The sequence below is a fragment of the Pseudooceanicola nanhaiensis genome (genome assembly GCF_020171315.1).
GTDB lineage: Bacteria > Pseudomonadota > Alphaproteobacteria > Rhodobacterales > Rhodobacteraceae > Pseudooceanicola > Pseudooceanicola nanhaiensis_A.
Window position 1 is genome coordinate 1 of sequence record NZ_JAIUZP010000011.1, and the last position, 56043, is coordinate 56043.

Annotated in this window: 53 protein-coding genes and 1 tRNA gene; 22 read left to right on the forward strand and 32 right to left on the reverse strand. The window is 67.1% G+C overall.

Annotated features, from left to right (window positions below):
* The 9 genes from LCM32_RS17560 to LCM32_RS17600 all read right to left on the reverse strand — a co-directional run.
* Nucleotides 1-485, reverse strand: a 485-nt coding sequence (locus tag LCM32_RS17560) for an HK97 family phage prohead protease (protein ID WP_224822398.1), incomplete at its 3' end; no start/stop codon positions are given.
* Nucleotides 472-1698 carry a phage portal protein gene (locus tag LCM32_RS17565; protein ID WP_224822399.1) on the reverse strand — a complete coding sequence of 409 codons (1227 nt, stop codon included), beginning with the start codon at nucleotides 1696-1698 and terminating at the stop codon, nucleotides 472-474. The genes LCM32_RS17565 and LCM32_RS17560, both read right to left, overlap by 14 nt.
* Nucleotides 1695-3413 (reverse strand): terminase large subunit, encoded by a 1719-nt coding sequence (locus LCM32_RS17570; protein ID WP_224822400.1) that lies wholly within the window; start codon nucleotides 3411-3413, stop codon nucleotides 1695-1697. Before LCM32_RS17570 ends, LCM32_RS17565 begins: the two co-directional genes overlap by 4 nt.
* Nucleotides 3410-3895 carry a hypothetical protein gene (locus LCM32_RS17575; protein ID WP_224822401.1) on the reverse strand — a complete coding sequence of 162 codons (486 nt, stop codon included), beginning with the start codon at nucleotides 3893-3895 and terminating at the stop codon, nucleotides 3410-3412. Before LCM32_RS17575 ends, LCM32_RS17570 begins: the two co-directional genes overlap by 4 nt.
* Before the next feature lie 84 nt (nucleotides 3896-3979).
* On the reverse strand, nucleotides 3980-4252 hold the full coding sequence (locus LCM32_RS17580) for an HNH endonuclease (protein ID WP_224822402.1): 273 nt from the start codon (nucleotides 4250-4252) through the stop codon (nucleotides 3980-3982).
* 256 nt (nucleotides 4253-4508) lie between these two features.
* Entirely contained in the window at nucleotides 4509-4670 is a 162-nt protein-coding gene (locus LCM32_RS17585) for a hypothetical protein (protein ID WP_224822403.1), read from the reverse strand.
* Between the two features lie 375 nt (nucleotides 4671-5045).
* The gene (locus LCM32_RS17590) at nucleotides 5046-5729 is read right to left on the reverse strand and encodes an anti-sigma factor domain-containing protein (RefSeq protein WP_224822404.1); all 684 of its coding nucleotides are present in this window, start codon (nucleotides 5727-5729) and stop codon (nucleotides 5046-5048) included.
* A gap of 20 nt (nucleotides 5730-5749) precedes the next feature.
* Nucleotides 5750-6358, reverse strand: a complete 609-nt coding sequence (locus LCM32_RS17595; RefSeq protein WP_224822405.1) for a sigma-70 family RNA polymerase sigma factor — start codon at nucleotides 6356-6358, stop codon at nucleotides 5750-5752.
* A 65-nt stretch (nucleotides 6359-6423) separates the two neighbouring features.
* Nucleotides 6424-7227, reverse strand: a complete 804-nt coding sequence (locus tag LCM32_RS17600; protein WP_224822406.1) for a DUF4394 domain-containing protein — start codon at nucleotides 7225-7227, stop codon at nucleotides 6424-6426.
* A gap of 632 nt (nucleotides 7228-7859) precedes the next feature.
* Here LCM32_RS17600 and LCM32_RS17605 point away from each other — a divergent pair.
* The 3 genes from LCM32_RS17605 (at nucleotide 7860) to LCM32_RS17615 (ending at nucleotide 9776) form a co-directional block, all read left to right on the forward strand.
* Nucleotides 7860-8417 carry a sigma-70 family RNA polymerase sigma factor gene (locus LCM32_RS17605; protein WP_222494110.1) on the forward strand — a complete coding sequence of 186 codons (558 nt, stop codon included), beginning with the start codon at nucleotides 7860-7862 and terminating at the stop codon, nucleotides 8415-8417.
* Nucleotides 8414-9115 (forward strand): anti-sigma factor domain-containing protein, encoded by a 702-nt coding sequence (locus tag LCM32_RS17610; RefSeq protein WP_224822407.1) that lies wholly within the window; start codon nucleotides 8414-8416, stop codon nucleotides 9113-9115. Before LCM32_RS17605 ends, LCM32_RS17610 begins: the two co-directional genes overlap by 4 nt.
* A gap of 97 nt (nucleotides 9116-9212) precedes the next feature.
* Nucleotides 9213-9776, forward strand: coding sequence for a fasciclin domain-containing protein (locus LCM32_RS17615; protein WP_224819525.1), 564 nt, complete (start codon nucleotides 9213-9215; stop codon nucleotides 9774-9776).
* A gap of 283 nt (nucleotides 9777-10059) precedes the next feature.
* On the opposite strand, the gene LCM32_RS17620 is transcribed toward LCM32_RS17615, so the two are convergent.
* The 5 genes from LCM32_RS17620 to LCM32_RS17640 all read right to left on the reverse strand — a co-directional run bounded on the left by LCM32_RS17620 (nucleotide 10060) and on the right by LCM32_RS17640 (nucleotide 13271).
* Nucleotides 10060-10872 (reverse strand): hypothetical protein, encoded by an 813-nt coding sequence (locus LCM32_RS17620; RefSeq protein ID WP_224822408.1) that lies wholly within the window; start codon nucleotides 10870-10872, stop codon nucleotides 10060-10062.
* Nucleotides 10869-11480, reverse strand: a complete 612-nt coding sequence (locus LCM32_RS17625; protein WP_224822409.1) for a hypothetical protein — start codon at nucleotides 11478-11480, stop codon at nucleotides 10869-10871. Before LCM32_RS17625 ends, LCM32_RS17620 begins: the two co-directional genes overlap by 4 nt.
* Nucleotides 11481-11493: 13 nt before the next feature.
* On the reverse strand, nucleotides 11494-12261 hold the full coding sequence (locus LCM32_RS17630; RefSeq protein WP_224822410.1) for a hypothetical protein: 768 nt from the start codon (nucleotides 12259-12261) through the stop codon (nucleotides 11494-11496).
* The gene (locus tag LCM32_RS17635; RefSeq protein WP_224822411.1) at nucleotides 12258-12500 is read right to left on the reverse strand and encodes a hypothetical protein; all 243 of its coding nucleotides are present in this window, start codon (nucleotides 12498-12500) and stop codon (nucleotides 12258-12260) included. Before LCM32_RS17635 ends, LCM32_RS17630 begins: the two co-directional genes overlap by 4 nt.
* A gap of 345 nt (nucleotides 12501-12845) precedes the next feature.
* Nucleotides 12846-13271, reverse strand: a complete 426-nt coding sequence (locus tag LCM32_RS17640) for a hypothetical protein (RefSeq protein ID WP_224822412.1) — start codon at nucleotides 13269-13271, stop codon at nucleotides 12846-12848.
* Between the two features lie 449 nt (nucleotides 13272-13720).
* Here LCM32_RS17640 and LCM32_RS17645 point away from each other — a divergent pair, with 449 nt between their 5' ends.
* From LCM32_RS17645 to LCM32_RS17665, 6 genes are all read left to right on the forward strand, one after another.
* Complete coding sequence (locus LCM32_RS17645; protein ID WP_224822413.1) at nucleotides 13721-14083, forward strand: hypothetical protein; 363 nt, start codon at nucleotides 13721-13723, stop codon at nucleotides 14081-14083.
* Nucleotides 14084-14436: 353 nt separating this feature from the next.
* Complete coding sequence (locus LCM32_RS17650) at nucleotides 14437-14727, forward strand: hypothetical protein (RefSeq protein ID WP_224822414.1); 291 nt, start codon at nucleotides 14437-14439, stop codon at nucleotides 14725-14727.
* Nucleotides 14724-14849 (forward strand): hypothetical protein, encoded by a 126-nt coding sequence (locus LCM32_RS22015; RefSeq protein ID WP_263618229.1) that lies wholly within the window; start codon nucleotides 14724-14726, stop codon nucleotides 14847-14849. The genes LCM32_RS17650 and LCM32_RS22015 overlap by 4 nt, the downstream gene beginning before the upstream one ends.
* Nucleotides 14850-14895: 46 nt before the next feature.
* A complete protein-coding gene (locus tag LCM32_RS17655) occupies nucleotides 14896-15135 on the forward strand; it encodes a hypothetical protein (RefSeq protein WP_224822415.1) in 240 nt (79 codons plus the stop codon).
* A gap of 47 nt (nucleotides 15136-15182) precedes the next feature.
* Nucleotides 15183-15779 (forward strand): HNH endonuclease, encoded by a 597-nt coding sequence (locus tag LCM32_RS17660; protein WP_224822416.1) that lies wholly within the window; start codon nucleotides 15183-15185, stop codon nucleotides 15777-15779.
* Nucleotides 15776-16027: a helix-turn-helix domain-containing protein gene (locus LCM32_RS17665; protein WP_224822417.1), complete on the forward strand. Its 252-nt coding sequence runs from the start codon at nucleotides 15776-15778 to the stop codon at nucleotides 16025-16027. Before LCM32_RS17660 ends, LCM32_RS17665 begins: the two co-directional genes overlap by 4 nt.
* Here LCM32_RS17665 and LCM32_RS17670 read toward each other — a convergent pair.
* Together LCM32_RS17670 and LCM32_RS17675 are read right to left on the reverse strand one after the other, a co-directional pair.
* Nucleotides 16011-16973 (reverse strand): tyrosine-type recombinase/integrase, encoded by a 963-nt coding sequence (locus LCM32_RS17670; RefSeq protein ID WP_224822418.1) that lies wholly within the window; start codon nucleotides 16971-16973, stop codon nucleotides 16011-16013. The two genes, LCM32_RS17665 and LCM32_RS17670, sit on opposite strands and share 17 nt — an antisense overlap.
* A gap of 161 nt (nucleotides 16974-17134) precedes the next feature.
* A tRNA-Leu gene (locus LCM32_RS17675) sits at nucleotides 17135-17219 on the reverse strand.
* Between the two features lie 142 nt (nucleotides 17220-17361).
* On the opposite strand from LCM32_RS17675, the gene LCM32_RS17680 reads away from it, so the two are divergent.
* On the forward strand, nucleotides 17362-18108 hold the full coding sequence (locus LCM32_RS17680; protein WP_224822419.1) for a rhomboid family intramembrane serine protease: 747 nt from the start codon (nucleotides 17362-17364) through the stop codon (nucleotides 18106-18108).
* Nucleotides 18109-18174: 66 nt separating this feature from the next.
* Here the strand turns inward: LCM32_RS17680 and LCM32_RS17685 are convergent, their stop codons facing one another.
* Nucleotides 18175-18963 carry an inositol monophosphatase family protein gene (locus LCM32_RS17685; protein ID WP_224822420.1) on the reverse strand — a complete coding sequence of 263 codons (789 nt, stop codon included), beginning with the start codon at nucleotides 18961-18963 and terminating at the stop codon, nucleotides 18175-18177.
* Nucleotides 18964-19231: 268 nt separating this feature from the next.
* Between LCM32_RS17685 and LCM32_RS17690 the strand changes: the two genes are divergently transcribed.
* Nucleotides 19232-20446 carry a DegT/DnrJ/EryC1/StrS family aminotransferase gene (locus LCM32_RS17690; RefSeq protein ID WP_224822421.1) on the forward strand — a complete coding sequence of 405 codons (1215 nt, stop codon included), beginning with the start codon at nucleotides 19232-19234 and terminating at the stop codon, nucleotides 20444-20446.
* Nucleotides 20447-20657: 211 nt separating this feature from the next.
* Here the strand turns inward: LCM32_RS17690 and preA are convergent, their stop codons facing one another.
* Nucleotides 20658-21962: an NAD-dependent dihydropyrimidine dehydrogenase subunit PreA gene (gene preA, locus LCM32_RS17695; protein ID WP_224822422.1), complete on the reverse strand. Its 1305-nt coding sequence runs from the start codon at nucleotides 21960-21962 to the stop codon at nucleotides 20658-20660.
* A gap of 71 nt (nucleotides 21963-22033) precedes the next feature.
* Nucleotides 22034-23368 carry an NAD(P)-dependent oxidoreductase gene (locus LCM32_RS17700; protein ID WP_224822423.1) on the reverse strand — a complete coding sequence of 445 codons (1335 nt, stop codon included), beginning with the start codon at nucleotides 23366-23368 and terminating at the stop codon, nucleotides 22034-22036.
* Between the two features lie 101 nt (nucleotides 23369-23469).
* Here LCM32_RS17700 and LCM32_RS17705 point away from each other — a divergent pair, with 101 nt between their 5' ends.
* Nucleotides 23470-24810, forward strand: coding sequence for an alpha-D-ribose 1-methylphosphonate 5-triphosphate diphosphatase (locus LCM32_RS17705; RefSeq protein ID WP_318246201.1), 1341 nt, complete (start codon nucleotides 23470-23472; stop codon nucleotides 24808-24810).
* 111 nt (nucleotides 24811-24921) lie between these two features.
* Here LCM32_RS17705 and LCM32_RS17710 read toward each other — a convergent pair whose 3' ends face one another.
* Nucleotides 24922-25215 carry an H-NS family nucleoid-associated regulatory protein gene (locus LCM32_RS17710; RefSeq protein WP_224822425.1) on the reverse strand — a complete coding sequence of 98 codons (294 nt, stop codon included), beginning with the start codon at nucleotides 25213-25215 and terminating at the stop codon, nucleotides 24922-24924.
* 438 nt (nucleotides 25216-25653) lie between these two features.
* Entirely contained in the window at nucleotides 25654-27828 is a 2175-nt protein-coding gene (locus tag LCM32_RS17715) for an anthranilate synthase (protein ID WP_224822426.1), read from the reverse strand.
* A 374-nt stretch (nucleotides 27829-28202) separates the two neighbouring features.
* Here LCM32_RS17715 and LCM32_RS17720 point away from each other — a divergent pair, with 374 nt between their 5' ends.
* The gene (locus LCM32_RS17720; protein ID WP_224822427.1) at nucleotides 28203-29246 is read left to right on the forward strand and encodes a ketopantoate reductase family protein; all 1044 of its coding nucleotides are present in this window, start codon (nucleotides 28203-28205) and stop codon (nucleotides 29244-29246) included.
* Nucleotides 29247-29493: 247 nt separating this feature from the next.
* On the opposite strand, the gene LCM32_RS17725 is transcribed toward LCM32_RS17720, so the two are convergent.
* From LCM32_RS17725 to LCM32_RS17745, 5 genes are read right to left on the reverse strand one after another with little or no spacing between them, the layout of a single operon-like run.
* A complete protein-coding gene (locus tag LCM32_RS17725) occupies nucleotides 29494-30075 on the reverse strand; it encodes an amino acid synthesis family protein (RefSeq protein WP_224822428.1) in 582 nt (193 codons plus the stop codon).
* Entirely contained in the window at nucleotides 30068-30901 is an 834-nt protein-coding gene (locus tag LCM32_RS17730) for a UPF0280 family protein (RefSeq protein ID WP_224822429.1), read from the reverse strand. The genes LCM32_RS17725 and LCM32_RS17730 overlap by 8 nt, the downstream gene beginning before the upstream one ends.
* Nucleotides 30898-32358: a 6-hydroxynicotinate reductase gene (locus LCM32_RS17735; RefSeq protein ID WP_224822430.1), complete on the reverse strand. Its 1461-nt coding sequence runs from the start codon at nucleotides 32356-32358 to the stop codon at nucleotides 30898-30900. The genes LCM32_RS17730 and LCM32_RS17735 overlap by 4 nt, the downstream gene beginning before the upstream one ends.
* The gene (locus LCM32_RS17740; RefSeq protein WP_224822431.1) at nucleotides 32355-35108 is read right to left on the reverse strand and encodes a molybdopterin-dependent oxidoreductase; all 2754 of its coding nucleotides are present in this window, start codon (nucleotides 35106-35108) and stop codon (nucleotides 32355-32357) included. Before LCM32_RS17740 ends, LCM32_RS17735 begins: the two co-directional genes overlap by 4 nt.
* On the reverse strand, nucleotides 35105-35929 hold the full coding sequence (locus tag LCM32_RS17745) for an FAD binding domain-containing protein (RefSeq protein ID WP_224822432.1): 825 nt from the start codon (nucleotides 35927-35929) through the stop codon (nucleotides 35105-35107). The genes LCM32_RS17740 and LCM32_RS17745 overlap by 4 nt, the downstream gene beginning before the upstream one ends.
* Before the next feature lie 115 nt (nucleotides 35930-36044).
* Between LCM32_RS17745 and LCM32_RS17750 the strand changes: the two genes are divergently transcribed.
* The 7 genes from LCM32_RS17750 to LCM32_RS22020 all read left to right on the forward strand — a co-directional run bounded on the left by LCM32_RS17750 (nucleotide 36045) and on the right by LCM32_RS22020 (nucleotide 45388).
* Nucleotides 36045-36473, forward strand: coding sequence for a MarR family winged helix-turn-helix transcriptional regulator (locus LCM32_RS17750; protein ID WP_224822433.1), 429 nt, complete (start codon nucleotides 36045-36047; stop codon nucleotides 36471-36473).
* Nucleotides 36474-37261: 788 nt separating this feature from the next.
* Nucleotides 37262-37942 (forward strand): hypothetical protein, encoded by a 681-nt coding sequence (locus tag LCM32_RS17755; RefSeq protein ID WP_224822434.1) that lies wholly within the window; start codon nucleotides 37262-37264, stop codon nucleotides 37940-37942.
* On the forward strand, nucleotides 37939-40320 hold the full coding sequence (bcsA, locus tag LCM32_RS17760; RefSeq protein ID WP_224822435.1) for a UDP-forming cellulose synthase catalytic subunit: 2382 nt from the start codon (nucleotides 37939-37941) through the stop codon (nucleotides 40318-40320). The genes LCM32_RS17755 and bcsA overlap by 4 nt, the downstream gene beginning before the upstream one ends.
* A gap of 4 nt (nucleotides 40321-40324) precedes the next feature.
* Entirely contained in the window at nucleotides 40325-42541 is a 2217-nt protein-coding gene (locus LCM32_RS17765; RefSeq protein WP_224822436.1) for a cellulose biosynthesis cyclic di-GMP-binding regulatory protein BcsB, read from the forward strand.
* Nucleotides 42542-42609: 68 nt separating this feature from the next.
* Entirely contained in the window at nucleotides 42610-43605 is a 996-nt protein-coding gene (locus tag LCM32_RS17770; protein ID WP_224822437.1) for a glycosyl hydrolase family 8, read from the forward strand.
* Entirely contained in the window at nucleotides 43602-44972 is a 1371-nt protein-coding gene (locus LCM32_RS17775) for a hypothetical protein (RefSeq protein WP_224822438.1), read from the forward strand. Before LCM32_RS17770 ends, LCM32_RS17775 begins: the two co-directional genes overlap by 4 nt.
* Before the next feature lie 284 nt (nucleotides 44973-45256).
* A complete protein-coding gene (locus LCM32_RS22020; RefSeq protein WP_263618230.1) occupies nucleotides 45257-45388 on the forward strand; it encodes a hypothetical protein in 132 nt (43 codons plus the stop codon).
* Between the two features lie 253 nt (nucleotides 45389-45641).
* On the opposite strand, the gene LCM32_RS17780 is transcribed toward LCM32_RS22020, so the two are convergent.
* The 6 genes from LCM32_RS17780 to LCM32_RS17805 all read right to left on the reverse strand — a co-directional run bounded on the left by LCM32_RS17780 (nucleotide 45642) and on the right by LCM32_RS17805 (nucleotide 51960).
* Nucleotides 45642-46337, reverse strand: coding sequence for an ABC transporter ATP-binding protein (locus LCM32_RS17780; protein WP_224822439.1), 696 nt, complete (start codon nucleotides 46335-46337; stop codon nucleotides 45642-45644).
* Nucleotides 46337-47065, reverse strand: coding sequence for an ABC transporter ATP-binding protein (locus tag LCM32_RS17785; RefSeq protein ID WP_224822440.1), 729 nt, complete (start codon nucleotides 47063-47065; stop codon nucleotides 46337-46339). Before LCM32_RS17785 ends, LCM32_RS17780 begins: the two co-directional genes overlap by 1 nt.
* Nucleotides 47062-48003, reverse strand: a complete 942-nt coding sequence (locus tag LCM32_RS17790; protein ID WP_224822441.1) for a branched-chain amino acid ABC transporter permease — start codon at nucleotides 48001-48003, stop codon at nucleotides 47062-47064. The genes LCM32_RS17785 and LCM32_RS17790 overlap by 4 nt, the downstream gene beginning before the upstream one ends.
* Nucleotides 48000-48926 carry a branched-chain amino acid ABC transporter permease gene (locus LCM32_RS17795; RefSeq protein ID WP_224822442.1) on the reverse strand — a complete coding sequence of 309 codons (927 nt, stop codon included), beginning with the start codon at nucleotides 48924-48926 and terminating at the stop codon, nucleotides 48000-48002. The genes LCM32_RS17790 and LCM32_RS17795 overlap by 4 nt, the downstream gene beginning before the upstream one ends.
* Before the next feature lie 176 nt (nucleotides 48927-49102).
* Complete coding sequence (locus LCM32_RS17800) at nucleotides 49103-50416, reverse strand: ABC transporter substrate-binding protein (protein WP_224822443.1); 1314 nt, start codon at nucleotides 50414-50416, stop codon at nucleotides 49103-49105.
* 185 nt (nucleotides 50417-50601) lie between these two features.
* Nucleotides 50602-51960: a hypothetical protein gene (locus tag LCM32_RS17805; RefSeq protein WP_224822444.1), complete on the reverse strand. Its 1359-nt coding sequence runs from the start codon at nucleotides 51958-51960 to the stop codon at nucleotides 50602-50604.
* A gap of 123 nt (nucleotides 51961-52083) precedes the next feature.
* Here LCM32_RS17805 and LCM32_RS17810 point away from each other — a divergent pair, with 123 nt between their 5' ends.
* Nucleotides 52084-54156, forward strand: a complete 2073-nt coding sequence (locus LCM32_RS17810; protein WP_224822445.1) for a hydantoinase/oxoprolinase family protein — start codon at nucleotides 52084-52086, stop codon at nucleotides 54154-54156.
* Nucleotides 54153-55889: a hydantoinase B/oxoprolinase family protein gene (locus LCM32_RS17815; protein WP_224822446.1), complete on the forward strand. Its 1737-nt coding sequence runs from the start codon at nucleotides 54153-54155 to the stop codon at nucleotides 55887-55889. Before LCM32_RS17810 ends, LCM32_RS17815 begins: the two co-directional genes overlap by 4 nt.
* The last annotated feature ends 154 nt before the right edge of the window (nucleotides 55890-56043 follow it).

Below are 56043 nucleotides of genomic sequence, written 5' to 3' on the forward strand. Positions count from 1 at the left end.
GCCTTCGCCGCCTTCACGCTGGCGATGGTCGCCTGCGGGTTGGCCCCGATCGACACCACCGAGACCTCGAGAAGGTCGAGCTTCTCCAGCGTCCAGACATGGGTGTCGGTGTCGACCGAATACTCCCGGATGCGGTAGCCGATGGAGAGCCCGTCGATGTCGCCCTCCTTCAGGAGCGCATAGGCCTCCTGCGCCTGCTGCACCCCCATGTTCAGCTTGCCCCGCATCAGAAGGCCGCGGTCGTCCTCCTCGGCCTCCAGCCACTTGCCGATCGGGCGGCTCGGGTCGTGCTGCCAGAACATCTTGGGCATGGTCCCGCGCGCCCTGTGATCCCCGAGGCTGTCGAGGAAAGCCCCGGCCGCGACCACATCGCCGTAACTGTCGGGCTCGCCGCCGAAGGTCGAACCGTAGCCCTCGAACTCGCCCGTCTCCTTCAGCGCCTTGATCTCGAGGACCGGGTTGGCAACCTTGTTAATCGCGTCCATCGCCTGTCTCCATGTTCTGTCCCGCCTCGGTGATCGGCACGTTCTGCATCTGCAGACGCGGCACGTCCCCGCCCTCGACCGGGCCGAGGTTCTCGCGTACCCGCACCTCGTTGATGGTGAGCCAGCCGTTGCTGAGGCCGGACTGGTAGAAGGCCGAGCGGCTGGCACTGTCCCCGCGCAGCAGCCCCTCGAGGTTGAACTCGACATAGAGGCCGCGCGCGCGGTCGGCCGCGCTGAGGAGCTGCTTGTTCACCGCTTGCTCGATCCGCTTCAGCCGCCGGCGCAGGGTGAACTTCTGGAAGGCCAGCGTCTGCTGCTCCAGCCCGGTACCCCAGCTCGTGCTCTTCTCCGTGTGGCCGATCATGTGCGGCGGCACCCCGAAGAAGCGGCAGATCTCCTCGACCGAGAAACGCCGGCTTTCCAGCATCTGCGCATCTTCCGGGTTGATCGTCAGCGGCGTCCAGGTCGTGTCGCCCTCGAGCACCAGCGGCCGGCCCGTGTTCTGCGCGCCGATGAAGGTCTCGACCAGCACCGTCTTGGTGATCTCGCGTTGCTCGGCGCTCAACCAGTCCTTGAAGGTCAGCGCCCCCGAGGGCCGCATGCCGTTCTTGAAGGTGGTCCCGGCCGAGCGGTCGATGGCGCGCGCCAGCCCGAAGGCCTGCCGTCCAAAGTGCAGCGTCGACATGCCGCCCAGCGGGTTGCCCCCGAAGCCCCGGATGTGCAGCACGCCGCTGTCGGGGCGCACATGGCTCTGCCCGTCTTCCGTCCAGCGGTACTCAAGCGTGCCGCTCTCCCGCCGCCGCACGCTGACCAGGTCCGGGCGGATCGGCACCAAGGCAATCAGCCGGCCCGAGCTCTCGCGCTCGACCGCCGCATAGGCATTGCCCCAGAGCTCCAGCGAGGCCGCCACGAACTCCCAGAAGTCGAGTGCGGTCTGATCATAGTTCGGGCTGTCATGGAGCAGCCGGAAGAGCGCGTGGTCGCGCGCGGGCTCCCGGCCCTCCTCCGTGGTCCGGTAGGTCATCACCGGCAGCGAGCCGATCGAGCCCGCCAGCAGGTTGGTACAGGCCCAGACCGCCGAGAGGCCCAGCACCGTGCTGTCGCTGACGATCTCGCCGCTGTCGGCCACGGGCCCCGAGGGGCGCCAGCTCTCTGCGTCGGTCAGCGTCACGGGACGCGTGAAGGCCGACTTGATCCAGTGCTTCAGCTTCAAGTCGAGGCCTCCAGTGCCGCAAAGTAGTCATCCATCCGCGCCGTCGCGGCCGGGTTCAGGCTCATCAGCCAGACGGCATTGAAGAGCGCCATCAGCGGGTCGATCTTGCCCGAGCCGCTGACCGCCTTGGTCACGATCACCGCGTTACCGCGGGTCTCGGTCTTGGCGTTGCCGACGCACCAGGTCATGAGCGCCTGGTCCGCGTGACGCAGCGAGCCGTCGAAGAGCTTGCGCTCGGCCCCCTTGATCGCGCCGTTCAACCGGTAGCCCTGGCTCACCGGCACCAGCATCTCGGTCGGGATCCCGTCGAGCTCCAGCGCATCGACGATCGCCGCCACGCCTTCCGGGTCGAGTCCGACGCCTGCCTTCTTCGGCAGGACACCGGCGCGGTGGAGGCTGCCCACCAGCGAGACGAGGTCATCCACGTCCTGCGTGGGGTGCTTGCAGATCACCAACTCGCCCGCCTTCTCAAGGTCCTCGAGGATCGGCGCGATGCTCTTGCGGCGCTCCAGCGCGATCCTGTGCACCCAGGCCCGTGACCAGGACAGCCAGGCCCGGGTCTTCCGCTCGCGCCCCACCACGGTCAGCCCCAGCAGGTCATCCATGCCGCCGCCGTCGATGCCCGCCACGCAGACCTCGCAGCGCGCGATCAGCTCCTCGAGGGTCAGCCCCTTCACCGTGGCCTCGGCCCAGTAGTCGGCGCCGATCCAGCGGTCGTCATGAGTGCCGCTGCCGACCTGCACGTTGAAATGCTGGCTGGCGACGAGCGCGAGGGACTCTGTCCCCTCTTCCTCGGCCTTGCGCAGCTCGTCGCGCAGGTAGTCCATGTCGACACTGCGCCCCATGTGCGGGTTGACCAGTGGCCAGAGCGCCTCGTCCTTCCAGCCGTCCTTGCGCGCGATCTCCTCCGGCAGCTCGTAAAGCAGCGGCAGCATCGGCCGCGCCAGCGTGCCGTCGCGCACCGCCCGCGCTGTCTGGATCTCGCTCTTGAAGACCCCGTGCGGCGCGATCTTCGACTGGGTCGTGATCTGCAGCAGGAAGTGCCGGTTCTTGGGGTGCGAGAGCGCGCCCCGGATCTCGGTGAAGACCCCCTTGGCCGAGGGCCGGTTGGCGAAGACATGGGTCTCGTCGATCAGCACCGTGGCGTTCTTCAGCCCGGTCACGATGTCGGCGTCGGCCGCTTTGATCATGATCTTCGACGGGATCTTCGCGTTCAGGTTCTTGATCGTCCGCGTCGATTCCTGCGGCGGAGCGAACAGCGGCCGGATACGCGGCGTCCGCTTGATGATCCCGGCCGCATGATCAAACGCCCCGCGCGCCAGTTCGATCGAGGGGGCGATCAGGATGAACTGGGCCTCAGGGCTCATGTTCAGGATGCAGGCGGTGACGATGATGGCCGCGGCGATGGCCGTCTTCCCGTTCTTCTTCGGGATCATCACGAAGAACTCGCGCAGGTAGCGCTTCTTCACCTCTGGGTCGTAGCTCCCGAAGATCACCCGCACCAGGTCGAAGACCCAGTCGTCGCAGACCGCACCATACTCGGGGAAGCCGTCGAGGTCTGGACAGCGCAGCCCCTTGAAGATCGTCAGCGCCTTCTCGGCGTAGGCGTCGTGGAGCGGCAGCTCGGGGAAGAGCGAACCCCGCGTGCTTATGCGATCCTTCCAATCCGGCACGGCCGTCGACCAGGACAGCGGCAGCGCGACCGGGGTGATCAATGGAACCGCTCCGGGTTCAGCAGGTCATCGTCCTCGATCACTGCAGCAGCCTCGGCCGTGAGCTGCTCCTTCTTGCCCTTGGGCAGCGGCGCCTCCTTCCGCTTCGGAGCATCGTCGCCGACCGCCTGGCGCGCGAGCTCCGCCATGTCCTCCTCGTCGAGGATCGCCTTGATCGCCTTCATTGCCGAGACGTTGCCCGCATCGGCCGCCTCGTCGAGCCGGAGCAGGATCTTGGCGCGCGCCTGCTTGCGCGCTGCCGCCCGCGCGTCCTTCAGGTTCAGCCGACCATTCTGAAAATAATGCTTGTTCAGAGTGGGTTGGCTGATCCCCAGCTCCTCCGCGATCTCCTTCTTCGGCACGCCAGCCACGTGCAACATCCTGACTTTGTTCAGAGATTTTGCGTTCGGCGTATGCCCGTTCGCCCCCGGCTTGCCGTGGTTCGCCGGGATTGGATCGCCAAGCAGGTCAAAATCGCGGGCCACAGAAAAAATTCTCCGAGTGAGGGGGGCACGGGGCTTCCGCGCCAAAGGCTGTGAAGTTTGGACCCGCCCCCCGCCGTCGCGAGGTCAGAGCCCGTCCGAGAGCCAGCCGGCCTTCTCCTGCCGCTGCTTCTCGCTGTCGTGCCAGGCCTTGCTGACCGACTGCAGGTTCGCCGGATCGAAGAAGAGAGCCTCGTCTCCGCGGTGCGGGCGGATGTGATCCACCACCGGGCTGTTGGGCGCGGGCGCCTTGCCGGTCAGCCGGACGCCGGTCTGCTGGCAGGTGAAGCCGTCGCGCCGGAGCACCTCCAGGCGCAGCTGCTTCCAGCGCTTGGTGTTGTAGAGGGCGCGGCCTGGCATGATCGCCGCGCGTTGCTTCGACCGCTCCGCTTCGGTGGATGGCAGGACCAGGCGCGCAGGTTGACGCCCGAGGCGCCCGCCGACGCCACGACCGGATAGTCGTCCCATGAGATGTCCTGAAGATGCGCCAGCCAAGGGCCGGACATGGAAACGCCCGGCAGCTGATGCTCAGCTCCGGGCGCAGTTCGTGATGATGCCCTATGGGTAAGATCTGGTTAGGCTAACCGTCAAGAGGCTAATTTACGCCCAGCAGCGATCACTGCCGCAGCTCCCTGATAACGCGCTGGATTTTACGCCAGTCCTCCGCCTCATCTTCCCGTCTCCCGGCTTCGCACGCCCGGATGCGCGCAGCGGCCTCCGCTTCGGCCGCGGGGCCATGGGCGCGCAGCAGCGCGGACGCCTGTTGGGCGATGTTCATCTGTTGGATGGGTCCTCCTTCCGTCGCCCTCTCCTCTGAGCGACGGCCCGACCATACCATAAGTGGCGGGTATACGCATGTTTGAGGGTAAGAGAACCTGCAGGGAATCGCGCCAGGGACGGGCAAACAGCTCTTTGCGGAAGGTCGCGCAAGGCTGAGCATGACAACGAGCACCGACACGAAGGGCGGAAAGCGGGCATTCGCTGCGTTGCGGACGGTTGTCGGCGATACCGAAGCAGCTGACTTTCGGTTTGCGGACAACATCGCGGAACATAGTACGCCCGGCGTGATTTTAGCGACCAGGGGCTAGATGACAGATGAACCAGTCTCGATCACTAGTGGCAAAGCTCGGTCAGACACCGATCAACGCCAGGTTCAAATGACTGGATCGTTCGCCCTGCCAACACCCAGGATCGGACCTGTTGGAAGGTTCGTGGGCGAGCCGCCTGCAGGTTCCAGCGTTATCTCGTAGAGCTGCCGAGCGGTCGGGGCGGTGAGCCCGTGGATGGTCAGTGTCTCCGAGGTTCCATCGGCGAGCAACCCCAGAGAGACTGGCGGGCCTGCGTCGTCGGGCTTTGTCCAGACCTGCATGACCTGGCCACTTGGAACGGCAGGCTGCTCCAGCAGGGTGATGCGGGTGGTGTTGTCCGGTGCGCTCTCCACCAACGCGACGGCGCCGCCGCTTGCATCCAGAAGGACCGTTACCACCAGTGGCGGCGTGGGCGTCAACAGGGACCATCCCGTGAGGAAGGCCAGCAGCACCGTTGCCGCAACAGCGCCGTAGGTCGCCCGGCGCCAGCGCGCAAGGCGGGCCCGCACATCGTCAAGCTCCACGATCTCCGCCGGTGCGGCGGGAACGTCGGGGACGTCGAGCCGGTCGGTGAGGCGGTTCCAGAAACCCTCAGGCAGGGGCTTTGGCGCGGCTGTGTCATCAAGTGGGGCAAAGCGCAGGCGGGCGCGCTCCAGCAGGGCTGCGACAGCTGGGTCTTCGGCTGCCATTCGGTCCAGCTTCGCGCAGTCCGCGTCAGAGGCCAGGCCCAGAACGACCTCGTCGATCATTACTTCAAGAGAATACTCTGTCATGACAGACACTCCCTCAGTTTGAGCAATCCGCGCCGCATCCGGGCCTTGACCGTACCCAGCGGGCTATCGAGGCGACCGGCGATCTCACCGTGACTGTACCCCAGCACATAGGACGCGAGGATGGCGTCACGGGTCGGGCCGTCCAGACGGTCAAGACATTGGCGCAGTCCGGTGGCATCGTCCAGACCGCCATAGGCGCTGGCCAAGACTTCGGGTACCGGGGTAAGGTCGACATCCGCCGCATCGCTGGTGACCTCACGTTCTTCGCTGCGCAGCATGGTCAGGCATCGGTTCCGCAAGATCGTATAGAGCCAGCCCTTGGCACTGCCGCGAGCGGGATCGAACTGCCCCGCACGACGCCAGACAAGAACAAGAGCATCCTGCACCGCATCTTCCGCCAGATCGGAGCGGCGCAGCATGCGCCGGGCCACGCCCAGCATACGCCCGCCCTCGGCATCGACAATGGCCTTCAGGGCCGAGCGGTCGCCTGATGCGCAGGCGATGAGCAGCGCGGAATGGTCCGTTTCGATGACTTTCTCTCCCCTCCCGCCGGGGCGCGCCCCTTCAGTGGATACAGGGCTAGTCAACGATGGATCGGCTGTCAAACCAGATGACGGGACCCGAGGCCGCCGTCCCTCGATCGGGACGGCGGGTGATATCGCGCAGTCGCTCACATCTCGTCTGCGGTCATGAAGGTGATGTCGCGGATCACGTTGTCACCCGCCCCCTTGATGTCCCAGCTTTCCGTTATCGCACCATCTTCGAGCGACACGGTGTGCAGCTGACCGGCGGCCACCAGCCAGGCGGTGTTGGTGCCCTCTGCATCGGTGGCGATGTCGAAAGCGTAGCTGTCGGAGGCGTCGATGCCCAGCTTGCCCACAGCGGCCAGCGTACCGTCATTGGGCGAGGTCTGCCGGATCAGCGCCACGATGGTGCTGTCGATGTCGTACATCGCGGTGCCTTCGGGCTTGCCGTAGCTATTGATGTAGGCGGCAGCGACGATGGCTGGTGCTTCGCCCGCGTGCATGTCCTTCTCCTCGAAGGCAAGCGAGCCGTCCACGGTCACGGCACCGCTTTCGATGTCGACGCGGTGGTTGGTGGTGCCGGACATGAAGCGCAACTTGTCCGCCATCGGGTTGAAATCGACGATCACCGGTGCCCCCTCCATGACCGGCAGTTCGGTATCCATGGTGGAGATCACGGTGGACGCACCGGTCATCGGGTCGATCTCGACGATGTCGAACGTATCGGTGACGCCGATCAGCTGGCCGTTGGAGGGGCGCAGATCGATGCCCAGAAGGCGGTCGATGCCGGTCACTTCCATGCTTTCGCCCACGGTGGCCGTGCCCGCGTCGATCATGTGCAGCATCTTGTCACCGCTCAGGGCAACGGCCTTGAGGCCGTGGTCATCCGCGTGGGCGACGGTTGCGGTCAGGGCCAGCAGGCCGAGGGTCGCAGTTGCAGTCTTCATCATCTTCAATCTCCTCAATGGGCTTCGGCGCGGGGTATTCCGCGGCCTCGCTACCCCCATGACTCCCAGCGGATGCGGTTTGGATGCATGGCGGCAAAATTTTTTCTGATTTTCTTTCGAGGAGATGAGTAGGACGGGATGAAAGGCAGACTGGTACAAACGGCCCTGTCTCTGGATCAACTTGCCACGGCGCGCCTGCGGCCAAGTGAAGGCGCTATCTCGACGGCTGCGAGGATCAGCGTCGACAGCCCGACGATCGGAACGAAGACCCCCGCCGCCACGGCCGTCACAACCTGGGTGTGCGGGATACGCCAGCCCACTGGATGCTCGGCACGCCCATCGTGCCCTTCGTTGCGCCTTGGGCACGCGTCAACAAAGTGCAGCCAGTGGACATGAGGTAAGCGTATCTCATCATAGCAAAGTTTCCGACGAGAGCTTCGGCACGAGCTCTCTCAGGTCGCCTCACCCGATGTAGATTGACCGGCTCAAAAATGGCCGGTGTTTCAATGCCATCGCGAACGCTGGCGCAGGGCCCACGGCTTGCCGGCCTTCCGCCGCGGCGATGGCCATCTTCTTCGCTGGGCTTGACATTGGGCGTGTTTGGCATGCGTCCTGACCTCTCAAGAGGGGGACCCATGACCGAGGAACCGCTGGCTGAGATCCTCTTGCGCATGGCGCAAGGGGAGCGCGCCGCACTGCGCAACCTCTATTCCGAAGCCGGCCCGAAACTTTTCGGGGTCTGCATTCGTATGCTCAAGGACAGGGCCGAAGCAGAAGACGCGCTACAAGAGATCTTGGTAAAGCTGTGGAGCAAGGCACATCAGTTCGACCCCAGGCGCGGCCGATCAACGGCCTGGGCCGTGACCATCGCGCGCAACCATTGCCTCGATCGCCTGCGCGCGCGCACGGCTGCATTGCAACGTGAAGCCACCGGATCGAATGAGCGGGCCATGTTGGAGGTAGCCGACACCGGGCCGGGACCGGAAACTCTTGTCGAGATGAAGGACGAGGCGCGGCGCATCTCCGACTGCCTCGCAACGCTCGAAGCCGACCGTGCCACCGCGATCCGGAGCGCCTATCTTGACGGGCACAGCTATGACGCCATTGCGCGCGCCCTCGGGATCCCGGTGAACACCCTGCGCAGCTGGCTGCACCGTGGCCTGCGCAAACTCAAGGAGTGCATGGACGCATGACCGAAGACGAGACCCCCGATCTCGCGGCCGACTACGTACTGGGGCTTGCCTCAGCCGAGGAGCGCGCGCGGGCCGAGGACAGGATCGCCCGCGATCCGGTCTTTGCGCAGGAGGTCGAGAGCTGGCAGGCGCGTCTTTCGCAGCTGAACACCGAATTCGACGCCGTGACGCCCCCCGCCGCTGTGCTGGACCGGGCCGAGCGCAGCCTGTTCGGAACACCCCAACGGCGGCGCATTGGCGTGCTGGGCTGGCTGCGCAGGGCCGGCGCAGGTCGCGGTACGACCGAGACCACCGTCCGGGGCGTGCCGCGCCCGCGGTTTGCGATCTTGCTGGGGCTGGCCGCAGTAACGACCGTGGCGCTCATGGCGTTCTGGGATATGCCTCTCTACCGCTCCGGCCCGCCGCTGGCAGACCTGAGCGCGCCGGATCTGCAAATCACCATCCACGGCGACACCCAGCGGCTGATATTCCGCCGCGTTTCAGCGGCCCCCGACCCCGAGGGGCAATCATACGAGCTGTGGCTGATCCGCGATGGGCAGGTCGCGTCCCTCGGGCTGCTCGCCCCGGAGACGACCGAGGTCCGCGCAGAGGTGCGCGCGGGCGATGTCCTGGCGGTCAGTCTGGAGCCCTCGGGGGGCTCGCCCCTCGCCGGCCCCAGCGGGCCGGTGCTGGCAACGGCGCAGATCCCCAGCCTTTAGCGCCAAGATTTTTCTGTATCCATGTGCAACGCGGGCGAGCGCGCCTTCGTATCCCCTGTAGCCCCGGACGAAACCGGCGCTTTCAGGAGGAAACATTATGACCAACATCAAGTTCACCCCCGCCCTGGCACTCGGCCTCGTCGCGGCCCTTGGCACAGCGGCCCCGGCCCTTGCCGCAAACCCGATGGTCGGCGGCGCCGCGATGTACGAGACCAAGAACATCGTCGAGAACGCCGTCAACTCGGCCGATCACACGACGCTGGTTGCCGCGGTCAAGGCGGCCGGCCTGGTCGAGACCCTTCAGGGCCCCGGGCCGTTCACGGTCTTCGCGCCCACCAACGCGGCCTTCGAGATGCTTCCGGCCGGTACGGTCGAAACACTGCTGAAGCCGGAAAACAAGGCAATGCTGACCAAGGTTCTGACGGCGCATGTGGTGGCCGGCGACTGGACCGCGGCGAAGATCGCACAGAAGGCCCGGGCGAGTTCGGACGGACTGGCAAACTTCACGACAGTTTCGGGCGACGCCCTTTCGGCGAAAGTGCGCAACGGGATGCTTTACGTCTATGACGAAAGCGGTACGGTTGGCCGCGTGACGATCGCTGATGTCGATCAGTCGAATGGCGTGATCCACGTGGTCGACCACGTCCTGGTGCCCAAGTAAGCGTTCTATCGATTGATGTGCCCGCGACGCCAAGCGTGTCGCGGGGGCAGTCCTTCACTCCCGATCCAGGCCGCTCTCCTGCTCAAGATGCCGTTTCCGGAGAAGCTAACCTTCGCCCCATGCCCGTTGCGGGTTCTCACAGCGGGCCTTTGGTTGCAACGGCATATGGCACGATGTTCTGGATGACCGCTTCGGGGAAGCTGCAATGCGGCGAGGTCCAACCTAGCGAGTGTCCGGAGAGGGCCGTTCGTGACACGACCTAGCCCCTCGCCAACAACACCGATCAACCAGAAACGCGAGCAACCCCTTGCCCTCGCATCCGCTCCAGCGCCTCTTGGAGTGCTCTGCGGCAGCGCTCAACACTCCCCTGATCCACCGCCCAGCCATGCGCCCGCAGCACCTCGCTGATCGTCATGCCCCCGATGCAGACCTGGTCCACCAGCGCCTGGTCGAAGATCGCCTTGCGCTTCTTTGCCCCACCTGGCCGGATGCGGCGCACCGCCTTCGCCAGCCCGCCGCCGATCCGACGCTCGAAAACACGCAGCCGCTGGAAGTCCCGCAGCATCGCCACCTCGCGATCACCTCCCCCACTGCCCGACACGTTCAGCGTCTCCAGCGAGGAGCACTTCACGCCCGAGGAGGCGCAGCGCTCCACCAGCGCGGCGTAATCGCGGCCCACCTCGATCTGACCCACCGTGAACGGCGGCTGAAAGACCGGCACCGGCTGCCCGGCCTTCTCTGCCTTTGCCACCAGCGCGCGGTGCCGGTTCTGGGCCTGCCGGGTCATGACGTCGAAGGCATCAGCCACCCGGGCAGCCCTGAACATGACCCTGCTCTCGGGGTCGACCCAGCCATCGCGCCGCACCCGAGGCCCGGCGGGCGTCATCTCGGTGTGGCGAGGCATGAAGGCCACCATGGGCCCGCGCGCCGGGGCCACCGGCATGGCCGGGCAGACGCCTTCGGGCGGTGCCGCGGCTGCCAGTACGGCGGCGATCGAGGCCGCCGTTGCCTCGTTAGCCGCAAGCGGGAGCCGGCCCACTTGCGCCGTCCCGAGGCGGGAGACGTAGATCACCTGGTCCTTGCGGAGCGCGCTCATGCCGCGTCCCCCGCTTCGGCCTGCCGCTTGTCGATACCCGCCTGCACCATGGCCCGCGCCCGTGCTTCGAGGCCGCGGTACCAGCGCAGCTCCTCACGGGCATGGGCGCCAGGCTCGAAGCCCCGGTGCAGCTTGTCCTCGGTCACCTCGACCATCCGGGCCAGAGTCTCGCTCCGCTCGGTGATCATGCGCAGTTCGCGCTCGTCGCGCGGAGGGCGCAGCCGCTTCTCCCACCACAGGAAGGTCGCAACCAGGTTGCCGTTTTGCAGCGCCGCGAGACCGGCGCGCGAGGCGAACCAGCTCGCGGCCCGGGGCAGTTCCTCAAGGCGGCGCGGCTCGTAGCTGTGCGCCACGCCGATCAGCGAGACGGGCTTCGGCCAGAAGCAGCGGGCCGAGCCCTCGCCATTGCGCAGCAGCCATTCCAGCAGCGCTGCCAGGGCCGCGTCACCGAGATAGGCCAGGTCATCGCAGATCCGGTCAAGAGCGCGCTTCTGCTCGGCCTCGGGCGTGCCCTTCTTGAACCGCATGCCGGCTTCGGTCGCGGGCTCGATCAGCATGCGCCGGACCCGGCCGCGGGCGGTTTCGGTGGTGGTCTGCTCGTCGGTCATGGCTTGCCCCTTCTCAGCTCAGCCCGGCTGCCGCACGCTCGTCCGGCGTGAGCAGGTCCGCTGCGATGATGTGATCCCGAACCCATGGCTGCTCGTCGGCGATGGCCTGCATGCGGCCTTCTCGGAAAGCGGCGACGGCGCGCGCCGCCGCGGCGATGACCATGGGGTTGTCGGAGGGCGCCCGCGCGCGCGCCCGCGCTTCATGGTTCATCCATGGTTTATCCTTATTATAGGGACCGGCAGTTTTGCCCCCCTTTCGGCGCAAATTTGCCCCCCTTTCTCCGGCCTCAGGGTTGCATGGATGCCCCCCTTTCGGGCCGCTAAAGGCTAGCATGTCTGCACCCCTTTCCGGGCCATAGACCGGAAGCTGGCGCCCACGCCACACGCGCACCAGCCGGGTGCTCACCAGGAACCCGAAGCTGCTGCTGGAGCCCCGATGCTCGCCCGGAACGTGGACAATCCACTCCCCCTCGACCAAGTCTCTCACCGCCCGCCTGACCGTGTCGTCCGACTTGTCAAACTGTGCGCCGAGCTGCCGGAACGAGGGCGTGCAGCGAAGGGTCTTGCGCTGGGTGTAGTCGAATGCGAGCGCGTGCAGCAGGACCATCGGGAAGAGCTTCAGCGTCACGTCGGAGCGGACCATCTCCAGCATCTCGAACCGCGCCCGCTCCCATTCCGTGACCCCGAGCATGCGCCTGCCCGGGCCGACGGCCGCCTCCAGCTCAGGCTTGCGGGGATCAAATTCCCCCACGTCGGCCCGCTCATTTGCCTCTCTCATCATCCAACCTCGCTCAGGAACGCCTCGACCGCCGGGCCGAGGCCCACGAGGTCATGACGGAGTTCATCATCGACCGCCCCAGAGGCGATCGGCGGCCCTGCCGGGCCCGGCATGTCGGCCGACAGGTCGCTGACCCGCAGCGCCCACCTCCGGGCACCGCACTCCGTAGCGACCAGCTCCAGCCACAGGTGTCCGAAGGGCAGCACGAGGCGGCGCGCAATCGTCAGCGGCGCGGCCGTCATGCTGCCCTCCGGGTCGGCGCCCGTGAGTGATGACCGGCTACCTCGGCGGGCGCCCCGCCGGTCAGAAGGGCCGGGAGGCCACGTGCACTGCCCCTCTCCGGGGGCTTGGTGCGGCGGGGCCCGCCTAGGGTCATGCGTTGCCAGGTCACGGTGGGCCCTCCCACGGCGCAGTGGGCAGCGTGACCGGGCTGCGACTGAATTCCCCGCTCACGATCGCGCGGACGGGCACATGGACGATGGTCCTGTCGCCGTGCACGTCGCGAGCCAAGGGTACGGACGCATCCGGATCGCGCGCGGTGAGCTGGCGCATCTTCGGAGGGCGTCCGAGGAGATCATCGCGCGCGCTCATCCGCCCTGCCCCCGCAAGGGTACCGGCCCGGTTGAACGCGCCTCGCAGAGCGCGGCCATGGCCGCGTGTTTGTCCGCCGCCTCGCGATGTTCGACCGCGGCCTGGGCCCAGTCCTGCGCAGTCTCGGACCGCGCCGCGCGGAGGCTGGCCTCCAGCGACTCGCCGTGTTCGCGCGAGGTCTCCCCTATGAGTTCGTAGGGACAGGCGTCGCCGGGTGGTTCCGCCACCTGTGCGCGGTAGGCGTCGAAGCAGGGATTGTGCGTCGCGTCCATCAGCGCCCAGGCCCAGAGCAGCGGCACTTCCGCGTTGCCATTCTCGATCCTGGACAGAGACCCGAGACTAATCGAGTGGCCAACCGCCGAGGCGATCGTCGCAGCCGCGGCCTCTTTGCCACCTGACTGCGTCACTAGGTTCCTGAACATCTGCGCTGCGACTTTAGGCTGCATCAGAAACGCCTTTTCCTTGGGGTTCTAGAGGGCACGCCGCAAATTGCCGGCATGGGACATTTAGAGAACGGCCGAGAGAGGCAGACCCGAACGGCGCACCAAGAGCGAGAGATTTCATACGGCGTCTCGCTCTGCCTCTGCGCCAGACGGCGACCTGAGCCCCCGCTGACGCTGAAGGTTCTCGAGAACTTTCGCAGCCGTGTCCGGCCAAATCCGTCCCCCGTTCCGCAATCTCGGCAGGAGCCGACCGTTGCCCGCCAAGAGGATCCCGACACGATGGTCGGAAAGACCGGTGTCGGCTGCAAACTTCTCGATTTCTGGCAACAACGTGTTCATGGGGCATCAAGATGCACGCTTTAGCGTTCAAGTCAATGCACGCCATAACGTTCACGCAACACACGCTAACGCGTGTTAGCCTGCGTGACATGAAAGACGATTGGTTTCATAGGCTTGAAGAGCTGATACTGGCCGACGGTCGCAGCTACCGCCAGATAAGCGAGGCCGCAAAATGCGGCCCGAATTTCGTTCAGCAACTCCTCAAAGAGCGGAAAGACCCGCGTGCGAGTCAGCTCGCGAGGCTCTTCAATGCGCTAGGCCCAAGTGCCGCGATATACGTTATCACTGGACTAAGGTTGGGCAGCGATGACTTAGAGTTCCTGGCCACGGTTTCCGCGCTGGATATCGACGCTCGTCGAGACGCGCTCTCCATTCTGCGTCGGCTCGCAACGCCCTCATTTCCTGAAGAAAGATCTCGCGGCGGGCAGAATCGAGACTTCTCCACAAGCTGAACATCTCAGCAATTTCGTCGTCCATAGAGCACCCACCGTTCGCGTTCCGTTCACGTTAGGCGGCTCGGGCACGCAGGGTCAAGCCAATGCGCCCCCGCTATTTCGGAGGGCTGCTTCCTACCAAGAGGATGCGGGAGGCCCGCGTCCCCCGGCATTTGTCGTGACCAGCCTCGCCCGCAATTGAGACTTGGCCCAGAGAGGCTCGCGAGCATCGCCACGCCCGTCAGCGCTTCCGCCTTGTAACGATTCGTCATCCACTCGGAAACCGCGGTCGAACGCTATTACGTTCACAACATTGACGCGCACGCCATAGCGTGCAATGCTTCGCCCCATCCCATGATGGAGGAAACACAATGTCCAACGTTCACGTCCTCACGGCCCGCAGTCGCGTCCTGCACGCAGGAAAATACCTCGGACAGCCCGCCCTGATCACCGACGCCTGGCTCCAGCTGAAAGAGCAGCAGGGCTATCCCATCACGGTTGATCGCCTCGCGCGGATCGAAACCGGTCAGCCCTCGGCGGGCCCCACACTGGTCGCGCCGCCTGTGCGCGCCACGTCGATGCTGGCGCGCCTGCACGGATCACAGCCCCTCTTCCACTTCACCCTCCCAGACGACGGCGATTGCGGGGGCGACGCGGCATGAGTCCCCGCCCCGCCCCTGCCCGCCAGCCGGACATCGCGACGCTGATGACCCGATGGATGATTGCTTCCGCGCTTATTACCTCCGGCAGCCTCGCCGCGACCCTCGTGGCCCTGTGGTTCTAAGCCCACGCCCCGCCACCGGGGCTGCGACGGATGACAGGAGACTGACATGAAGAACAAGCTCTCTGACCTGAACAACCACCTCTTCGCGCAGATGGAGCGCCTCTCGGTCGACGACATGAGCGCCGAGCAGCTGGAGATCGAGGTGAAGCGCGCCGACGCCATGGTGTCGATCGCAGACCAGATCACGGGGAACGCCGAACTCCAACTGAAGGCGGCGAAACTCTTCGCCGAGCACGGCAACAACGTGCTGCCCATGCTCCCGCAGATCGGAGGCAAGGCGGAATGAGGCAAGGCGGAATGAAGGGCCAAAGGATCGCCTATGGCCCCGAAGAGATGGCCTGGCTCGAAGCGAACCGCACGATGGTCATCAGCGACTATCACCGCGCCTTCGTGGAGGCCTTCGGCCGCGAGGACGTGTCGGCTGCGAACCTGCATGCTCTCCGCAAGCGCAACGGCTGGAAGACCGGGCGCACCGGGCACTTCGTCAGGGGAGGTGAGCCGCACAACAAGGGGAAGCCCTTCAATCCTCCAGGCAGCGAGAAGGGCCGTTTCAAGAAGGGGAACCTGCCCCACAACCACCGCGGCGCCGGCCACGAACGGGTCGACAGCAAGGACGGCTACGTCTTCCTGATCATCGATGAGACGAACCCGCACACCGGCGCCGATACGCGGCCCGTTCTGAAGCACAAGTACCTCTGGGAAAAGGCCAATGGCCCTGTCCCGGAAGGCCACCGTCTCAAGTGCCTGGATGGCGACAAGACCAACTGCGATCCGTCGAACTGGGAGGCCATCCCCATGGCGCTCGCCCCGCGGCTCAATGGGCGTTTCGGTCGGGGCTACGACGACGCACCCGCGGAACTGAAGCACACCATCATGGCGACGGCGAAACTGGAGCACGCACTGCGCGAGAAGAAGAAGGCTAAGGTATGACCGATCACCCGCAATTCGCACTGGTCCCCTTCGAGGAACTCCGCGCCCTCACCGCCGAGGTCAGAGCGTTGCGCGATGCCGTGGAGCGCGCGACGATCACGCCGATGCCAGAGTGGGTCACCATCCCGCAGGCCGCGGCCACCCTCGGGTGTTCCGTCCCCACCATCAGGCGCCGGATCGACAGCGGTGAGCTGGAGGCGAAGGGCAATGGGAAGCTGCGCCGCGTCCGCGTCAGTCGAGCCGCCTAGCCAGCTCCTCAGCTGTCGCGTCGTAGTACCGCTGAAGCATCTTGATGTCGCGATGGCCCACCATCTTGGCAAGCGCCAGGACATCGAGCTTGCGGCTGAGACGGGTGATGGCCTCGTGACGGCTGTCATGGAAGTTCAGCCCCTCGATCGCGGCCTTGTCCCGCATCTTCCTGAAGAGCGCGTCCAGGTTCTGGCTCGAGAGCTGGAAGACCGGTTCACCCTCCGGAAGCGCCCGGAGCAGCCGCACGGCCTCAGACGACAGCGGCACCTGCCGAGCGTCCCCGTTCTTCGTCATCGGAAGCGTCACCACTCGCCGCTCTAGATCGACCGCATCCGAACGCATCCCCACGATCTCGCCAGCGCGCATCCCGGTCTCAATCGCGAACAGGAAAGCATGCACTGCGCGTGCCTGGCTCTTCGACAGATCGTCACCGGCAACATAGAGCAGGCGCTCGATCTCATCATCGCTCGGACGCCGGGAGCGCTTCGGTGGTTCCTTCGGCCGGCGTACATCGGACATCGGGTTGACGCTGACCATCCGCCATTCGCGGCGTGCCTGCGTGAAGATCGCGCTGACCAGCACCATTTCCCGCCGCACGGTTCCGGCCGAGACGTCGCGCAGCCTGCGATCCCGCCAGCCGGCCAGGTCGGTTGCGGTGATCTCCGAGATAGGTTTCCGCGCCAGCGGGTCTTTCTGGAGACGGCGGATCTGCAGATCCTCCCAGCGGTGTCCCCGCTTCGCTGGAGATACTTCCCGCACATACCGATCGAGGACATCCGTGAAGAGCGTCGAGGCGGCGAGCTGCTCGCCGTTCGCCAACTCATACTCCTGACGAGCCGCCCAATCCTGCGCTTCCCTCTTCGTTGGAAGCACCTTCGAGCGACGCACGCCCTGGCGGAAGATCTCCGCCCGCCAACCCGACTTGAGCTTTCTGAAAGTCGCCATAGAATCGCACCATGCGTAATTTTCCGCACATCGTGCGTAGATTATGCGTAATCGTATGCGCGTTCTTGGACGTCACAGGCAACGCCAAACTCATGCAGCAACCGTAACTACTTTGTTTTGATTGATTTTGACGTTCAGACAACGTCACCTGAATTCAGGGATGGTACCCGCGGCCGGACTCGAACCGGCACGGCACAAGGCCTAGGGATTTTAAGTCCCCTGTGTCTACCATTCCACCACGCGGGCGACGGGGCCGACATTAGCGAAAGGCCGGGCCGTGTAAAGCAATGGCAGGGGCTGTTGCCGCACCGGCACTTTCCCGAGGCGGGGGCCCTTCGGGCCGCAGGCCGCGCTTGACGCTGGCGCGCTTTGCGCAGAGCGTCGGGGCATGTTTCCATTACGTGACCATAATCCATCGGGGCGCACGCCCTACGTGACCTACCTGCTCATCGCGGCCAATGTGCTGGTCTTCGTGAGCTACCTCACGCTTTTCGCCGACGAGGCCGCGCTGATGGCCTTCTTCGACCAATGGGCGATGATCCCCGCGCATATCGTGAGCGGCGAAGACTACCACACGCTCGTCACCTCCATGTTCCTGCACGGGGGCTTCCTGCACCTTGCGGGCAACATGCTCTTCCTGTGGATCTTCGGCGACAACCTCGAGGACGAGATGGGCCCGCTGCGCTACCTCGCCTTCTACCTCGCCTGCGGGGTGGCGGCGGCGCTGGTGCAGCTGGTCTCGGCCCCCTATTCCACCGTGCCGGTAGTCGGCGCCTCGGGCGCCATCGCGGGCGTCATGGGGGCCTACCTGCTGCTCTACCCCAAGGCGCGGGTCGATATCCTCATCATCTTCATCGTTTTCTTCAAGGTCTTCCCGGTGCCCGCCTGGATCATGCTGGGGCTGTGGTTCGCCCTGCAGCTGCTGAACGGCGTGGGGGCGGATGCCACCATGGGCGGCGTGGCCTACTGGGCGCATTCCGGCGGGTTTATCGTGGGCCTTCTGCTGGCGTTGCCGACCTTCCGGCGGCTTGGCGGGCGGGCGTTCTGGAACCAGACCCACGGCCAGCCGCCCCACCCCGCCGCGACCTACAAGCTGAGCCACACGCGGGTGCCCGCGGTCCGCCGGCGCAAGTGAGGCGCAAAGAGAAACGCCCGGACCATCGGCCCGGGCGTTTTCTGACATCTCGACGGTGCAGCCGGATCAGCTGTTCCGGATCACCTTGGCGAAGTTGTTGAAGATCGCCTCGTTGCCGCAGACCAGATCCCCCGCCAGCGGGTCATGCTCGGGGTTGATCCCCTCGACGAAGCCACCGGCCTCGCGGACGATGACGATGCCCGCGGCGATATCCCAGGAATTCAGCCCACGCTCCCAGTAGCCCTCGTAGCGACCGGCGGCCACATAGGCCATGTCCAGCGCGGCAGAGCCGAAGCGGCGCACACCGGCACAGGCGGGCAGCACGCGGGCCAGATCCTGCAGCGACCGCGGCAGATGGGGGCTGGTGGCGAAGGGAAGGCCCGTGGCGAAGATCGACTCGATCATCCGGCCGCGGCCCGACACCCGCAGGCGGCTCTCGTTCATCCAGGCGCCCTCGCCCTTTTCGGCAAAGAACATCTCGTCCTTGGCAGCGTCGTAGATCACGCCGGCGACGATCTGGCCCTTGTGCTCCAGCGCGATGGAAATCGCCCAGTGCGGCAGCCCGTGCAGGAAGTTCGTCGTGCCATCGAGCGGGTCCACGATCCAGCGCCGGGTCGGGTCCTGCCCCTCGATGGTTTCCTTTCCCTCTTCGGCGACCCAGCCATAGGTCGGACGCGCGCCCATCAACTCGCCCTTGAGGATCTCCTGCGCCGCCACGTCGGCCCGGCTGACGAAGTCGCCCGCGCCTTTCATGGAGACCTGGAGGTTCTCCACCTCGCGGAAATCCTTGACGAGAGAGCGGCCCGCCTTGCGGGCGGCCTTGAGCATGATGTTGAGATTTGCGCTGCCGGGCATGGGAAAGGCTCCTGTATCAGGCCGCGCGTATAGACGCTGTATCCCTGCTTGCCAAGCCTTGCGCGTGCCTCTGCGCGCCCGGCGTCCCCTGCAGGGATGCCGAAAGGACGCAGCGTCACCGCGCGTCGCCCCGCCCCGGCCCGGCAAAACCGTGGCCCGACGGTGCCTTGTCACCAGCTTGTCATGGCGCCGTCATGGATTTTTCATTTCTTATCAGGCAGTGTTTCGTTTAGAAATTCCGAAAAGAAGTTTCAGGAAAGCCGAAAAGATGACTCTCCCGCCGAACGTCTACGACGCCGAGCCCATCCCCGAAGCCGCCCGTGCCGAGATCGAGCGCCTGCTCCAGACCGGTGACCTCTTCCGCTATACCGCCCCCGAGGATGCGCCCGTCGCCCTGCTGGAGCGTGAGTTCGCGGATATGCTGGGGTCGAAATACGCGCTCGCCGTCAGCTCCTGCTCCGCGGCGCTCTTCCTGTCGCTTCTGGCCCTCGACCTGAAGCCCGGGGCAAAGGTCATGATCCCCGCCTTCACCTTTGCCGCCGTTCCCTCCTCCATCGTCCACGCCAACTGCGTGCCGGTGCTCTGCGAGGTGGGCGACAACTACCGCATCGACATGGCCGACTTCGAGGCCAAGCTGGACAGTGTCGAGGCAGTGATCATCAGCCATATGCGCGGCCACACCTCGGACATGGACGCGATCATGGCGCTCTGCACCGAACGCGGCATCCCCGTGATCGAGGACGCGGCCCACAGCCTCGGCACCACCTGGCACGGCCGGAACATCGGCACCATCGGCCGGATCGGCTGCTTCTCCTTCCAGTCCTACAAGCTGGTGAACTCCGGCGAAGGCGGCATCCTGATCACCGACGACGCCGAGGTGCTGGCCCGCGCCGTGATCATGTCCGGCGCCTACGAGCACAACTGGCGCAAGCACAAGGGCCCGCGCGGCGAGAACACCGCCGACCTCGAACAGGCCTTTGCCAAATGGCAGAACCGCCTGCCGCTCTACAACCTGCGCCTCTCCAACCTCGCCGCCGCCATCATCCGCCCGCAGCTGGGGGAAGTGCCCCGCCGGGTGCGCGACGGGCGCAGCAACCACGACTACGTGGCCGGCCTGCTGGAAAGCTCGCCCTGGATCGAGGTGCCCGCGAAACTCGCCCCCGAGGACCGCGCCCCCGACAGCCTGCAGTTCAACCTCAAGGGCCTCGACGAGGCGCAGACCCGCGCCTTCGCCAAGGCGGCAGAGGCGCGCGGCGTGAAGGTGCAGGTCTTCGGCCTCTCCACCGACAATGCCCGGGCCTTCTGGAACTGGCAGTTCCTCGGCGAGACGCCCGAACTGCCCCAGACCCGCGCCATGCTGATGAAGGCCTGCGACACCCGCCTGCCCGCCCGGCTGACCCGGCCCGAACTCGACCTGATCGCCGGCGCCCTGATCGGCGCGGCAGAAGACGTGATGGGCGAAACCCTCGCCTACGGGACCTGAGGCAAGACCCGGGGCGCAGCCCCGGACCCCGGGATACTTCGGGCAAGAAAATGAGACAGGGCGCGCCACCGACGGGAGGCGCGCCCTGTGCATTTTCTTGCCGCAAATATCCCCGCCGGAGGCCGGCCCCCGCAGGGGGCCCAACGCGGCCCGGGGACCGGGCCGCAGGTATCGAGTGGCGCGTCAGCGCCTCCGCCCGGTCAGACCCGGCTCACTCCGCGGCGAGATTGGCGGAGGGGTTGTTCGGGTGGGTCGTCCAGTTGGCGTAATCCCCCACTTCGCGGCCCGTGCGCGGATCCACAGCGCCCTGCGCCATCTCCACCATGGTGATGCAATTCTCCACCGGGCAGACGTTGACGCAGAGGTTGCAGGCCACGCATTCCTCGTCCTTCACGGTGAAGGTCCGGTCCGCCGACATGGCAATCGCCTGGTGCGAGGTGTCCTCGCAGGCGGCGTAGCAGCGGCCGCACTTGATGCAGTCGTCCTGGCTGATCTGCGCCTTGGTGACGTAGTTCAGGTTCAGGTATTGCCAGTCGGTCACATTGGGCACCGCCTTGCCGATGAAGTCGGAGGTTGCGGTATAGCCCTTCTCGTCCATCCACTGGCTGAGGCCCGAGATCATCTCCTGCACGACCTTGAAGCCATAGGTCATGGCGGCGGTGCAGACCTGCACGTTGCCAGCCCCCAGCGCCATGAACTCCGCCGCGTCGCGCCAGGTGGTCACCCCGCCGATGCCCGAGATCGGCAGCCCGTGGGTCTGGGGATCGCGGGCGATCTCGGCCACCATGTTCATGGCGATCGGCTTCACCGCCGGGCCGCAGTAGCCGCCGTGGGTGCCCTTGCCGTCGATCATCGGTTCGGGCGACATGGCGTCGAGGTTCACCGAGGTGATCGAGTTGATCGTGTTGATCAGCGAGACCGCATCCGCCCCGCCCGCGAAGGCTGCCCGCGCGGGGTTGCGGATGTCGGTGATGTTCGGCGTCAACTTCACGATCACCGGCTTGGAGTAGTACTTCTTGCACCACTCGGTCACCATCTGGATGTACTCGGGCACCTGCCCCACGGCCGAGCCCATGCCGCGCTCCGCCATCCCGTGCGGACAGCCGAAGTTCAGCTCGATCCCGTCGGCGCCGGTCTCTTCCACCAGCGGCAGGATCGCCTTCCAACTCTCCTCGTCGCAGGGCACCATGATAGAGACGATCAGCGCCCGGTCAGGGTAGTCCTTCTTGACCCGCGTGATCTCCTCGAGGTTCGTGAAGAGATCGCGGTCGGTGATCAGTTCGATGTTGTTGAGCCCCAGCAGGCGCCGGTCCGCGCCCCAGATCGCACCGTATCGCGGCCCGTTCACGTTCACCACCGGCGGCCCTTCCGAGCCCAGCGTCTTCCACACCACGCCGCCCCATCCCGCCTCGAAGGCGCGGCGGACGTTGTATTCCTTGTCGGTCGGCGGCGCCGAGGCCAGCCAGAAGGGGTTCGGGCTCTTGATGCCCAGAAAATCGGTCGTCAGATCGGCCATGTCAGCCTCCCGTTGGTTTGCTTGAAGGAGGCGCGTCTTGCGGCGCCCCTCTGTTGGCTTTGGCAGGCCCGTCAGCCCATCAGCGTGGCATGGATGTCCTCGGCGGCGTCACGCCCCTCGGCCACGGCGGTCACGGTCAGGTCCTCGCCGCCAAGGGCACAGTCGCCGCCGGCCCAGACACCGGGCAGCGTGGTGCGCCCCGGCCCGCTGACGGTGATCTTGCCGCGGGTGATCTCCAGCCCCTCGGGCGCGCCCTCCAGCGTCTGGCCGATGGCCTTGAAGACCTGATCGGCCTTCAGGCGGAAGGTCTCGCCGGTGCCCACGAGGGCGCCATCCTCGGTCTTGGTGTACTCCAGCTCGATCTCGACGGCCTTTCCGTTGCCATGCACCGCCACCGGACGCACGTCGGTCAGCAGCCGCACGCCCTTGGAGGCCGCGAGGTCCTTCTCGAAGTCGGAGGCACCCATGGCCTCGCGGTCGCGGCGATAGGCGATGGTGACGTTTTCGGCCCCAAGCAGCTTGGACTGCACGGCGGCATCCACGGCGGTCATCCCGCCGCCGATCACCACCACGTCGCGCCCCACGGGCAGGGTGGACAGGTCGTCGGACTGGCGCAGGGTGGCGATGAAATCCACCGCGTCCTCGACACCCTCCCGGTCCTCGCCGTCGCAGCGCAGGGCGTTCACGCCGGCCAGACCGATGGCGAGGAAGACCGCGTCATAGTCCGCCGTCAGCCCCTCCAGCGTCAGCCCCGCGCCCAGCTTCTGGCCGGTCTCCACGGTGATCCCGCCAATCTGCAACAGCCAGTCGACCTCGGCCTGCGCGAAATTCTCGGGCGCCTTGTAGGAGGCGATGCCGAATTCGTTCAGCCCGCCCGGCTTGGGGCGCGCATCGTAGAGCACCACGTCGTGGCCCTTCATCGCCAGCCGGTGCGCGGCGGAGAGGCCCGCGGGCCCCGCCCCCACCACCGCGATGCGCTTGCCCGTGGGGGCCGCGCGGGTGAAGGGATGGTCGTTCTTCGCCATCAGCGTATCGGTGGCATAGCGTTGCAGCCGCCCGATCTCGACCGGCTTGCCCTCTGCCGTCTCGCGCACGCAGGCCTCTTCGCAGAGCGTCTCGGTCGGGCAGACGCGGGCGCACATCCCGCCGAGGATGTTCTGCTGCAGGATCGTGCGGGCCGCCGCCTCGGGCGTGCCGGTCGCGATCTGGCGAATAAAGAGCGGAATGTCGATCGACGTCGGACAGGCCGTCATGCAGGGCGCATCGTGGCAGAAGTAGCAGCGATCCGCGGCGACATGGGCCTCGTGGCGTTCCAGCGGCGGATGCAGGTCGCCGAAATTCTCGGCCAGCACCTCGGCTCCGAGGCGGCCGGCAGCGATTCCGGGCGTCTTGGGGGACAGGGTCATGGTTGGCTCCCGTTGGTGGCTTTTCTTGGTTTTCGTTGGCATCAGCGTGCCACAGGTCGAAATTTTATCAAATGGTAAATTTTTGACGGAAGGTCGAAGCGGTGCTTTCAGCCCGAACTGCTGAAAATCCGGGCAAAGGGGGTGTCCGCGCCGGGGCTGCGATTGACTCCCCGCGCCGCCGCACGCCTTCTCACCCCCGCGACACAAGGCAGGAGAAGCCCATGAGCATCCGGATCGAAGGCGCGCAGGTCGTTCTGCCCGACGGCATCGAGGAGACCTCTGTCACGCTGGAAGAGGGCCGCATTGCAGAGATCGGCAGCGACGCCCGGGCCGAGACGGTGCTGGACGCGCGCGGACAGATGCTGGCGCCGGCCATGATCGACGTGCACGGCGATGCCTTCGAGCGGCAGTTGATGCCCCGGCCCAATGTCTTTTTCCCGGTCGACGCCGCCATTCTGGATACCGACCGGCAATTGGCGGGAAATGGCATTGCCACCGCCTACCACGCGCTGACGCTGAGCTGGGAACCGGGATTGCGGGCCGTCACGGCGGGGCGCCGCTTTATCGAGACGCTGCATCGGCTGGCCCCCCGGCTGATTGCCGAGAACCGTGTGCAATTGCGGTGGGAAACCTATGCCGAAGACGCGCTGCCCCTGATCGAAGAGATGCTGGAAGGCCCTCTGACGCCCTCGCTTGCCTTCAATGATCACCTTTCAATGACGATGCGCGGGTTCGAGGTTCCGATCCAGGAACGCGCCTTCGAATTCAGCCCCGCCTTCGTCGTCGCCGATCCCGACGATCCCCGAATGCTGGGCCGGATCGACACCAAGGCAAAACGCTCGGGCCTCGATCAGGGGGCGTTTCTCGATCTGATGAAACGCACCTGGGCCACCCGGCCCGAGATACCGGCGCGCATTGCGGCGATTGCCGAAACGGCGCGCAAACACGGCGCCCCGATGCTGAGCCACGACGATACCCAGCACGAAACCCGGAATTACTTCCGCGGGATCGGGGCGCGTATCTCTGAATTCCCCATGTCGGTGGATGTCGCAAAGGCGGCCAAGGCGGCGGGCGACCTCGTGATCTTTGGCGCGCCCAATGTCATGCGGGGCGGCAGCCATATCGGATCGCCGGGCGCGGCAGAGATGGTCGAAGCCGGGCTCTGCGATATTCTCGCCTCGGATTACTTCTATCCCGCCATGCTGGCGGCGGTGGCGCGGCTGCACCACGAAAAGCGGGCTCCGTTGGCGCAATTGTGGAAGCTGGTCACCTCGGGCCCCGCGACGGCGATGGGCCTGTCGGACCGGGGCCAGATCGCGCAGGGGCTGCGGGCCGACCTCATTCTGGTGGATTGGCCGGAGGCGGCGCAGGGGCCAGCCACGCCCGCGGTCACACGGATGTTCCGGTCAGGCCGCCAAGTCTACGTCGGCCAATCTGCGTAGGAGAAAGTGTGCAGGCCAGTCTATCTCGGCCAGATGACCCAATCCGGTCGAGATAGACTTGTGCTGGCAGTGGCGCGGGAATGTCATTCGAGGCCCCGCGCCCCATTCGTTTCAGCTGATCAGGCAGGCGTCCAGATCGCCTTCGCTGGCCAGAATCTCTTTCACCCAGCCCGGCTGACGGCCACGGCCGCTCCAGGTTTGAGTGGCATCTTGCGGATTGCGGTATTTCGGCGGGTTCACCTTGCGGCTCTTGACGGCGCCGCCGGTCAGCTCCGACAGGCTGAAGCCCATTTCCTGTGCCTTGGCCTCAATCGCGGCGATCGCCTTTTTCCGCTCGCGGTCCTGGTAGGATTTGATTGCCGCGTCCGTTTCCCGTTGCAGCTTCTTCAGCTGATCGAGGGACATGTCTTCCAGTACAAACTCAGACATCTTGCAGTTTCCTTATCTTTCCCACCCGGTCGTATGCGTTAAGGTTAGAGTGTATTGCCGGGTTTACAGCATCTGGATTAATATTATTTTGCGCAATTGGAAGTCAATGAACGCAATTGTGACAGGTCGCGAAAACCCGCTCGTCACGGCCGACAAGCACCGGAAATAGCTTCACGTTCTCCGAATAGTTGCGCGATTTCCAAGTCTGAATTGCAAAACCCGGCAGTTCCCGGGAAATGACCTATACGAATGAGATAGGCCTGACGCGCACCAGCGTCAAAAGTTATCAAATCGATATTGCATGATTACCGCAACAATTCCCAAGCTAATTAACTTTTAGGGAGTATGCCGAAAATAAGACGGGCGCAGATTGGCTCCAATCTGCGCCCGCATATCTTTACGAAGCGTCAACGCCTACTCTGCGGCGCTTCTCCGGGCGGTGCCCTTGCCGAGGCGCGACACCACGTTCTCGATCAGCTTGATGCCCGCATCCTGCCCCATGGACATGATCGATTCCGGGTGGAATTGCACCGCGGCGACGGGCAGCGTCTGGTGCTCGATCCCCATAACGATGCCATCCGCGGTGGAAGCCGTCACGGTCACGTCGTTGGGCAGGCTCTCGCGGCGGATATGCAGCGAGTGGTAGCGCCCGACGGTGACCTGCTCAGGCAGATCGGCAAAGACGCAGCCCGGCTCATGTACCGTGATCCGCGAGGGCTTACCGTGCACCGGCTCGCCCAGTTGGTCCAGCGTGCCGCCGAAGTATTCCCCGATGGCCTGAAGCCCGAGGCAGACGCCGAAGACCGGCAGGTCGCGCGACAGCGCCGTGTCGATGGTCGCCCGGCAGTCGAAGTCCGACGGGTTGCCCGGACCGGGGGAGAGCACGACGAGATCGGGGGCGAAGTCATCCACCAGCTCCGGCGCAACGGGCGAGCGCGTGGTCAGCACCTCGGCCCCGGTCTGGCGGAAATAGTTCGCCAGCGTGTGCACGAAGCTGTCCTCGTGATCGACCAGCAGGATGCGACGCCCCTGCCCGACCTGCAGGCGGGTGCCGTCGCCGGCCCCTTCGTTGGTCCGCACATCGCCGCGCACGGCGGCCCGCATGGCGCTTGCCTTCAATTCGGTCTCTGCCTCTTCATCCTCGGGGTCGCTGTCGTTCAGCAACGTCGCACCGGCGCGCACCTCGGCGATGCCGTCCTTGATGCGGATCGTCCGCAGGGTCAGGCCGGTGTTCATGTCGCCGTTGAACTGCATCGCGCCCACGGCGCCACCATACCATTTCCGGGTCGATTTCTCGTGCTTCTCGATGAAGCGCATGGCCCAGAGTTTCGGTGCGCCGGTCACCGTCACGGCCCAGGCGTGGGACAGGAAGGCGTCGAAGGCATCCATGCCCGCGCGCAGCCGCCCCTCGATATGGTCGACAGTGTGGATCAGGCGCGAATACATCTCGATCTGGCGCCGCCCGATGACCCGGACAGAGCCCGGCTCGCAGACGCGGGACTTGTCGTTGCGGTCCACGTCGGAACACATGGTCAGCTCGCTCTCGTCCTTCTTGGACTGGAGCAGCTTGAGGATCTGTTCGCTGTCCTCGATCGCATCGGCGCCACGCTTGATCGTGCCCGAGATCGGGCAGGTCTCGACCCGGCGGCCGGTGACGCGCACGAACATCTCGGGGCTGGCACCCACAAGGTATTCCTGCTCGCCGAGGTTCATGAGGAAGCCGAAGGGCGCGGGGTTGATCTTCTGCAACCGGCGGAAGATCGCGGCGGGGCTGTCCTTGCAGGGCTCGTAGAAGACCTGGCCGGGCACCACCTCGAAGAGGTCGCCACGGCGGAAGCTGGCCTTGGCGGCGCGCACCAGTTCGGCATATTCGCCGGGCACGTGGTCGCCGCGCGGGACCTCCTGCGGGCCGGGGGTGAAAGGCTCGGCCGGGGTTGCGCCCGACAGGCCCTCGGTGGTCAGCGGACCTTGCGCGAAATCGTAGGTATAGCGATGCGCCCGGGCCGAGTAGTGATCCGAGACGAGGATGTCATCGGCGAGGAAGAGCACGAGGTCGCGCTGATCCTCGGGACGATCGAGATGGTATTCGATCGGCTCGAACTGGAAGGCGAGGTCATAGCCGAAGGCGCCGTAAAGCCCGAGGTGGCCATCCTCTTCCGTGGCGAAGAGCGCCACGATCTCCCGCAGGACCGAGAAGACGGAGGGCGCGCGCGAGCGCTCTTCCTCGTTGTAGAGCCGTTCAGGTGTGCGGATCTGCAGGTCCAGCACCTTGGCGTCGCCGCTCATGCTCTCCACCGCGGCGAGGTCTTCCAGCGCCGGGCGGATGATCTGCATCAGCACTTCACCGCGGGCGTTCAACGCCTTCAGGCGCAAGGCGCGGCCACGGCTTTCCACCATCAGCGGCGGCTCGGCAAAGCCGAACTCCCACCGGGTGTAACGGCCGGGATATTCGTAGTTGGAGCTGAAGAGCGCGCCCCGCTGGCCATCCAGCCGGTCGATCAGCGTTTCGCTGTCGGCCATGTAGGTTGCGGGAAATTCGCGGCGCGTCACGCGCACCTTGCCTTTGGTTTCAAAGGTCAGATCGGTCATTTTATATGTCTCGTCTCACGGGTGGCGCCTGCGAGATCTGTACAGGATAATTCCTCGGGGCGCCTGTCATCGGTGGGTCCCTCAGGGGGACGGCATGTCAGTTGGACGAGGGGCTACGCCATCGTCCGGTGCTCCACCGGCACCGCCATCGCTGTCCAAGGGGGGCCGCGTGCATGGCCAAGACTTTCCTGCGTTCAGACAGGCGAAGGCATTAGCAAGCAACGCCCATTTTGTAAACCTCCCCTGACGCCCGGGGCGGATTTGCCGCGCACCACCGGTCCGGGGGCCTTCTCTCCCCCGCCCCTGCCGCCTAGTCTGCGCGCAAATCGCCCCGGCCCCTCCGGCTTGGGCTTCCTGCAAGCAAAGGCCCCCTCATGACAGATCTGCCCCCCCTTCCCGACCGCCCGCTCAACGTCTGCTTCGTGGGCGTCGGCGCCATCGGCGGGGCCATCGCCGCGCCGCTCGCCCAGGCCGCCGCCGCCGGAACCCTGCCCGAACTGGGCCAGCTGACGCTCGTGGCGCGCGGTCCGCATCTCGCCGCGATGCAGACCGAGGGGCTGCGCCTGACATCGCCCGAGATCGACCCGCCCGTGGCCATCCCCGTGACCGCGGTCGAGGATCTTGCCGGCCTGCCGCCGCAGGACGTGGTGATCACTGCGCTGAAGGGCCACCAGGTGCCCGCCATGGCCGAGGCCCTCGCGGCCCTGCTCGCCCCCCATGGCCGCATCGTGCCGATCGTGAACGGTGTGCCGTGGTGGTATCCCCTGCCCGACGCCTCCGCCCCCGGCGGCTATCGCGGCGCGACCGAGGTCGACCCCGAGGGCAAGCTCTGGTCGCTGATCGGGCCGGAGCGCGCCATCGGCGCCGTGGCCTTCATGGGCGCCTCTGTGCCCGAACCCGGGCTGATCCACGTCGAACTGCCGGGCTTCCTCGAACTCGGGCGCCTTTCGGGTCAGGACCGCAGCGACGTGGCCCGGATCGCCGATCTGCTGCGCAAGGGCGGCGTCACCGTGAAGGAGACCGAACCCTTCGAGGAGGTGATCTGGACCAAGCTGCTGGCCAACTGCTCGATGAACTCCACCACCGCGATCTGCCGCGCGTCGATGTCCTCGATCGTGCAGGACCCGGTGCTCGCCTCCTTCGTCGAAGGCATCATGACCGAGATCATCGCCATTGCCGGCGCGCAGGGCGTGACCATCGACCCGGCCCTGCCGCGTCAGCGCCTCGAGAAGGCCAAGGGCAACCGCGGCTTCAAGACCTCGACCCTGCAGGACCTCGAAAAGGGCCGCCCGATGGAGATCGAACCGATCTTCGCCGCCACCTGCTCGGTCGCAGCTGCGCTCGACATCCCCACGCCCAACCTCTCGCTCGCCACGGCGATCCTGCGCTCGGTGGAACGCGACCGCTTCCCGGCCTGACCCCATATCCCCCGGAGGCTTTCATCTTTCCTGAAGTACTCCGGGGGCATTGCCCCGTCCCGCGGGGCAAGAGGGCAGAGCCCCCCGGACTTTTCGAAAAGTCCGGTCCGGAAAATTCGAATTTTCCGGGGACCGCCGCAGCCGGGCACAGCCCCTGCAGCGGATCACCTAGCTCACCGGGCGCGCCGAAAAGTCTTGAAACAAGACTTTTCCCAAGAATTTTCCTTAAAATTCTTGGCCGCCCGCCTCAGCGGAGCCCGTCCATCTTGGCAATCTGCGAGACCTCGAGCCCGCCCATCCGCGCATGGACCCGCCCACCGCGCGACATGGCGAGGGCAAACATCAGCTCATCCGCCCGCGGCCCGTCCGGCAGCCCCACTTCCATGGCGTCGAAATGGCTGCGCACATAGGCGGCGTTGATATGCCCCAGCGGCACGTCGATCCGCGTGCCCGGACCGCCCTGCTTCATGGCGGAGGGTACGATGGCCAGCGCCTCGCCCAGCCTTTCGCGCATGGAATAGCCACCCGGCACATGCCAGAGCGCGGTATGCTCCAGCTCGCCCGCCTCGCCGCACATGGCGGCCTTGCCGTAGCCATCGATGCCCTCGATCCCGCCCATGGCCGCGATCAGCCGGTCGGTCATCATCAGGCCCAGCGGTTTCAGCGCGTCCATGTGGCTGGTCAGGTCCTCGACGTATTGCCCCGCGAAGGGGTTCTTCACGAGCGCCACGATGGCACCGCGCTGACGCGGCACCTCCGGTGCGGGGCCGCCGTCATGGGCGATGTCTTCCAGAAAGATCATCGTCTTGCGCAAGGTGAATTCAGGCATCTTCCGTCTCCTCCAGTGCCAATGCGCCGCCCGGGGCCATCGCGCCCACAGCCGTGCTCTGCCCGCGAAGGGCCAGGTGCGCGCCGCCGATCAGGCCGCGTGCAAGATATCTCTGCGCCCGTGCCCGCCCCGCCGCAAGGGCGCGGTCGATCTCGTCGGGCGCCAGCGGGCCGAGGTCGGTGACCACCAGCCGCGTGCCAAGGTCGCTGTCGGGGGCAAGATCACAAGCGGGCGCCCGGCGGATCGCCGGATGGCCGGGCAGGTTCACCGCGTTGGCGATCATCGTGGCCGCCGCATCGGCCTCCCCCGCCGTGCGCGCCACCACGGTCACCGCATCGGCGATGCCCAGCGAATGGGAGCGTCCGCCGCGTCCCGAGGTGGCGATCCCGCGCCAGGGCCCGGCCGCCGTCAGCGTGACCGTCCCGCCCAGCATCGCGGCAGAGAAGCCCTGCCCTGGTCCCAGCACCAGCGCGATGTCGCCGCCGTTGTTGACCCAGGCCTTCCGCGCCCCCGTTCGCGCCATCGCCCCCGCCACGTGATCGGCCACCGCGCCCGCCACCGCCGCCATGGGCGTGACGAAGGCAGGCCGGAAGGGCGCCACGGCCCGCTCCATCGCCTGCGCAACAGGATGGCACAGCGGGCCGGGGGTCTCGCTCCGCAAGGCGGGCAGTTCCGCCACGAGGTCCTCCAGCAGCCCGTCGAAGGCCATTGCGGCAGCGGCATAGGCCGCCCCGCGCACTGCCTCGTCGGCCCAGAGGATCAGGTCGATCGGCCCGTGGTTCAGGTGCAGCCGCACCCCGTCGGGCAGGAGGCGGGACTGGATCACCGCCCGGTTTCCCGCGGCAGGGCGCGCCACTCGGCCCCGTATTCGCCGCCGTTTTCCAGCACGTCCGACAGCGCCCGGATCGCGCCCTCATGCCCGCCGAGCGCCACGTAATCCGCCCGCGGCATGGTGAACTCCAGCGGGGCCACCAGCGCGGGCGTGGGCACGTAGCCAAAGCTCTGCGCGGGCATCTGCGTCACATCCGCCATCAGGGTGATCCCGCCGCCGGGCCAGACGAAACATTCCGCCCCGCCCACGGTCACCGTGGCGCGCCGCCCCTGTACCGCGCGGGTCAGCCGCACCGGGTTGCGCGTCACGCCCGAGCGCAGCGATCCCCCCGCGCCCCCGGTGAACATCACCGTGCAGAGCGCCGGTTCGCAGTTCTCGGCGATCAGGTCCACCGTCTCCTGCACCTCCGGAGACATCGGCATCGGCTGCGGGCGCAGCTCCGCGTCCAGCCGGTAGGCTGCCGCATGTTCGCCGGTGGTCGAGACCATGAGCAGCGTCATGCCCTCCTTGGCCCCCTTGGCTGCGCGCCACTCGCCGAGGATCGAGAGCGGATCCTCGATATCGGTCCCGCCCCAGCCGAGGCCCGGCTCGGCCACCTGGAAATACCGTCCGGGCGTCGAGCGCCGCCCGTTGATGCGGATGCCGGTGTCGGGCCAGCCGATCACCTTGCCTGCCTGATGTTCGCTGACGACGCCGGTGATGTGGTCATCGACCACCACCACCTCGTCCACCAGCCCCTGCCAGTGACCCGCGAACATCCCGATGGTGGCCGAGCCGCAGCCGACCCGCATCCGTTCCTCGCGCTTGCCATCGACGATGGGCGGCTGCCCGGCCTGCACGACGACCGTGGCACCGTCTTCGATCTCCAGTTCCACCGCCTCGCGGTTGCACAGCGCCATGAGCGTGTCGCAGGTCACCCGGCCCTCGGACTTGGAGCCGCCGGTCAGGTGGTCCACGCCGCCCAGCGACAGCATCTGCGAGCCGTATTCGGAGGTGATGACCAGCCCCACGACCTCGCCCTTGGCGCGCACCTTCGCGCCCTCGTGGCCAAGGTGCCGGTCGGTGTCGATCTTCACCTTCACGCCGCAGTAGGAATAGATCGCCTCGGTCACCACGGTGACCGTGTCCACGCCCTCGACCTCGCGCGAGACGATGAAGGGCGCGGGCTTGAAGTCGGGATAGGTCGTCCCCGCCCCCACGGCCGAGACGAAGAGGTCATCGCCCGCCAGAACGCTGCCGTCCCAGTCGTCCTTCAGGAAGGGCCGGATCTCGCCGCCCGCCTCCAGCCGCCGGTCCAGCACGGTGATCGGATCGCAGCGCACGATCTTGCCGCCCTCGTTGGCATAGCGGTCGCAGGCGCCGGTGCGGCCTTCGGCCACGAAACACATGACCGGGCAGGCATCACAGCGGATTTTTTCTGATTTCGCAGCGGGTTGCACGGGGGAGTTCATAGGCCGGCCTCTCTGAGAGCCGCCCGCAGGCGGTGCGGCAGGACGGGGGTGCGGGTGACCCGCACACCGGTGGCATGGGCGATGGCATTCAGGATCGCGGGCGCGGTGGGGATCAGCACATGTTCCCCCAGCCCCTTGGCCCCCATCGGGCCCTCCGGGTCGGGCACCTCGATCAGGATCGGGTCGATCTGCGGCATGTCGCCGGTGGTGGGGATCAAGTAATCGTGCAGGTTCTCGGTGCGGCCGGGGAGGTATTCCTCCATCAGCGCCATGCCGAGGCCCTGCGCGATCCCGCCCTCGATCTGGCCCTCCGCCAGCAGCGGGTTCACCACCCGGCCAAGGTCATGGGCGGCGGTGATCCGGGTGACCTTGGTGGTGCCGAGTTCGACATCCACCGTCACCTCCGCCACCTGCGCGCCGTAGCCATAGACCGCATAGGGCACGCCCTGCCCGTTCTCATCCAGCGGCGCGGTCGGCGGGTCATAGCTCTCCTCAGCCACCAGCACGTAATCACCCTCCTCGGGCAGCTCCGCGAGGTCGATGACGCTCTCTCCAGCGGCATCCCGCACGATCAGGCGCGATCCTTCCAGCGTCAGCACGGCCTCCTCGGCGCGGTTCGCCCGCATGAGGATCTGCGCCCTCAGCGCCTGCCCCGCCAGCATCGCCGCCTTGCCCGAGACATAGGTCTGCCGCGAGGCAGAGGTCTTGCCGCCATCCGGCGTGAGCGCGGTATCGGCGCCGATGGTCTCCAGCTGCGCGATCGGCAGGCCGAGCGCATCGGCACATATTTGCGGGATCACGGTGTTGGAGCCCTGCCCGATGTCCGTCGCCCCCTGATGCAGCACCAGCCGCCCCTGCGCCGTCAGCCCCAGCCGCATGGTCGAGGGGTTGGGCAGTGCGGTGTTCCCGCAGCCGTACCAGCAGGAGGCCACGCCAACGCCATGACGCAGGCGCCCGCCCTCGGTGTCCATGGCCGCCGCCCGATCGAGCGCCGCCTGCCACGGCGCCTCAAGCGCCTCAAGGCAAGCGCCGATGCCCACGCCGCCCAGCTTTTGCCCGCAGACCGTCGGCTCGCCATCCTTCAGCGCGTTGATCCGGCGGAAGGCCAGCCGGTCGATCCCCGCCGTTTCGGCCAGCATGTCATAGAGCGTTTCCTGCACCAGCGCCGCCTGCGGCACGCCGAAGCCCCGGAAGGCGCCGGACACCGGCCCGTTGGTATGCACCGCCACCGTCTCGGCCCGGTAGTTCGGCGTCCGGTAAGGCCCGGAGGCATGGACCGGCACCCGGTTCGCCACCGTCGGCCCCCAGGAGGCATAGGCCCCGGTGTTGAAAATCCCGTCGAAGGCCATCCCCGTCAGGCGGCCCTCCCCGTCGCAGCCGATCCGCGCCCGCATGGTGGCCGGGTGCCGCTTGGTGGACGAGGTCAGCGATTCCGCCCGGGTCAGCACCATCCGCGCGGGCCGGCCGGTCTTCAGCGCCACCAAGCCGATCAGCGGCTGGATGTTCACGTCAAGCTTGGAGCCGAAGCCCCCGCCCACGCCGGAGGGGCGGATGCGCACCTTCTCCAGCGGCAGGGCGAGGAGCTTGGCCACGTCCTCCTGATCCATCACCGGCGCCTGGGTCGAGGCGCGGATGTTCAGCACATCACCCTCCATCCAGGCGATCCCGGCCTCGGGCTCGATATAGGCGTGTTCGACATAGGCGGTGGTGATTTCCACCTCGGCAAGGTGAGTGGCCTGCGCCAGCCCCTCCTCCGCATCGCCCTGCGCCACGCGGCCCCGGGTCAGCACGTTGTCGGGGCGCTGGTCCTGCACGGGACGTGCACCGATGGCCTTAGCCGGGTCGAGCACGGCCTCAAGCTCGGTCCAGACCACCGGCGCCGTGCGCAGGTCCAGCGGCTCCAGCACGTCGCGCGGGCCTGCCAGCAGCGCCACCGCCTCGCCCCGGAACCGCGCCTCGCGCTCGGCCAAAGCAGGCTGGTCCGCGAAGGGCGGGATGACCCCGTGGGCGTTGATCCCCGGCAGGTCGGCGGCGGTGAAGGTCATGAGGCCCCGCGCCTTTGCCCAGCTGGTCAGCGCGGTGAGATCGAAGGCCGCAGCAGCATGGGGCGAGCGGATCGCCCGGACCCAAAGCTCGCCCTCCATCCGGTAATCGGCGCCGAAGACCTCGGTGCCCGCCACCTTGGGCGCCCCATCGCGGCGCGGCATCCGCGCGCCGACCGCCCGGCCCTGCGCGGGGGCCTGCACAAGCGCCCCTGCCGGGGTCTCGCCCGCCGTCCCCGGCACTCCGCCGGGCAGCGCGTCACAGACGGCGTCAATGATCTTCGCATAGCCCGTGCAGCGGCAGAGCACACCGCCAAGCGCCGCCTCGGCCTGTGCGCGGCTCGGCATCGGCACCTCGCGCAGCAAGGCCGTCGCCGCCACCAGCATCCCCGGTGTGCAAATCCCGCATTGGGCGGCTCCGTGGCGCAGGAAGCTTTCCTGCAGCGCGCGGCCCGCCTCGGCCTCGGATAGGCCCTCGACCGTGGTGATCTCACGCCCGGCCACCTGTCCCAAGGGCGTCAAGCAGGCACAGACCGGCGCACCATCCAGCAGGACGGTGCAGGCACCGCAGTCGCCCGCGTCGCAGCCCACCTTGGTGCCGGTCAGACCGATATCCTCGCGCAGCACGTCCGACAGCCGCGTCAGCGGCGCGGCTTCGACATCGCGGGCGGCGCCATTCACGCGCAGGCTCATCCGTGGCAAGGTCATTGGCCCGCCTCCCCGATCAGGCGGCGCATCAGCGTCACGGCCGCCTCGTTGCGATAGGTCTCATCGGCGCGCGGATCGCTCAGCGGCGACAGCGCCCCGGTCACCAGAGCCGGATCGAAGCCCGCCGCCTCTGCCGGGCGCAGGCCCGTCACCGCCGTCTCCAGCGCCGTCAGCCGCCGGGCGACGGGCGAGGCCGCGCCCATGGCGAGGGCGGCCTGCGCGATGCGCCCGTCCTCCAGCACGATCCGCGCCGCGCCCATGACGATGGAGATCACCAGATACTTGCGCGCGCCCAGTTTCAGGAAACGGCCCTGCCCCTGTACCTCGGGGATCAGCACCGCCGTCAGGATCTCGCCCGGGGCAAGCGCCACCCGGCGCGGTCCCAGCACGAAATCCTGCAGCGCCAGCACCCGCAGCCCCGCAGTCCCCGCCACTTCGACCGAGGCCCCCAGCGTCAACAGCGGCGGCAGGCCGTCCGCCGCGGGGGAGGCATTGCAGAGGTTACCGCCAATGGTGCCCGAGGTCTGGATCTGCACCGATCCCACCTCCCGCGCCGCCGCCTGCAGCCCGGCAAAGGCCGCCGGCAGATCGGCCCGCGCGATCTCGGCCCAGGAGGCGCCCGCCCCGATGCGCCAGCCCGCCGCGTCGCGGGTGATCCCCTTCAGCGCCGCGATGCCGGTCAGGTCCAGCACCGGCCCCGCGAGGGCCTGCGCAGAACGCGCCGGGAAGAGATCAGTGCAGCCAGCCGCAACGACGCAGCCACCATCGGCCGCGATCCGCAGCGCCGCATCCAGCGTGTCGGGCCTGTGGTAGGCAGTCACGGCAGGGCTCCTTTATTGTTGGTGCACAAACAGAAGCGTGCCGCTCCCGCCCCAGTCCTGTCAATCATGCATTTCAGCCCTTGCCAGCGGAACAGGGGACTCCCACAAAGAAGCGATGAAAAATGAGCACGAGACCGGCGACTACCGCCTCGACCTCCAGGTGGGCTACCTGCTGCGCCGCGCGACGCAGCGGCACCTGTCCATCTTCTCGCAGCATATCCCGCAGCTGACCTCGACCCAGTTCGCGGCGCTTGCCAAGCTCTGCGAACTGGGCCCCACGTCGCAGAACGCGCTTGGCCGGGCGACGTCGATGGATGCCGCGACGATCAAGGGCGTGGCGGATCGACTGCGCGCCAAGGGCCTGCTCGTCTCCACCCCCGACCCCGATGACCGGCGCCGCATCCACCTGACCCCCACCGAGCAGGGCCGCGCGCTCTACGAGGCGACCTTCCCCAAGGCGCACCGGGTGACGATGGACACGCTGGAACCGCTGACCGCGGAGGAACGCAGCCAGTTCCTCGACCTGCTGCTCAAGCTCACCTGAAGCCCGTTTCCCGTGTCATGGCCCCGGCGCACCGGGGCCGACATGGCCCATTGGGCTGTGCCTCGGCCGCCGTTGCAAATTGACATGCGGCGACGCGGACGGCCCGCCCGATGGGGCGCATTGCACCAGAATTAGGCAAGCACACGGGACAGCGCCGCCAATGGCGCCCTTCGGAATGTTTTCCCTTCCTCCGATCAACAGAACCAGAAATAGAATTCGCGCGCCGCACAGCCAAGCTTTGGCCACGCCTGACGCAAAGGCCCCGGGGCCTCCCCCGCGATCCATTTCGAATCCCCTTCACGAATACGGGCCGCGCAACCCGATCACGGCAACCACCGAGCCATTTTCAAACCAATTCGGACAGCAGGTTTGCACCAGCACCACAGGGCCGCCACCCTGGCCCCGCGCGTCCCGGTAAAAGCCTGACAGCGCAGCCGAATCTCCGCGCGAGTTCCGACAGCGAGACCTGCTCTCGGTCGGCGGCAGCGCGCGAAGGGCGCTCGCGGCCTTTGGTATATGATCCAAATCCATTCCGCCGCCGACATGTCTTTTGACAATAGAGATTAAAATTGAGGCGCAATGCGACGGACAAATCTTCACCCATAGAGTGTGAAAGAGACGCAGAATTGCACTCCAAGGGTGAGTTGCGACCAAATCCTCGGCACAACGCTACACCTTGTCTGTTTTGGCGCCGATATCGCAAGGGATCGTTGCGAAGCCCCCGACCCTATGCGAATTAACGATTCAATTCGTTATCGCCTTCTTTTCTCTCTCAAGGGGCACCCAAATTGCTGCGCGGAATTTTCGCTATTAGACTCAGCCCGAAGCGTATTCTCAAATTTGCGATCGGCCTGACCGGCATCGCCACGCTTTCGGCCTGTCATTCCTTCCCGCTCGCGCCCAGCGAGTACGTGCAACGGCTCGACCAGACGCCCTTCGTGATGCAGAACCGCTCCGAGGCCTGGGTCGCGACGCCGACCGCTCAGCTTGTGCTGGAACGGCGCTTCCGGAACGTGTCGGAACAGCGGATCTCGCTGCCGAACCGCACCTCGATCCCGGGCGAGAACCTGATCCTGCTGCAGGCCCACGGTACGCGCTATGCGAACGTCAGCCGCTTCATGCCGGTGGAATTGCTCAAGATCGTGGGCGGGGTGCCCGCCCCCTTCACCTCCTTCGATGATCTCACGCTGATGTCGGAACAGGATGCCCTCGGCACGCTGACCTGGGCCGTCTGGACCAACAACGCCAACCTCAACTGCGTGCTGGCCTTCCGCCGCTTCGACGGGACCAACCGCACGGTGCCCCTTGGGGCAATGGCAATGGACATGGCTCTGCGCAACTGTGTCTACGGTACCGTTGAAGAGGCGCTTGAACCGATCGGGCCCGGGGTCACGGGCTATTCCGCCATGAGCGTGGGGCTGGGGCAACGGCCCCAGATGCTCTCGCCGCTGGCCGGACCGCTGCCATGAGCGGCGGGCGTCTGCTCTCCGCGCTCGGCGCCCCGTTGATGTTCCTGCTGTGGATCGTTGCGCTGGTCCCGGTCGTGTTCCTCGCCTCCGTGCCCACCTCCGTGGGCACGCAGGGTCTGGTCGCCTTCGCCTCCTGCTGCGTCATCTACCTGCTGAAGCCGGCGGTGCATTCCAACATGATCGTACGCTTCGTCGTGCTGTCGGTCGCGGGCACCTTCGTGCTGCGCTACTGGCTGTGGCGCCTTTTCGAGACCCTGCCCTCGGCCGAGGATCCCGTGTCTCTGGGCGCCGCGCTGGTGCTCTTTGCCGCCGAGACCTTCACCGTCGGGGTGTTCTTCCTGACCGCGCTGATCTCGGCCGATCCCATCGACCACCCCAAGCCCGCCCCGGTGCGGCTGGAGGATGTGCCGACGGTCGATATCCTCGTGCCCAGCTACGACGAAAGCCCGGAGCTTCTGGCGGTGACGCTCGAAGCGGCCAAGCAGGTGTCCTACCCCGAGGGCAAGAAGACCGTCGTCCTTTGCGATGACGGCGGGACCGAGCAACGCTGCAACAGCACGGACCCGGCGCTGCGCGAGGCCTCGCGCCTGCGGCGGGCGACGCTGCAGAAGCTCTGCGCCGATCTCGGCGTGGTCTACACGACGCGGGAGCGCAACGAACACGCCAAGGCGGGCAACCTCAACGCCGCGATGGAGAAGCTCCACGGCGACCTCGTGCTGGTGCTGGACGCCGACCACGTGCCGACGCGGGACATCCTGACCCGGACGGTGGGCTATTTCGCGGAGAACCCCAAGCTGTTCCTCGTGCAGACGCCGCACTTCTTCACCAACCGGGACCCGATCGAGCGCAACCTCCGCCTGCCGGAAACTGCCCCGTCCGAGAACGAGATGTTCTATTCCCAGATCCACCGCGGGCTGGACCGTCTGGGGGGCGCCTTCTTCTGCGGATCGGCCGCGATCCTGCGGCGTCAGGCGCTTGACGAAGTCGGCGGCATCTCGGGCGAGACGATCACCGAGGACGCCGAGACCGCGCTGGACATCCATTCGCGCGGCTGGGAGAGCATGTACCTCGATCACGCCATGGTGGCCGGTCTCCAGCCCGAGACCTTCGCCTCCTTCATCCAGCAGCGCGGACGCTGGGCCACCGGCATGATCCAGATGCTGATCCTCAAGAACCCGCTGTTCCGGCCCGGGCTCTCGTTCATGCAGCGGATGTGCTACCTCAACTCGATGAGCTTCTGGCTCTTCCCTGTGATCCGCATCATCTTCCTGCTGAGCCCCCTGCTCTACCTCTTCTTCGGGCTCGAGATCTTCGTCGTCTCCACGCAGGAGGTCATGGCCTATATCGTGCCCTACCTGCTGGTTGGCATGATGGTGCAGAACGCGCTTTTCGGCGGGGTCCGCTGGCCGCAGATCTCGGAAACCTACGAGATCGCCCAGACCCCCTACCTGCTGAAGGCCGTCTTCTCGACCATGCTGCGCCCGCGCGGCGCGACCTTCAAGGTGACCGCCAAGGACGACAGCGTCGACAACGCCTTCCTGTCGCCGATCTTCGGCCCGCTGACGGCGCTGGTGGCGCTGCTGGTGGCGGGCCTTGCCGCCGCTGTCTTCCGCTGGATCGCCTTCCCCGGTGACCGGGTCGTGGTGGAGATCGTGGGCGCGTGGAACCTCTACAACTTCCTGCTGGCGGCCTATGCGCTGCGTGCCGTCTTCGAACGCCCCTCCCGTCTGGTGCGTCCGCGCACGGCCGCGGCGGCGCCGGCCCATCTGAGCTGGGAAAAGACCACCCTCGGCGACGAGGAAGAGCGCCCCGAACTGGACGCCACGATCGTCTCCGCCAGCCCGCGCCAGATCGTCCTGAAACTGCCGCCCCACGTCAGCTCGCAGCGCGAACGCAGCCTGCGCGAAGGCGCCGCCACGGGCATCAAGGCCGTGCTGACGGCCTCGCTGCCCAAGGCACCGGACCTCGAGGCACCGCTTACGGTCAGCGTGCGCTCTGTCCATGCCGATCCCAGCGGCACCCACGTGGAACTGGCCGTCGCGCCGGAAGAAATGGTCGCCGCCAGCCGCCTGACCGCCCATGTGGTCTATGGCGACAGCCTGCGGTGGCACTTCTTCCGCAAGGTGCAGCCCCAGAGCAGCACCCTGCTGGGCGGCGTGATCTACGTGCTGGGCCAGAGCCTCATGTCGCTGCCCAAGACCCTCTTCGACTTCCTGCGCGAGCCGACCCGCCGCGAACGCAGCATCGAGGACGATGTCTACAACCCGGATACCGCCTTCATGGCCTCCTCGGAGGAGCGCCGCCCCACCGCGGCCGCCGCGGCGCAGGCACGGCCCCAGCCGGTCAAGCCGTCGGAATACCTGACGGTGGAGGAGTGACGTCATGAAGAAGCCCCTTGCCGGTATCACCCTGCTTGCCGCGCTGCAGATCGCCGCGCCCGAGCGTCTGCCCGCGCAGCAGATCCTCCTCAACGACAGCGAGGCGGCCCCGGTTGAGCCAGAAGTCGCCCCGCCGTCTGCCCCCTCGGGCCTGCCGGTGATGCAATGGCGCACGCCCACCGCCGACGAGGCCACTCCGGCCGAGGCCGAGCCGATCCGCCTGCCGCTGCGCCCGCTGACGCCGCAGGCCGGTGGCGCGGGCACGCACCGCATTCAGGGCCAGTTCGCGGACGCGCGGTTCCTCATGTTCCTGCCCGAGGGCGTGGACGGCGCGGAGCTGGACCTGACGACCATCAGCTCGATCAACGTGCTGCCCGAACGCTCGCAGATCGACGTGACGGTGAACGGCCTCGCCGTGGGATCGATCACCCCCGACAACTTCGACGGGGCCCGGAGCGACGCGCTGTCGGTGCCGCCCGGGGTGCTGAAGGCGGGGCGCAATGTCATCACGCTCAAGGCTCGCCACGTGCACCGCGTCTTCTGCAGCCCCGAGGCCTCCTTCGGGGTCTGGACCGACGTGCTGCTGTCGGACAGCGGTGTCACGGTCATGCCCGACATGCTGCAGGCCGATCCGCTGGGGTTCCTCGCGGCGGTTTCGGCACAGATCGGCCAGTCCGAGCCGATCATCGTGAACAACGCCGGGACCGAATCCCATCTGGCGCAGGGCGCGGCCTTCATTGCCCATATCGAACATCTCTTCGAGGGCCTGCCGCCGCAGATCGCGGTCGAAGACCTCTACACCGTCGCCTACGACCGCCCGCAGCTGGCGCGGGTGACGGCCTTCCCGGATGACTTCGGCGCCGGCGACCTGCCGCAGTTCCGCCGTGGCGGGGATGGCGCCATCGTGCTGCTGGCCAACGCCGAGCATCCCGATGCGGTCGAGAAACTGCTGATCGACGCGGTTGGCGAAAGCGGGCTGGACTGGACCGCCCCGGACCTCGCCCCCGGCACGGCGCAATCGCTCTCCGATCTGGGTTTCGAACGGCTCGTGGGACGCGGGCGCTATATCCGCGAGACAGTGCCCTTCCGGCTGCCCCCGCAATGGCTGCTCCTGTCCGAGGAACGGGCGGAACTGCGCCTCGACTACGCCTTTGCCCGCAACCTGCCCGAGGGCGCGCTGCTGCTGGTGAAGATCAACGGCGAGACCGTGCGCCTGCTGCCGCTGGATGACCCCGAACAGGCGGGCCGGCGGGTCGATACCCTACAGGTGCCCTTCCCGGTCAACATGCTGGGGCCGGGCACCAACCGGCTGACCTTCGAAGCGCTGGTGCCGGGCGATCCCCCGGACGAAGCCTGCGTGCCCCGCGAGGATCCGATCTTCGAGGTCTTCGAGACCACGCAGCTCTCCGTGCCGGAGGCGCCGCGCATGTCGGTTCCGCGCATCGACCGCGTGCTCGACGGGCTGTCGCCCGATCAGATCCGGTTCAGCGCGGCGGGACAGGCAACCCTGCCCCTCGGGCTGCTGCCGCAGGTCGCCTCGGTCTTCGTGAACGAGGATACCTCGATGGCCACGGGCCAGGGCCCGGTGACCCTGACCATCGGCGTGCCCGCCGACCTCTCGACACTCGAGGGCAACATCGTCGACGGCAACGCCACGGTGCTGCAGGAGGCGATGCTGAACACGCCGAGCACGCGGGCCGCCGACATTGACACCTGGGCCGAGATCGACAACGGCCGCTGGTGGGCGGCCTTCGCGGATCGCGACCGGGCGATCGAGACACTGGGCCGGTTCAAGCAGCAGCTGGTCTCGCTCTGGCGCGGGCCGCAGTCCGAACTGAACACATGGATGGCCGGACGCTCTGCCGAGGCGATGATCCTGCAACCCGACATGAAGCGCCCGGATGACCTGTGGCTGATCGTGCGCCCCAACGCGCCCGACGACCGGGTCGTGGCCTCGCTGATCTCCATGCGGCAGTCGCTGGAAGGCCCGGGCGGTCAGCTGTCGCTCTTCTCCGCCGACACCGGCTGGCAGAGCTGGCGGGCCTCCACCCTGCCCCTGCGGCTGCATGAACCGATCACCTGGCGCAACGCCCGCAGCGTGGCGGGCAATTATGCCTCGCTGACGCCGGGCGGCTTCCTTGTGCCGATCTTCTTCTTCACGCTGATCGCGGCGGTCGTCGCTTTGGGCTACATGATCGCCAGCCGCCGGGGGAAAAAATGAAGCGCCGCGCCTTTCTGTCCCGCCTCGCCGCCCTCAGCGGCAGCGCCGCCCTCACAGGTTCTCCTCTCATGGCACAGCAAATCGAGATCCGGTCGCGTATCGAAGACGTCTGGTCGGCGTGGCGCGATGCCCACATGGATGCCAACGGCCGGGTGATTGACGGACCGCAGCAGAACGCCAGCCACTCCGAGGGCCAGGGCTACGGGATGCTTCTCGCCGCAACGGCAGGGGATCGCTCTGCCTTCGACCGGATGGATGCCTGGTGCCGGTTCAACCTCGAGATCCGCGAAGACCGCCTGATGGCCTGGCGCTGGCTGCCCGATGCGCGCATCCGGGTGCCCGACCTGAACAATGCCACCGACGGCGATCTCTTCCGGGCCTGGGCCCTGTTGCGGGCCGCGCAACGCTTCGACGCGCCCGGCTACATGCAGGCAGCCCGCGATATCGTCAGCGACCTCGTGACCCGCTGCATCGCGCAGGGCCCCGATGCGCAGCCGCTGCTGATGCCCGCCGTCCACGGGTTCGAGACCACCGACGGCTTCGTCTACAACCCCTGCTATGCCATGCCGCTGGCCATGACCGAACTGGCGCGCGCCTTTGACCAGCCCCGGCTCGCCGCCGCGGCCAAGGGCGCGGTCGAGGTCTCGCGCCAGCTGGCCCTGCGCGGCGTCGTGCCCGACTGGGTCGAGGTGACCTCCTCCGGGCTGCGCGCCGCCGAGGGCTTCTCCTTCGATGCGGGCTACGAGGCGATGCGCATTCCGCTCTACTACGTCTGGTCGGGGCTGTCCGACCACCCTGCCCTCCTGCGTTACACCGAAGCCCAGTCCCGCGTCCCCGCGGGCACGGCGGCGGTCGTTATCGAAAGGCAGACCGGCCACCCACGCGCCACCAGCACCGAAGCGGGCTACCGCTCCATCGCGGCGCTGACCTCCTGCGTGGTGACCGGGCAGGTGGGCGCCATCATACCGCCTTTCGATCCACGCGCGGAGTATTACCCCGCGACCCTGCAAATGTTCGCCATGATTGCCCAGGCCGAAGCAGCCCCGATGTGTGTGCCGATATGAAAAAAGCCAAACTGACCCTCGCCGCCCTCCTGTTCTCGCAAGCGACCTTCGCCTTGCCGGTCCATGCGCAGAGCCCGAACAACAGCGACCTTCAGGCGCTGCGGTTCTACCTTGCCGAAGACAATCAGGAGGCCGTGCGCTCCGAGATCCGGCGCCTGCAGCTGCGCTATCCCGACTGGGTGGTGCCCGAGGACCTGAGCGAACTGGAGGCCCAGAACGCCGGCGACGCGATCGACCGCATCTATGCCCAGATCGAGGCCGGGAACTTCTCTGTCGCGCGGGACCTGATCGAACAGACGCGGCGGGATTTCCCCAGCTGGACGCCCTCCGACTCGCTGATGTCCGATCTCACCATCGCCGAGGCGCAGCAGAACTTCGACCAGGTCGTGGGCCTGGGCGACGCCAACGCGGCGATCCGCATCGCCAACGACTCGCCCGAGCTTCTGCGCTGCGAACGGATCAACAACGCCTGGCTGCTAGCCGAGCAATACATCGCCATCGGGGATACCGATGCCGCGATGCGCATTCAGAACGGTGTAGTGCGCAGCTGCAATGACCCCGACATCCTCGTGGCGACGCTGGAAAAATCCGCCTCCATCGCAAGCGCCTCGGACCTTTCGGCCATGGCCGACACCGCCCGGGCACAGGCCCCCGTCGCCGCAGACCGGCTGACCGCCGTGGAAAACCGGCTGCTGGCCGGCATGGGGGCCAGTGCCCGCGATGGCAGTTCCGCCAGCACGGACACGGCCTCTGCCGGAAGCACGCGGCCGGGCGGCAGCACCTCCACCACCCGTCCGCCCTCCTCCGGTGGCGGCAGTTCGGCGGGCCTGAGCGCAGCCGCGCGGGCCGCGGCCCGCGGCGACTGGCAAAGCTGCCTGGCCGCGACGGCCGGGGGCGGCAGCGCCTCGGTCCTCTCCCAACGCGGCTGGTGTGCCCTGAACTCGGGCCGTCCGATGCAGGCGCTGACCGATTTCCGCGATGCCGCAGCGCGCGGCAACGGCACCACCCGGCGCGATGCGAGCTATGGCCTCGCGCTCACGCTGCTGAACCTGAACATGGTGAACGAAGCCGCCAGCGTCGCGGCCAGCACCCGGTTCACCGCCCAGCAGCGCCTCGATATCGAGAGCCAGATCCTCGACAAGCGCGGGGTCGCCGCCTTCGAGCGCAAGGACTTCCGCCGCGCCATCGCCTACTTCAACGAATTGGAGCGCCTGACCGGTGTCGTGCGGCGCGACCTCGCCCTGCTGCGGGGCTACGCCTACCTCAATTCCGGTGACCGGACCGAGGCGCGCCGCCAGTTCCTCGCGCTGCACAATCAGCTCGCCACCCCCGCTTCGCGCCGGGCTCTGGCCTCTATTGGCGATTAATTCCGAGAAACGATTCGCCCTCTTTTGAAGGGCTTACGCTGCAATTGTGTCCCACCCCTCAACATTAGGTTGAAGTGGGGCGCAATTGCGGCCACTGCCTTAATTTGGCGCAAATTTTAAAATCCTTACAGTGTATGGACTTAGCCCGTTTCAACAGGCCAATGCTGCGTTTGCACATCGAAAAAAGGCAAGATTAAGGCTAGGTTAAAGATGCAGGGTCGTCGGCACCCGCTGCCAGCCGAGCTTGTTAATCTGGTAAAATTTTTTCTGTCAGGATTTTCATTATGACCAAGCAAGAAATCGAAACCAAACGTTTCCAGAATACCCGCCGCCGCCGTCGTGCACAGGCGCTCGAACTGCTGATCGGTCTGGCCGTCATGGCCTGGATTGTCGGCACGCTGGGCGTCGCGGCCTAAAGACCTGCCTGTTGGCAGGCCCGCTGGGGGGTGGGCCTGTCGCGAAGTCCTCTAACACACAGGCGGTCCAATGTTACTGAGTACCTCTTAGGCCACGGCGTCCCCCCGACGCCGTGGTTTCCTTTTGGGCCATCGCTGTCGTCAGGCAGGCGCCTCGCCCATGGCTAGAGCGCCGCTCCCGGCGAGGTACCCAAGAGTTTTCGAAAATTCTTGGGAAGATTCTTCGAAGAATTTTCTGCGCGGACGGCGGGCGTCAGACCCCCAGATGCGCCCGCAGGCGCCCGGGATCGGCCCTCAGCGTGGCGCGGTCCATCTCGTCCCGGTTCGCGCCCATCTCGATGACGAAGACCCGGTCGGCCATGTCCAGCACCGCGTCCACCCTCTGCTCCACCAGCAGGACGGCGACACCGCGGTCACGCATGGTCAGCACCACCTGCCGGATCACCTCGATCATCGAGGGCTGCAGGCCCTCCGTCGGCTCGTCCAGCAGCAGGAGCTTCGGCCTCAGGGCAAGCGCCCGGGCCGTGGCCAGCATCTGCTGTTCCCCGCCCGAAAGCGTATCGGCGCGCTGTCCCAGCCGCTCGCGCAGGCGCGGGAAAATCTCCAGCAACTCCTCGCGCAGCGCGGCATCCCCGCCCCGGGTCATCAGGCCGATCTCGATGTTCTGGGCCACCGTCAGCTCGCCAAAGAGCCGCCTGCCCTGCGGGATATAGCCGACGCCCTGTTTCGGCACCTCGTGGGGCGGCAGGTCGGACAGCAATGTGCCCTCCAGCGCGATGGAGCCCGCCCCCGGGGGCAGCAGCCCCATGATCGCCTTCATCAGCGTCGTCTTGCCCGCACCGTTGCGGCCCATCAGGCAGGTGATCTGCCCGGCCTGCGCCGTCAGCGAGACTCCGCGCAGCACCTGTGCCGCGCCATAGGAGACGTCCAGCCCTTCGATCTTCAGCATCACGCCTCCTCCGTCCCGGTGCCGAGGTAGGCCGCCTGTACCGCGCGGCTGGCGTGGATCCCCTGCGGCGTGCCCTCGGCCAGCACCTCGCCAAAGTTCAGCACCGTCACCCGGTCGGCCAGTTCCATCACCACGGACATGTTGTGTTCGATCAGGAGGATCGTCGTCTCGGCCTTGAGTGCCCGGATCAGCGCCTTGAAATCGGCGATCTCGCTCTCGGCCAGCCCCTGTGTCGGCTCGTCGAGGATCAGCAGGCGCGGGCGCTGTGCCAGCCCCATGGCGATCTCCAGCAGCCGCTGGTGGCCGTAGGAGAGGTCTCCCGCCACGTCCGCCGCCCGGTCGGCCAGACCCACGCGGGTCAGCGCCTCGCGCACCTCGGCCTCCACGGCCTTGGCATCCCCGCCAAGGCGGCGCATGGCGGCCAGGGCCACATTCTCGTGGCAGGTCAGCTTGCCGAAGACCGAGGTAATCTGGAACGTATAGGCCATCCCCAGCCCGACGCGCTTGGGCGCGGGCAGCGCGGTCACGTCGCGCCCCTCGAAGGTGATGGAGCCCGAAGACGGCGGCAGCCGCCCGATCAGCATCGAGACAAAGGTGGTCTTGCCGGCCCCGTTCGGGCCGATGAGCGCCCGGATCTCATGCTGCGGCAGGTCGAAATCCACCTCGTGTACGGCAGGCAGGCCCGAGAAGCTGCGCGAGAGGCCGCGGGTCTGGAGGATCACGCTCATGGCAGGTCCCTCCAGAGGCGGCGCTTCACCTCGCCCACCAGTCCGTGGGGCAGGAACAGCGTCAGCAGCACCAGCGCCACGCCCGCGATCAGCATGTAGGCGTCGGTCACGCCCGAGGAGAGGTCGATCAGGTAGAACATGAAGAGCGCGCCCACGAAGGGCCCCAGCACCGTGCCCGCCCCGCCGAGAAGGACCCAGAGCAGCGGGAAGATGGAATATTGCACGCCCGCAAAGGTCGCCCCGGCATAGCCGAAGAGCAGCGCATAGGCCGCGCCCGAAAGCGCCGAGATCGTGCCCGAGATCACCAGCGCCCCCAGCTTGGTGCGGAAGGCGTCATAGCCCAGCAGGCTGGCGCGTTCCTCGTTCTCGCGCAGGGCCACGAAGACGCGGCCCCAGCGGTGGCGCACCAGCCAGAGGGTGAAGATCAGCACGACGGAGAAGAGCGCCCAGGCGATCAGGTAGCGATGCGCCTCATCCGAGAGGTCCATGCCCCAGAGCCGCCGCGTGGCGGAGGGGATGACGAAGCCTTCGTCGCCCCGCGTGATGTCGCGGAAGTAGACCAGCGTCATGGCCAGCGCCTGCGAGAACATCAGCGTCACGATCATGAAGCTGACGCCTGCCGTGCGCAGCGCCAGCAGCCCCACGACCAGCGACAGCACCACCCCCGCCACGATGCCCGCAGCCATCGCCGGCAGCGCGCCCGCGTCGAAGTGGTAGGAGAGCAGCCCCATCCCGTACATGCCCGCGCCGAAGAACATCGCATGGCCGAGGCTCAGCAGCCCGGTGTAGCCGAAAGCGATGTTGTAGCCCATGGCATAGACCGCCAGCACCATGATGCGGGCGACATTGCCGTGCTGGTAGGCGGGCAGGACGAAATGCCCGGCGAACAGCAGTGCGATCAGGCCCAGGTGCAGGCCCCAGTAGTAGCGCGCGGTCATCGGCCCTTGCCCCCGAACAGGCCCTGCGGACGGAAGACCAGCACCAGCGCCACGGCCAGCGTGGCGAGGATCTTGGCCAGCGTGGGCGAGAAGAAGACCGAGATAATGCCATCGGACATGCCGATCAGCACGGCCGCCACGATGGTGCCCGCCAGCGACCCGAGCCCGCCGATGATCACGACGATGAAGGACAGCAGCAGCGCGTCGCCCCCCATCAGGTAGTGCGCCTGCTGGATCGGCACGATCAGCACGCCCGCCAGAGCAGCGAGCCCCGCGCCCACGCCGAAGACAGCGGCATAGACCCGTTCGACCGGGATGCCGAAGGCGGTGGCCATCTCGCCGTCCAGCTGGGTGGCGCGCATGATCAGCCCGGCCTTGGAGCGCGTCATGAAGAGTCGCAGCGCGGCGATCAGCACCACGGCGGCCCCGATGACGAAGAGCTTGTAGGAGGTCGTGGACAGCCCCCAGGGGAAGTAGAAGGACAGCCCGCCCTCGCCCCATTCGACCCATGGCAGCGCGATGCGGTGGTTGAACGGCGGCACCACGGGGCGCGCGTCGGCGCCATAGGTCATCAGCGTGGCCTGCTGCAGGATGTAGAGCAGCCCGATGGTGGCAACGATCGTCCTCTCGGGGTCGTAGTTCAGCCTCTTGAGGATCACCATGTCGGCCACGGCGGCCAGCCCGCCCACCAGAAGCGGCGCGAGGATCGCGGCAGCGATGAAGGCCAGGGCCGGGCCGCCGCCGATGAAGGAGGTCACCGCCCAGGCCATGACCGCGCCCAGCATGTAGAATTCGCCATGCGCCACGTTGACCACGCGCATCACGCCGAAGACGAGGCTGAGCCCCGAGGCCATCAGCGCCAGCACCGAGGCCAGCACCGCGCCCTCCAGCATGGCGAGCATCAGGTAAGGTCCGAAATCCATGAAGTCCGTCGCGTCTTGAGCTCTCGCGCCGCCCGGGATCGGGCGGACGCAGGGGACAGCCCCCGGCAGCAGACTGCCGGGGGGACTGTCAGGTGCCCTCTGTGCCGGTCGGGGCCGGGCGCCGGTTGTCCGACACCCGCCCCGTCCCGGTCAGAAGTGCGTTCCGATCCGCCCGATCAGAACGACATCGTGGTGTAGTCGACCTCGTCGGGGTACATCGTGTCCTCGATCGAGGCGGTGTGGACTTTCACCAGCTTGCCGCCCTCGACCTTGGAAATGTACTGCTGCCCGAAGGTCTGGTGGGTCTTGCCGTTGAACTTCTTCGGCCCCTGCGGATGGTCGAAGCCCTCGGGCATGTCGGTCATCGCCTCGACCGCTTCGATCAGCGCCTGCCGGTCCTCGATGCCCTTGTAATCGCAGGCTTCCATCCCGGCCTTGATGATGTGCAGCGTTTCCCAGCAGCCGAACATGTGGGCATAGGTCGCCACGTCCTTCGGATCGGCCAGGCTGGCGCCGTTGGCATCACAGCCGACGGCCGCGCGGTAGGCGGTGGAATACTCGGTATCATCCGCCTGCGCGTAGCGCGGCATGCCTTCCCAGAAGTAGGTGCCGTCCAGGAACTCGAGGCCCGGCGAGGTCAGGTCGGTGGCCTCGATCGAGTCGACGAAGCCGAAGATCTCGGGCCGCGAGGGGCCGAAGAATTCGCCCAGTTCCTTGACGAAGGTCAGCACGCCGGGGCCGATCATGACGTGGTAGATCACTTCCGTCTCGCGCGGGATGCGCGGGAAGTACTTCGTATATGAGGTTTCGCTCGGCGGGATGGCGATCTTCTCGATCACCTCGCCGCCCGCGGCCTCGATGGCCGGCGCGAGGTTGTCGCGGTGGTCGTAGCCGAAGGCGTAATCCGGGAAGATCATGGTGACCTTCTTGCCCAGCACATCCGTGATGAAGGGCGCCATGGCCTGGATCTGGCTCTTCACGTCGGTGATGCCCGGCTGCAGCGTCCAGCGGTTCAGCGCACCCGAGGCGACGTGGTGGCCTTCGGAGACCACGAAATAGGGCAGCTTCAGCTCTGCCGCGCGGGGGGCGGAGCCCATGACCACGTGGCTGAAGAGCGTGCCATAGGCCACGTCGCAGTTCGACTGGTTGGCGAATTTCTCCAGCACCTCGGCGCCGCGCTTGGGATCGGTGCCGTCATCCTCGGTCACGATCTCCACCGGGCGGCCGTTGATGCCGCCTTCGCCGTTGATCTTCTCGACCGCGGCCAGGGTGGCGCGTTCGTACCAGCGCCCGTAGGCAGCACCGATGCCGGTGGCGTGCTTCTGGAAGCCGATGCGGATGGGGGCCGCGCTCTGCGCCGAGGCATAGCGCCCCAGCAGCGGCATCGTGGCCGCGGCGACGCCGCCGGCAGCCAGTGTTTTCAGTGCTTTACGACGACCGGGGGAGTGCAGCTTGGCGCCCTCTCCCGCGGGCAGGATCAGCTTGGTCATCTCGGTATCCCTGTTGGTTGGACGTGTCGCGGGTCTTATAGGGTGACCCTTGGAATCAAGTCTTTAGGCACGCAAACGACTTGTCCAGTTTTTCCGCACGTCGGCGCGGGATCACTCGTAGGTACACAAACAAACTGCTCAGAGCTTCGGCGCAGATGCCCCTGCGGCAGCCCCGTTTGCCCGGGTCAGATGCCGCGCGGCGAGGCCAGCAGCCACAGGCCGAAGAGCGTGTAGAGCACCATGAACGCCGCCAGCGGCAGTTGCGAGACAGCGGCGCGGGCGTGATTGCCCGTCAGCCGCAGCGCGATCAGGTGCGACATCAGGATGGCGATGACATGGCCCAGCACCACCGCCCCCGCCTGCGACAGCCAGATCGCCTGCACCGTCGCCCGCGTGTTGAAGAAGCCGGTGGTCACATGCCACTCCCAAAGACCCGTCAGATGGCCGAGCGCCTCCCAGACGTTCTGCCCCTCCACAAGCGCCGAGGGCAGGTAATGGGCGATATGATAGCCAAGGGCGATCGGCAGGATCGCTGGCGCCAGCAGGCAATAACCCGCGCGCAGGTCCAGCGGCAGCCGCGCCAGCCGCAGCCCCAGCCAGACGCAGAGCGTATAGGCCCCGATCAGCAGGCCCACCGCGACAACCATGCCCGCCGCGCTCTGCCAGACCACGGCAGAGCGCCCGGGGAATTCCAGTGGGTTGATCCCGATGCGGCCGAACCACCAGAAGGTCTCGTTCAGCCCGTCGAAGGAGCCGATCCCGAGGGCCGTCAGCATGAAGGTCGCCTGCGCCAGCGCGGGCCGGGGCATCTGCAACGCCTGCCAGCCCGGCAGGCCGAGGCTCAGCGCCCTGCCCCGCCGCGCCAGCAGGGCGATCTGGCCGTAGAGCCGCAGCAGCGTGCCCAGACCCTCCGCCCGGCGCAGCCACGTGGGGCCGAAGACCAGCGTGCCAGCCATGTGCAGGCCCCAGTAGCTCAGCACCATCAGCGCCAGCCGCTCCGGATCGGCCGGGGCGGGATGCGCCAGCAGCACGGCGGCGAAGGCGAGGAAACTGGCCAGCGCCAGCCAGCTGCCCAGCGCCCGCGGCAGGTGCGCCAGCCGCCGCCAGCCCAGCCCATGGGCCAGCGCCCAGACCCCGCGCCACGGATCCGCCAGACGCCAGAGACCGCCCGCGATCAAGGTGAGCGAGACGAGGAAGATCCAGAAGACGCTCCATATCCCCAGCGGCAGCAGGTTCTCCGTCGGGTCATGGGGGCCTGTCAGGCCCAGCGCCACCAGCCCCATCAGCGCGGCCGTCAGCGCAAGGCTGATCCGCGCCCGCCCCGGCAGGGGCCGCACCCGCGCCAGCCCGACAGGCCGGAACAGCGCCGCCGCCCAAGACGGGGGCACCAGCGCGATCAGCAGCACCGTCAGCGCCACGCTGGCCGCGCCGCCCGCGACATAGAGGTCCGTGGGCAGCAGCAGGACGAACCCCTGCTCGGAGGCATGGGCCAGCGCTGTCGAGGGCAGCAGCAGAAGAAGCGGGAGGAGCGGCAGGGATCTCATGCCGCCAAACTGCCCCTTTCCTGATCGCGCGCACAGGGAAAATTCGCCGCAGGACGCAGCGCCGTTGACTTTTGGTCAGCCCATGGAAATCATTTGTGCACGAATGGTTTTCAGGAGGCTGTCATGGCGGGCACCAGCAGGGCCGAGGCAACAGGGCGCGTGATCGGCGTCGATGTGGGCGGGACGTTCACCGATCTGGTGCTGACCGATCCGGCCACGGGCCGGGTGCGGCTGGCCAAGGTGCCCTCGACCCTCGACAATCAGGCACGCGGCGTGATGAACGCGGTGACCGTGGCCGAGGCCGACCTCGCCACGGTGGACCTCATCGTCCATGGCACGACCACGACCACCAATGCCGTGCTGGAGCGCAAGCTGGCCCGCACCGGGCTGATCACCACCGCCGGTTTCCGCGACGTGCTGGAACTGGGCCGCCGGACCCGCCCGCAGGCCTATGGGATGAAGGGCAGCTTCACACCGCTGATCCCCCGCGACCTGCGCCTAGAGGTGCCCGAACGGATGGATGCACAGGGCCGCGTCGTCACCGCGCTGGATGAGGACGCCCTGCGCGCCGCCGCGGCGCAGCTGCTGGAGGCAGGCTGTGTCTCGGTCGTGGTGCACTTCCTCCATGCCTATGCCAACAACGCCCATGAACTGCGCGCGGGCGAGATCCTCGCCGAGGTCTGGCCCAACGATCACGTCACCCTCGGCCATGCGCTGCTCTCGGAAAGCCGGGAGTTCGAGCGCGGGGTGACGGCGGCGGTGAATGCCTCGGTCCAGCCTTTGCTGGAACGCTATGTCTCGCGCCTGACGGGCGAGCTGGAGGCGGGCGGCTACGGCGGCGACCTCCTGGTGATGAACGGCAACGGCGGCATGGTCTCAGCCCGCGCGGTGTCGCGCGAGGCGGCCAAGACGGTGATGTCGGGCCCCGCCTCGGGCGTCATGGCCGCGGCCTTCACCGGCCGGGCGGCCGGGCTGGAGAACCTGCTGACCTACGACATGGGCGGCACCTCCACCGATGTGGCGCTGATCCGCGATGCCCAGCCCGCCGTCAGCAACGAGATCGAGGTGGAATATGCCATGCCGATCCACGTCCCCATGGTGGACGTGCGCACCGTGGGCGCGGGCGGCGGCTCCATCGCCAAGGTGAATGCCGCAGGCCTGCTGGAGGTCGGCCCCGAAAGCGCGGGCGCCACGCCCGGCCCGATCTGCTATGGCCGCGGCGGCACAAGGCCCACGATCTCGGACGCGAACCTGCTGCTGGGGCGGCTCGACCCGGGCAAGCTCGCCTCTGTCGAGGGCGGCGTGACGCTGGAGGACGTGCGCGCGATCTTCGCTTCCGAACTGGGCGAACCGCTGGGGCTGACGCCGGAAGAGGCCGCCGAGGCGGTGATCCGCCTTGCCAACGTCAAGATGTCGGGTGCGATCCGCATGGTTTCGCTCTCGCTTGGCGCCGATCCGCGGGACTTCGCGCTCTTCGCCTTTGGCGGCGCCGGGCCGCTCCATGCCTGCGCGCTTGCGCGGGAGTTGGGCGTGCCCAAGGTCCTCGTCCCTGCCCGCCCCGGCATCACCAATGCGCTTGGCTGCGTCGTGGCCGACCTGCGTCACGACTTCGTCACCACCCTGAACCGCCCGCTCGACGCCCTGCCGATGGAGGACCTCGCCGCGGTGCTGCGCGCGCAGGAGGCCGAGGGCCGCGCCCTCATCGCCCGCGAGACGGTGCCGCTGAGCGAGGTGCGCGCGGTCTTCTCGCTCGATATGCAGTTCATGGGCCAGACCCACCTGCTGCGCGTGCCCCTCGACGGGGCCGAGATCACCGCCGAGGCGCTGCTGGCGCGGTTCGAAGAGGTCTATTTCAACCGCTTCCGCGTGCGGCTGGAGACGATCCGCGCCGCGGTCGTCAACGCCAACTGCTCGGTCATAGGCACCCGCCAGCCGCTCGACCTGACGATCCTGCTGGACCCGGCCGAGCGGCGCGCCACGCTGGCCGAGGCACAGCGCGGCACGCGGTCGGTCTGTTTCGACGGCGCGTGGCACGACACGCCGCTCTACTGGCGCGATCACCTGCCCACGGGCGCGGTGATCCCCGGCCCCGCCATCGTCGAGCAGATGGACACCACCCTGCTGATCCCGCCCGGCGACCGGGCCGAGGCGGATGCCATGGGCAACCTGATCGTTCACATCGGAGGTGCGGCATGATCGACCCGATCACCCTCAGCGTCATCCAGGCGGGCCTGCAACAGGTCTGCGACGAGATGGACCTCAGCTTCTCCCGCGCGGCCTTCTCGCCCGTGATCGCCGAGGCCAACGACCGCTCCGACGGGATCTATGCCGCCGAGGATGGCGCGCTGATCGCACAGGGCGCGGGCGGCCTGCCGGTCTTCGTGGGCACGATGCAATATTCCACCCGCGTGCTGGTGGAGCGTATCCGCGACGGGCTGACCCCGGCGCCGGTCGAGGGCGACATCTACATCGTCAACGATCCCTACCTCGGCGGGACGCACCTGATGGACGTGCGCTTTGCCATGCCCTTCTACCGGAACGGCGAAATCTTCTGCTGGCTCTCGAACACCGGCCACTGGCCCGATACCGGCGGCGCTGTGCCGGGCGGCTTCTCGGCCTCCGCCACCTCGGTGGAGCAGGAGGGCCTGCGGCTGCCGCCGGTGCGGCTCTTCAAGCAGGGCGTGCTCGATCCGGAGATCTACGCGATCATCTGTTCCAACATCCGCGTGGCGGATCAGCGGATCGGGGATGTGCAGGCGCAGGCGGCGGCGCTGAAGGTCGGGGCGGAACGGCTCTCGGCCCTGCTCGACCGCTATGGAGACGACGTGGTGGCTGGGGCGATTGCCGAGTTGCGCGCCCGCGCCGCCCAGCAGATGCGCGCCTGCATCGCGCTGATCCCTAAGGGATTGCACGAGGCGGTGGCCTGGATCGACAGCGATGGCGTGGTGAACGAACCGCTGGCGATCCGGCTGGCGGTGACCCGGCAGGGCGACGGGCTGCGCTTCGACTTCACCGGCTCCTCCGCGCCCTGTGTCGGGCCGATGAACTCGGTCCTCGCCACGACGCTCTCCTCGGTCTACCTCGCCATACGGCATCTCTTCCCGGAGGTGCCGATTTCTGCCGGCGCCTTCGAGCCGCTTGAGGTGACAGGCATTGCGGGCACCTTCCTCGATGCGCAATACCCCCGCCCCGTGTCGGGCTGCGCGGCCGAGGTCAGCCAGCGGATCGCCGAGGCGGTCTTTGCCGCCCTTGCCCCCGCCTTGCCCGACCGGGCCACGGCGGCCCCTGCGGGCACCTCGGGCAACTTCGCCCTTGGCGGACACGACCCCGAGAAGGGGCGCGACTTCGTCATGTACCAGCTCTCGGGTGGCGGCTACGGCGGCAGCGCGGGCGAGGACGGGCTGGCCAATGGCTGTTCCACCATCGGCATCTCCAAGGCCCCGCCGGTGGAGATCATGGAGCAGCAGTTCCCGGTGCTCTACCACCACTACGCCTTGCACGAAGGCTCCGGCGGGGCCGGTGCCCATCGCGGCGGCTTCGGGCTGGATTACAAGCTGGAGCTGCGGCGCGGATCGGCGCGGGCGAGCTTTGTCATGGACCACGGGCGGTACGGGCCGCAAGGCGCCATGGGCGGCGCGGACGGCGCGATGAACCGGGTCGAGGTGATCCGGAACGGCGCGGTCCATGTGCCGGAGCATCTGTCGAAGGAGCAGGACATCCCGCTGGCTCCCGGCGACGTGGTCCATGTGCGCACGCCCGGCGGCGGCGGCTGGGGCGATCCGATGCGCCGCGACCCGGCGCTGGTGGCACAGGACGTGCGGCTGGGGCGTTACACGGCGGCGCAGGCAGAGGCGCTCTTCGGCGTGGTGCTGGCGGGGGTCGAGGTGGACGCCGAGGCCACGGCGCCGCGCCGCGGGGCCGGCGTCTAGGCGCGCCGGTCGAGAGGGTATCGCGCGGGGGCGGTGACGCCCGTTTTCTTCAAAGAAAACGGACCGGAATTTTTGAAAATTCCGGGCAAGGTTGAGAGGTTTGCGCCGGGGGAAAAGCGACCGGGAGCCGGCATGCCCCCGGAGTGCGCCTTCT

Bases quoted from the DNA above. Each gene is read 5' to 3' on its own strand.
- LCM32_RS17690 (WP_224822421.1), top strand. From the start codon at position 19,232: ATGACTCTCCCGCCGAACGTCTACGACGCCGAGCCCATCCCCGAAGCC.
- LCM32_RS17700 (WP_224822423.1), bottom strand. From the start codon at position 23,368: ATGACCCTGTCCCCCAAGACGCCCGGAATCGCTGCCGGCCGCCTCGGA.
- LCM32_RS17805 (WP_224822444.1), bottom strand. From the start codon at position 51,960: ATGAGATCCCTGCCGCTCCTCCCGCTTCTTCTGCTGCTGCCCTCGACA.
- LCM32_RS17735 (WP_224822430.1), bottom strand. From the start codon at position 32,358: ATGAACTCCCCCGTGCAACCCGCTGCGAAATCAGAAAAAATCCGCTGT.
- LCM32_RS17750 (WP_224822433.1), top strand. From the start codon at position 36,045: ATGAAAAATGAGCACGAGACCGGCGACTACCGCCTCGACCTCCAGGTG.
- LCM32_RS17590 (WP_224822404.1), bottom strand. From the start codon at position 5,729: ATGATCGACGAGGTCGTTCTGGGCCTGGCCTCTGACGCGGACTGCGCG.
- LCM32_RS17615 (WP_224819525.1), top strand. From the start codon at position 9,213: ATGACCAACATCAAGTTCACCCCCGCCCTGGCACTCGGCCTCGTCGCG.
- LCM32_RS17655 (WP_224822415.1), top strand. From the start codon at position 14,896: ATGAAGAACAAGCTCTCTGACCTGAACAACCACCTCTTCGCGCAGATG.
- LCM32_RS17765 (WP_224822436.1), top strand. From the start codon at position 40,325: ATGAAGAAGCCCCTTGCCGGTATCACCCTGCTTGCCGCGCTGCAGATC.
- LCM32_RS17665 (WP_224822417.1), top strand. From the start codon at position 15,776: ATGACCGATCACCCGCAATTCGCACTGGTCCCCTTCGAGGAACTCCGC.
- LCM32_RS17610 (WP_224822407.1), top strand. From the start codon at position 8,414: ATGACCGAAGACGAGACCCCCGATCTCGCGGCCGACTACGTACTGGGG.
- preA (WP_224822422.1), bottom strand. From the start codon at position 21,962: ATGGCCGATCTGACGACCGATTTTCTGGGCATCAAGAGCCCGAACCCC.
- LCM32_RS17770 (WP_224822437.1), top strand. From the start codon at position 42,610: ATGGCACAGCAAATCGAGATCCGGTCGCGTATCGAAGACGTCTGGTCG.
- LCM32_RS17630 (WP_224822410.1), bottom strand. From the start codon at position 12,261: ATGATGAGAGAGGCAAATGAGCGGGCCGACGTGGGGGAATTTGATCCC.
- LCM32_RS17795 (WP_224822442.1), bottom strand. From the start codon at position 48,926: ATGGATTTCGGACCTTACCTGATGCTCGCCATGCTGGAGGGCGCGGTG.
- LCM32_RS17710 (WP_224822425.1), bottom strand. From the start codon at position 25,215: ATGTCCCTCGATCAGCTGAAGAAGCTGCAACGGGAAACGGACGCGGCA.
- LCM32_RS17725 (WP_224822428.1), bottom strand. From the start codon at position 30,075: ATGCCTGAATTCACCTTGCGCAAGACGATGATCTTTCTGGAAGACATC.
- LCM32_RS17740 (WP_224822431.1), bottom strand. From the start codon at position 35,108: ATGACCTTGCCACGGATGAGCCTGCGCGTGAATGGCGCCGCCCGCGAT.
- LCM32_RS17660 (WP_224822416.1), top strand. From the start codon at position 15,183: ATGGCCTGGCTCGAAGCGAACCGCACGATGGTCATCAGCGACTATCAC.
- LCM32_RS17650 (WP_224822414.1), top strand. From the start codon at position 14,437: ATGTCCAACGTTCACGTCCTCACGGCCCGCAGTCGCGTCCTGCACGCA.
- LCM32_RS17790 (WP_224822441.1), bottom strand. From the start codon at position 48,003: ATGACCGCGCGCTACTACTGGGGCCTGCACCTGGGCCTGATCGCACTG.
- LCM32_RS17645 (WP_224822413.1), top strand. From the start codon at position 13,721: ATGAAAGACGATTGGTTTCATAGGCTTGAAGAGCTGATACTGGCCGAC.
- LCM32_RS17800 (WP_224822443.1), bottom strand. From the start codon at position 50,416: ATGACCAAGCTGATCCTGCCCGCGGGAGAGGGCGCCAAGCTGCACTCC.
- LCM32_RS17810 (WP_224822445.1), top strand. From the start codon at position 52,084: ATGGCGGGCACCAGCAGGGCCGAGGCAACAGGGCGCGTGATCGGCGTC.
- LCM32_RS17640 (WP_224822412.1), bottom strand. From the start codon at position 13,271: ATGTTCAGGAACCTAGTGACGCAGTCAGGTGGCAAAGAGGCCGCGGCT.
- LCM32_RS17625 (WP_224822409.1), bottom strand. From the start codon at position 11,480: ATGACCGACGAGCAGACCACCACCGAAACCGCCCGCGGCCGGGTCCGG.
- LCM32_RS17605 (WP_222494110.1), top strand. From the start codon at position 7,860: ATGACCGAGGAACCGCTGGCTGAGATCCTCTTGCGCATGGCGCAAGGG.
- LCM32_RS17815 (WP_224822446.1), top strand. From the start codon at position 54,153: ATGATCGACCCGATCACCCTCAGCGTCATCCAGGCGGGCCTGCAACAG.
- LCM32_RS17635 (WP_224822411.1), bottom strand. From the start codon at position 12,500: ATGACGGCCGCGCCGCTGACGATTGCGCGCCGCCTCGTGCTGCCCTTC.
- LCM32_RS22015 (WP_263618229.1), top strand. From the start codon at position 14,724: ATGAGTCCCCGCCCCGCCCCTGCCCGCCAGCCGGACATCGCGACGCTG.
- LCM32_RS17580 (WP_224822402.1), bottom strand. From the start codon at position 4,252: ATGCCAGGCCGCGCCCTCTACAACACCAAGCGCTGGAAGCAGCTGCGC.
- LCM32_RS17620 (WP_224822408.1), bottom strand. From the start codon at position 10,872: ATGAGCGCGCTCCGCAAGGACCAGGTGATCTACGTCTCCCGCCTCGGG.
- LCM32_RS17780 (WP_224822439.1), bottom strand. From the start codon at position 46,337: ATGCTGAAGATCGAAGGGCTGGACGTCTCCTATGGCGCGGCACAGGTG.
- LCM32_RS17585 (WP_224822403.1), bottom strand. From the start codon at position 4,670: ATGAACATCGCCCAACAGGCGTCCGCGCTGCTGCGCGCCCATGGCCCC.
- LCM32_RS22020 (WP_263618230.1), top strand. From the start codon at position 45,257: ATGACCAAGCAAGAAATCGAAACCAAACGTTTCCAGAATACCCGCCGC.
- LCM32_RS17785 (WP_224822440.1), bottom strand. From the start codon at position 47,065: ATGAGCGTGATCCTCCAGACCCGCGGCCTCTCGCGCAGCTTCTCGGGC.
- LCM32_RS17685 (WP_224822420.1), bottom strand. From the start codon at position 18,963: ATGCCCGGCAGCGCAAATCTCAACATCATGCTCAAGGCCGCCCGCAAG.
- bcsA (WP_224822435.1), top strand. From the start codon at position 37,939: ATGAGCGGCGGGCGTCTGCTCTCCGCGCTCGGCGCCCCGTTGATGTTC.
- LCM32_RS17680 (WP_224822419.1), top strand. From the start codon at position 17,362: ATGTTTCCATTACGTGACCATAATCCATCGGGGCGCACGCCCTACGTG.
- LCM32_RS17715 (WP_224822426.1), bottom strand. From the start codon at position 27,828: ATGACCGATCTGACCTTTGAAACCAAAGGCAAGGTGCGCGTGACGCGC.
- LCM32_RS17670 (WP_224822418.1), bottom strand. From the start codon at position 16,973: ATGGCGACTTTCAGAAAGCTCAAGTCGGGTTGGCGGGCGGAGATCTTC.
- LCM32_RS17720 (WP_224822427.1), top strand. From the start codon at position 28,203: ATGACAGATCTGCCCCCCCTTCCCGACCGCCCGCTCAACGTCTGCTTC.
- LCM32_RS17600 (WP_224822406.1), bottom strand. From the start codon at position 7,227: ATGATGAAGACTGCAACTGCGACCCTCGGCCTGCTGGCCCTGACCGCA.
- LCM32_RS17775 (WP_224822438.1), top strand. From the start codon at position 43,602: ATGAAAAAAGCCAAACTGACCCTCGCCGCCCTCCTGTTCTCGCAAGCG.